The sequence below is a fragment of the Salegentibacter salarius genome (assembly GCF_900168265.1).
GTDB lineage: Bacteria > Bacteroidota > Bacteroidia > Flavobacteriales > Flavobacteriaceae > Salegentibacter > Salegentibacter salarius.
This window is the reverse complement of sequence record NZ_FVZF01000009.1, coordinates 1-57,671: the sequence shown is the minus strand read 5'-3', so window position 1 is coordinate 57,671 and position 57,671 is coordinate 1. Positions and strand designations below refer to the sequence as shown.

52 protein-coding genes and 1 tRNA gene are annotated in these 57,671 nt (G+C 36.2%); 29 read left to right on the top strand and 24 right to left on the bottom strand.

Going from position 1 to position 57,671, the window contains the following annotated elements:
- Position 1 precedes the first annotated feature (1 nt).
- Both B5440_RS06920 and B5440_RS06915 read right to left on the bottom strand, forming a co-directional pair.
- Positions 2–415: an OsmC family protein gene (locus B5440_RS06920; RefSeq protein ID WP_070055542.1), complete on the bottom strand. Its 414-nt coding sequence runs from the start codon at positions 413–415 to the stop codon at positions 2–4.
- A 244-nt stretch (positions 416–659) separates the two neighbouring features.
- Complete coding sequence (locus tag B5440_RS06915; protein WP_057483060.1) at positions 660–1,091, bottom strand: FKBP-type peptidyl-prolyl cis-trans isomerase; 432 nt, start codon at positions 1,089–1,091, stop codon at positions 660–662.
- A 288-nt stretch (positions 1,092–1,379) separates the two neighbouring features.
- Between B5440_RS06915 and B5440_RS06910 the strand changes: the two genes are divergently transcribed.
- The 3 genes from B5440_RS06910 to B5440_RS06900 are packed head-to-tail and all read left to right on the top strand — an operon-like array spanning position 1,380 to position 4,397.
- Entirely contained in the window at positions 1,380–2,846 is a 1,467-nt protein-coding gene (locus B5440_RS06910; RefSeq protein ID WP_070055495.1) for a Gfo/Idh/MocA family protein, read from the top strand.
- A gap of 25 nt (positions 2,847–2,871) precedes the next feature.
- The gene (locus B5440_RS06905) at positions 2,872–3,327 is read left to right on the top strand and encodes a 3D domain-containing protein (protein ID WP_070055496.1); all 456 of its coding nucleotides are present in this window, start codon (positions 2,872–2,874) and stop codon (positions 3,325–3,327) included.
- Between the two features lie 2 nt (positions 3,328–3,329).
- Positions 3,330–4,397: a transporter substrate-binding domain-containing protein gene (locus B5440_RS06900; protein ID WP_070055543.1), complete on the top strand. Its 1,068-nt coding sequence runs from the start codon at positions 3,330–3,332 to the stop codon at positions 4,395–4,397.
- On the opposite strand, the gene B5440_RS15810 is transcribed toward B5440_RS06900, so the two are convergent.
- On the bottom strand, positions 4,398–4,529 hold the full coding sequence (locus B5440_RS15810) for a hypothetical protein (protein ID WP_262506398.1): 132 nt from the start codon (positions 4,527–4,529) through the stop codon (positions 4,398–4,400).
- Between the two features lie 150 nt (positions 4,530–4,679).
- Between B5440_RS15810 and B5440_RS06895 the strand changes: the two genes are divergently transcribed.
- Together B5440_RS06895 and B5440_RS15615 are read left to right on the top strand one after the other, a co-directional pair.
- Positions 4,680–5,558: an NHL repeat-containing protein gene (locus tag B5440_RS06895; RefSeq protein ID WP_141728154.1), complete on the top strand. Its 879-nt coding sequence runs from the start codon at positions 4,680–4,682 to the stop codon at positions 5,556–5,558.
- A gap of 62 nt (positions 5,559–5,620) precedes the next feature.
- On the top strand, positions 5,621–5,776 hold the full coding sequence (locus tag B5440_RS15615; protein WP_176728225.1) for a hypothetical protein: 156 nt from the start codon (positions 5,621–5,623) through the stop codon (positions 5,774–5,776).
- Between the two features lie 69 nt (positions 5,777–5,845).
- Here the strand turns inward: B5440_RS15615 and B5440_RS06890 are convergent, their stop codons facing one another.
- Positions 5,846–6,490 carry a hypothetical protein gene (locus tag B5440_RS06890; RefSeq protein WP_070055498.1) on the bottom strand — a complete coding sequence of 215 codons (645 nt, stop codon included), beginning with the start codon at positions 6,488–6,490 and terminating at the stop codon, positions 5,846–5,848.
- 143 nt (positions 6,491–6,633) lie between these two features.
- On the opposite strand from B5440_RS06890, the gene B5440_RS06885 reads away from it, so the two are divergent.
- Positions 6,634–7,971, top strand: a complete 1,338-nt coding sequence (locus B5440_RS06885) for an aspartate kinase (RefSeq protein ID WP_070055499.1) — start codon at positions 6,634–6,636, stop codon at positions 7,969–7,971.
- A gap of 174 nt (positions 7,972–8,145) precedes the next feature.
- Here B5440_RS06885 and B5440_RS06880 read toward each other — a convergent pair whose 3' ends face one another.
- Together B5440_RS06880 and B5440_RS06875 are read right to left on the bottom strand one after the other, a co-directional pair.
- On the bottom strand, positions 8,146–9,399 hold the full coding sequence (locus B5440_RS06880; RefSeq protein WP_070055500.1) for a glycosyltransferase: 1,254 nt from the start codon (positions 9,397–9,399) through the stop codon (positions 8,146–8,148).
- A gap of 126 nt (positions 9,400–9,525) precedes the next feature.
- Complete coding sequence (locus B5440_RS06875; protein ID WP_070055501.1) at positions 9,526–11,337, bottom strand: SLC13 family permease; 1,812 nt, start codon at positions 11,335–11,337, stop codon at positions 9,526–9,528.
- Between the two features lie 136 nt (positions 11,338–11,473).
- Between B5440_RS06875 and B5440_RS06870 the strand changes: the two genes are divergently transcribed.
- From B5440_RS06870 to B5440_RS06860, 3 genes are read left to right on the top strand one after another with little or no spacing between them, the layout of a single operon-like run.
- Positions 11,474–11,968 (top strand): GreA/GreB family elongation factor, encoded by a 495-nt coding sequence (locus B5440_RS06870; RefSeq protein WP_070055502.1) that lies wholly within the window; start codon positions 11,474–11,476, stop codon positions 11,966–11,968.
- On the top strand, positions 11,968–13,869 hold the full coding sequence (gndA, locus tag B5440_RS06865; RefSeq protein ID WP_198550872.1) for an NADP-dependent phosphogluconate dehydrogenase: 1,902 nt from the start codon (positions 11,968–11,970) through the stop codon (positions 13,867–13,869). The genes B5440_RS06870 and gndA overlap by 1 nt, the downstream gene beginning before the upstream one ends.
- 3 nt (positions 13,870–13,872) lie before the next feature.
- A complete protein-coding gene (locus B5440_RS06860; RefSeq protein ID WP_070055503.1) occupies positions 13,873–15,219 on the top strand; it encodes a GntP family permease in 1,347 nt (448 codons plus the stop codon).
- On the opposite strand, the gene B5440_RS06855 is transcribed toward B5440_RS06860, so the two are convergent.
- The 7 genes from B5440_RS06855 to B5440_RS06825 all read right to left on the bottom strand — a co-directional run bounded on the left by B5440_RS06855 (position 15,220) and on the right by B5440_RS06825 (position 23,949).
- Positions 15,220–17,790 (bottom strand): carboxypeptidase-like regulatory domain-containing protein, encoded by a 2,571-nt coding sequence (locus tag B5440_RS06855; protein ID WP_070055504.1) that lies wholly within the window; start codon positions 17,788–17,790, stop codon positions 15,220–15,222. It abuts the gene before it with no gap.
- Positions 17,791–17,807: 17 nt separating this feature from the next.
- On the bottom strand, positions 17,808–18,314 hold the full coding sequence (locus B5440_RS06850) for a DUF4402 domain-containing protein (protein WP_079711096.1): 507 nt from the start codon (positions 18,312–18,314) through the stop codon (positions 17,808–17,810).
- A 10-nt stretch (positions 18,315–18,324) separates the two neighbouring features.
- Positions 18,325–21,312: an immunoglobulin domain-containing protein gene (locus B5440_RS06845; protein ID WP_070055506.1), complete on the bottom strand. Its 2,988-nt coding sequence runs from the start codon at positions 21,310–21,312 to the stop codon at positions 18,325–18,327.
- Position 21,313: 1 nt separating this feature from the next.
- The gene (locus tag B5440_RS06840; RefSeq protein ID WP_070055507.1) at positions 21,314–22,135 is read right to left on the bottom strand and encodes a fimbrial biogenesis chaperone; all 822 of its coding nucleotides are present in this window, start codon (positions 22,133–22,135) and stop codon (positions 21,314–21,316) included.
- A gap of 80 nt (positions 22,136–22,215) precedes the next feature.
- Positions 22,216–22,707 carry a DUF4402 domain-containing protein gene (locus B5440_RS06835; protein ID WP_070055508.1) on the bottom strand — a complete coding sequence of 164 codons (492 nt, stop codon included), beginning with the start codon at positions 22,705–22,707 and terminating at the stop codon, positions 22,216–22,218.
- A gap of 92 nt (positions 22,708–22,799) precedes the next feature.
- Positions 22,800–23,273: a DUF4402 domain-containing protein gene (locus B5440_RS06830; protein ID WP_070055509.1), complete on the bottom strand. Its 474-nt coding sequence runs from the start codon at positions 23,271–23,273 to the stop codon at positions 22,800–22,802.
- A 175-nt stretch (positions 23,274–23,448) separates the two neighbouring features.
- On the bottom strand, positions 23,449–23,949 hold the full coding sequence (locus B5440_RS06825) for a DUF4402 domain-containing protein (protein ID WP_070055510.1): 501 nt from the start codon (positions 23,947–23,949) through the stop codon (positions 23,449–23,451).
- 267 nt (positions 23,950–24,216) lie between these two features.
- Between B5440_RS06825 and B5440_RS06820 the strand changes: the two genes are divergently transcribed.
- A complete protein-coding gene (locus tag B5440_RS06820) occupies positions 24,217–24,633 on the top strand; it encodes a DoxX family protein (protein WP_070055511.1) in 417 nt (138 codons plus the stop codon).
- Between the two features lie 147 nt (positions 24,634–24,780).
- Here the strand turns inward: B5440_RS06820 and B5440_RS06815 are convergent, their stop codons facing one another.
- Positions 24,781–25,068: a hypothetical protein gene (locus B5440_RS06815; protein ID WP_070055512.1), complete on the bottom strand. Its 288-nt coding sequence runs from the start codon at positions 25,066–25,068 to the stop codon at positions 24,781–24,783.
- 135 nt (positions 25,069–25,203) lie between these two features.
- Positions 25,204–26,031 carry an OmpA/MotB family protein gene (locus B5440_RS06810; RefSeq protein WP_070055513.1) on the bottom strand — a complete coding sequence of 276 codons (828 nt, stop codon included), beginning with the start codon at positions 26,029–26,031 and terminating at the stop codon, positions 25,204–25,206.
- A gap of 708 nt (positions 26,032–26,739) precedes the next feature.
- Here B5440_RS06810 and B5440_RS15610 point away from each other — a divergent pair.
- The 7 genes from B5440_RS15610 to B5440_RS06785 all read left to right on the top strand — a co-directional run bounded on the left by B5440_RS15610 (position 26,740) and on the right by B5440_RS06785 (position 36,728).
- Positions 26,740–26,907: a hypothetical protein gene (locus B5440_RS15610; RefSeq protein ID WP_198550873.1), complete on the top strand. Its 168-nt coding sequence runs from the start codon at positions 26,740–26,742 to the stop codon at positions 26,905–26,907.
- Between the two features lie 17 nt (positions 26,908–26,924).
- On the top strand, positions 26,925–27,134 hold the full coding sequence (locus B5440_RS15605; RefSeq protein ID WP_070055514.1) for a hypothetical protein: 210 nt from the start codon (positions 26,925–26,927) through the stop codon (positions 27,132–27,134).
- 5 nt (positions 27,135–27,139) lie between these two features.
- Positions 27,140–27,265: a hypothetical protein gene (locus B5440_RS15805; protein WP_262506401.1), complete on the top strand. Its 126-nt coding sequence runs from the start codon at positions 27,140–27,142 to the stop codon at positions 27,263–27,265.
- Between the two features lie 84 nt (positions 27,266–27,349).
- A complete protein-coding gene (locus B5440_RS06800; protein ID WP_070055515.1) occupies positions 27,350–32,341 on the top strand; it encodes a translocation/assembly module TamB domain-containing protein in 4,992 nt (1,663 codons plus the stop codon).
- Between the two features lie 94 nt (positions 32,342–32,435).
- Entirely contained in the window at positions 32,436–34,706 is a 2,271-nt protein-coding gene (tamL, locus tag B5440_RS06795) for a translocation and assembly module lipoprotein TamL (protein ID WP_070055516.1), read from the top strand.
- Between the two features lie 108 nt (positions 34,707–34,814).
- Positions 34,815–35,195 carry a Crp/Fnr family transcriptional regulator gene (locus B5440_RS06790; protein ID WP_317039392.1) on the top strand — a complete coding sequence of 127 codons (381 nt, stop codon included), beginning with the start codon at positions 34,815–34,817 and terminating at the stop codon, positions 35,193–35,195.
- Positions 35,196–35,615: 420 nt separating this feature from the next.
- Entirely contained in the window at positions 35,616–36,728 is a 1,113-nt protein-coding gene (locus tag B5440_RS06785; RefSeq protein WP_070055517.1) for an alkene reductase, read from the top strand.
- Between the two features lie 164 nt (positions 36,729–36,892).
- Here the strand turns inward: B5440_RS06785 and B5440_RS06780 are convergent, their stop codons facing one another.
- Both B5440_RS06780 and upp read right to left on the bottom strand, forming a co-directional pair.
- Positions 36,893–37,906 (bottom strand): zinc-binding alcohol dehydrogenase family protein, encoded by a 1,014-nt coding sequence (locus tag B5440_RS06780; RefSeq protein WP_070055518.1) that lies wholly within the window; start codon positions 37,904–37,906, stop codon positions 36,893–36,895.
- Between the two features lie 97 nt (positions 37,907–38,003).
- Positions 38,004–38,663, bottom strand: a complete 660-nt coding sequence (gene upp / locus B5440_RS06775; RefSeq protein ID WP_070055519.1) for a uracil phosphoribosyltransferase — start codon at positions 38,661–38,663, stop codon at positions 38,004–38,006.
- A 195-nt stretch (positions 38,664–38,858) separates the two neighbouring features.
- On the opposite strand from upp, the gene B5440_RS06770 reads away from it, so the two are divergent.
- Positions 38,859–39,476 carry a hypothetical protein gene (locus tag B5440_RS06770; protein ID WP_070055520.1) on the top strand — a complete coding sequence of 206 codons (618 nt, stop codon included), beginning with the start codon at positions 38,859–38,861 and terminating at the stop codon, positions 39,474–39,476.
- A 92-nt stretch (positions 39,477–39,568) separates the two neighbouring features.
- Positions 39,569–40,030 (top strand): universal stress protein, encoded by a 462-nt coding sequence (locus B5440_RS06765; protein ID WP_070055521.1) that lies wholly within the window; start codon positions 39,569–39,571, stop codon positions 40,028–40,030.
- Positions 40,031–40,106: 76 nt separating this feature from the next.
- Here B5440_RS06765 and B5440_RS06760 read toward each other — a convergent pair whose 3' ends face one another.
- Positions 40,107–40,565 (bottom strand): thioredoxin family protein, encoded by a 459-nt coding sequence (locus B5440_RS06760; RefSeq protein ID WP_070055522.1) that lies wholly within the window; start codon positions 40,563–40,565, stop codon positions 40,107–40,109.
- 350 nt (positions 40,566–40,915) lie between these two features.
- Positions 40,916–40,989 (bottom strand) — tRNA-Arg (locus B5440_RS06755).
- 269 nt (positions 40,990–41,258) lie between these two features.
- On the opposite strand from B5440_RS06755, the gene B5440_RS06750 reads away from it, so the two are divergent.
- From B5440_RS06750 to B5440_RS06735, 4 genes are all read left to right on the top strand, one after another.
- Positions 41,259–41,975 carry a glycosyltransferase family 2 protein gene (locus B5440_RS06750; protein ID WP_070055523.1) on the top strand — a complete coding sequence of 239 codons (717 nt, stop codon included), beginning with the start codon at positions 41,259–41,261 and terminating at the stop codon, positions 41,973–41,975.
- Positions 41,968–42,597, top strand: coding sequence for a lipid-A-disaccharide synthase N-terminal domain-containing protein (locus B5440_RS06745; RefSeq protein ID WP_070055524.1), 630 nt, complete (start codon positions 41,968–41,970; stop codon positions 42,595–42,597). Before B5440_RS06750 ends, B5440_RS06745 begins: the two co-directional genes overlap by 8 nt.
- Positions 42,581–44,206 carry an ArnT family glycosyltransferase gene (locus B5440_RS06740; RefSeq protein ID WP_070055525.1) on the top strand — a complete coding sequence of 542 codons (1,626 nt, stop codon included), beginning with the start codon at positions 42,581–42,583 and terminating at the stop codon, positions 44,204–44,206. The genes B5440_RS06745 and B5440_RS06740 overlap by 17 nt, the downstream gene beginning before the upstream one ends.
- 63 nt (positions 44,207–44,269) lie before the next feature.
- Positions 44,270–45,241 (top strand): type I phosphomannose isomerase catalytic subunit, encoded by a 972-nt coding sequence (locus B5440_RS06735; protein WP_070055526.1) that lies wholly within the window; start codon positions 44,270–44,272, stop codon positions 45,239–45,241.
- A 150-nt stretch (positions 45,242–45,391) separates the two neighbouring features.
- Here B5440_RS06735 and mgrA read toward each other — a convergent pair whose 3' ends face one another.
- The 5 genes from mgrA to deoC form a co-directional block, all read right to left on the bottom strand.
- Entirely contained in the window at positions 45,392–46,390 is a 999-nt protein-coding gene (gene mgrA / locus B5440_RS06730) for an L-glyceraldehyde 3-phosphate reductase (RefSeq protein WP_070055527.1), read from the bottom strand.
- Positions 46,391–46,432: 42 nt separating this feature from the next.
- Positions 46,433–47,197, bottom strand: a complete 765-nt coding sequence (locus B5440_RS06725) for a 3-keto-disaccharide hydrolase (protein WP_070055528.1) — start codon at positions 47,195–47,197, stop codon at positions 46,433–46,435.
- Between the two features lie 22 nt (positions 47,198–47,219).
- The gene (locus tag B5440_RS06720) at positions 47,220–48,107 is read right to left on the bottom strand and encodes a serine hydrolase (RefSeq protein ID WP_070055529.1); all 888 of its coding nucleotides are present in this window, start codon (positions 48,105–48,107) and stop codon (positions 47,220–47,222) included.
- Positions 48,108–48,248: 141 nt separating this feature from the next.
- A complete protein-coding gene (gene deoD, locus B5440_RS06715; RefSeq protein ID WP_070055530.1) occupies positions 48,249–48,947 on the bottom strand; it encodes a purine-nucleoside phosphorylase in 699 nt (232 codons plus the stop codon).
- A gap of 1 nt (position 48,948) precedes the next feature.
- Positions 48,949–49,599, bottom strand: a complete 651-nt coding sequence (gene deoC, locus B5440_RS06710) for a deoxyribose-phosphate aldolase (protein WP_070055531.1) — start codon at positions 49,597–49,599, stop codon at positions 48,949–48,951.
- A 193-nt stretch (positions 49,600–49,792) separates the two neighbouring features.
- Between deoC and B5440_RS06705 the strand changes: the two genes are divergently transcribed.
- From B5440_RS06705 to B5440_RS15795, 6 genes are all read left to right on the top strand, one after another.
- Positions 49,793–50,530 carry a hypothetical protein gene (locus tag B5440_RS06705; protein WP_070055532.1) on the top strand — a complete coding sequence of 246 codons (738 nt, stop codon included), beginning with the start codon at positions 49,793–49,795 and terminating at the stop codon, positions 50,528–50,530.
- Positions 50,527–53,280, top strand: coding sequence for a TonB-dependent receptor (locus B5440_RS06700; protein WP_070055533.1), 2,754 nt, complete (start codon positions 50,527–50,529; stop codon positions 53,278–53,280). The genes B5440_RS06705 and B5440_RS06700 overlap by 4 nt, the downstream gene beginning before the upstream one ends.
- A gap of 5 nt (positions 53,281–53,285) precedes the next feature.
- Complete coding sequence (locus B5440_RS06695; RefSeq protein WP_070055534.1) at positions 53,286–54,470, top strand: DUF4249 domain-containing protein; 1,185 nt, start codon at positions 53,286–53,288, stop codon at positions 54,468–54,470.
- A 15-nt stretch (positions 54,471–54,485) separates the two neighbouring features.
- Positions 54,486–56,192 carry a hypothetical protein gene (locus tag B5440_RS06690; RefSeq protein WP_070055535.1) on the top strand — a complete coding sequence of 569 codons (1,707 nt, stop codon included), beginning with the start codon at positions 54,486–54,488 and terminating at the stop codon, positions 56,190–56,192.
- A gap of 155 nt (positions 56,193–56,347) precedes the next feature.
- Entirely contained in the window at positions 56,348–56,848 is a 501-nt protein-coding gene (locus B5440_RS15800) for a DUF4249 family protein (RefSeq protein ID WP_079711095.1), read from the top strand.
- A gap of 40 nt (positions 56,849–56,888) precedes the next feature.
- On the top strand, positions 56,889–57,503 hold the full coding sequence (locus tag B5440_RS15795) for a DUF4249 family protein (RefSeq protein WP_070055537.1): 615 nt from the start codon (positions 56,889–56,891) through the stop codon (positions 57,501–57,503).
- Positions 57,504–57,671: the final 168 nt, after the last annotated feature.

Genomic DNA, 57,671 nt, shown 5'->3' with positions numbered 1-57,671 from the left:
CTTATTGAATCAATTCAGATTCTAATGTAATTTCAGTATCCAGTAATTTAGAGATTGGACAGTTTTCCTTAGCATCATTGGCTATTTTTTCAAACTGCACTTTCTCTATATTTTTTACTTTTGCTTTTAAAATTAAGTGCGACTTTTTCACGGCGCCATCTTCAAAAGTGATTTCAGATTTAGTTTCCAATTCATCCGGTTCAAAACCTTCTTCAGTAAGATTTGCCGAAAGCTGCATCGTAAAACATCCCGAATGTGCAGCGCCTATAAGTTCTTCAGGATTGGTGCCTTTACCATCTTCAAACCTGGTTTTAAAAGAGTATTGCGTTTTATCTAGAACACCACTTTGGGTGCTAATTGTTCCTTTACCTTCTTTAAGATTACCTTTCCAAATTGCGGTTCCATTTCTTTTCATAATACTAATTTTTTGATTTGACTCTAAGATAGGAATCATAAAAGGCAAACTAAAATTATTATCAAAACCTTAACCCAAACCTTACCCTATAATCGAGCTTTTATTATTTATGGATTATTCAGAAATTCAAAAAATTGTCTTGAAAGAAACATTTTCGATTTCCTTATATTAAATTTTTCCAATTATAAAACAAAAAAGCCCGAAACCAGGAGGCTTCGGGCTTTTGTATATACGTTATAAAAACTTACTTGATCTCTACAACTTCAAGATCAAATACCAGGTCTTTTCCTGCTAGTGGGTGATTTCCATCTACCACAATAGTGTCTTCTTTTACATCTTTAACCACAAGGTTCATTTCCTGACCGTCAGGGCTTTTAGAAACAAGTCCCATTCCTACTTCCGGCTTAATTTCTTCCGGAAGCTGGCTTTTTTGTACTTCTTGTACAAGCTCTTCTCTCGGCTCTCCGTAAGCTTCTTCTTTAGGAATATTTATGGTTTTCTTTTCGTTCACTTCCATATCGATAAGGCCTTTTTCGAAACCAGGAATTAGTTGTCCCTGTCCCATTGTAAACTCTATAGGCTCACCTCTTTCTACAGAGCTGTCAAAAACCTGCCCGTCAGCTAGTTTACCTGTGTAATGTACCTTTACCGTGTCATTTGCTTTTACTTGACTCATAATGTTGTTTTTCAAAAATTATAATGGGCATTCTTAATATGCTACCCGTTAAAGATTGCAAAGGTACAGTTATTAGATTCGCTTCCAAATTGTAGCAGTTATAATCCCTAAACCTTAAAAAAACATTAACATTTCGATTAGTATATTTTTTTTCAATGCTAGGCGTTGAAAGACAAAGGCTTAATATTAAAATTGGAATTTCGGTAATAAGTAAATACATTTATTAACTTAACTTTTAGAAAATTATAGCGTAAAACCTAATCTACTACAATTAAATATTCCGAAAAGATGAAAGAAAAGCACGCCCCAAAATCAAATTCCAGAAGAAGTTTTTTGAAAACCACAGCATTGGCTACTGCCGGAATTAGTATTATTCCCAGGCACGTTATGGGTGGCCCCGGGTTTTTAGCACCTAGTGATAAATTGGTGGTTGCCGGAATTGGAGTAGGAGGAAAAGGTGAGAGTGATATCAATAGTTTTTATCAGTCTGGAAAGGCCGATATTGGTTTTTTATGTGATGTAGATAAAAGAAGAGCTGCAAATTCTATAGCTCGATTTCCAAAAGCGAAGTTTTATACCGATTACCGGGAAATGTTAGAAAAAGAAGCAAAAAATATAGATGCCGTTTCTATTTCAACTCCAGATCATGGCCATGCTGTACAGGCACTGGCCGCTATGGAACTAGGGAAACCGGTTTATGTTCAAAAGCCTTTAACACACGATATTTATGAAGCCAGGCAACTAACTGAAGCTGCAGAAAAATATCAAGTGGTTACCCAAATGGGAAACCAGGGAGCTTCTGGCGACGGAGTTAGAAAAATGCGTGAATGGTACGACGCCGATCTAATAGGAAAAGTGCATACCGTTTATGTGTGGACAGATCGCCCCGTTTGGCCACAGGGAATTCCCTGGCCAAAAGGCAAAACAACCGCCGTTCCTGAAGGTTTAGACTGGGATTTATGGTTGAATACCGCTCCTTATAAAAACTATATAGAAGGCCTGGTTCCTTTTAACTGGCGTGGCTGGTGGGATTATGGTACCGGGGCACTTGGCGATATGGGCTGCCATTTAATTGAAGCACCATATCGTGTTTTAGGCCTGGGCCATCCTAAAGATGTTCAGTGTAGTGTGGGAAGTGTTTATGTAGATGAATTTAAAAGAGGATATTTCCCTGAAAGTTGTCCGCCATCAAGTCATGCGGTAATGACTTTCCCTAAAACCGAAAAAACCAGTGAAGATGTAACTTTGCATTGGATGGACGGCGGAATTAAACCAAAGAGACCGGAAGAACTTGGCCCAAATGAAACTTTCGGCGATGGTGGCAACGGCGTTTTATTTATTGGGGATAAAGGAAAAATGATGTGTGGCACTTATGGTAGAAATCCACGTTTATTACCAACTTCAAAAACCGATGAAGTTAATGTAACCGAAAAATATGATCGCGTGCCCGGCGGAGAAGAAGGGCATTATGCACAATGGGTAGAAGGAGCGATCGCGGGCTACGGGAAAAAAGACTTGAGTTCTCCTTTTGAAATTGCAGGACCATTAACTGAAACGCTTTTGATTGCTAACCTGGCTATTAGAGGTTACGATGTAAGAAATGAACAAAAGCGTGCTAATGGAGACGTATACTATAATTATCCTGGGCGTGATATAAAAATGCTTTGGGATTCAGAAAATATGCGGGTAACTAATTTCGACGATGCTAATCAATTTGTACGCAGAGAATACCGGGATGGTTGGAAGCTGAGCTAGAATAATAATTAAAAAAATATAAGTTATGAAAGTTGGAGTAATTGTGTATCTGGTAATTTTTTACTTCAGCTTTTCAGCTTGTAATTTTAATAATAAAAATTCCGAATCACCCACAGTTTGGGATACCTTAGAAGTTTCTGCTTCAGCATATAACTCGGTGAGTTGGCAAACGGGTGCCGGCGGTGCTAATATAACTGCCTGGGGAGATACTCTAAAACCCGGACTAAAAGCTATTGCAGTTTCCCGAGATCTAATAAAAAAAGGTTTAGATCACGACACGCCGGTTAAAATAGAAGGTTTTGAAGGGGTTTTTCGAGTTAAAGATAAAATGCATTATAGATGGAAAAATAAAATTGATATCTATATGGGTGAGGACGTCAAAAAAGCCAGGAAATTTGGTCGTAAGAAATTAAAGATATATTATGAGGTTCCACGCGATTCAATTTCAAATAATAACAAAACGCAAAACAAAAATTCTTAATGATGAAAAAATATTTTTTTCTATTCAGCCTTCTAATTTCAAGTTTAAGTTTTAATGCGCAGCAATCGCCAGATAGCCTGGATCTATCCAAAAAAATGGTGATTGGAGTTACGCCCACTCCACCCTTTGTGATGGAAGAAAATGGCGAATATGCCGGTTTAAGCATTGATTCCTGGGAATTGATCAATGAAAAAATGAATTTAGATTATGAATTTAAAGAATATGGCTCGCTGGCTGAGCTTTTGAGCGGAATAGAAAACAACGAAGTAGACTTCAGTATTAATCCGGTAACCGTTACCGATAATAGAATGAAGCGAATGGATTTTTCCCAGCCATATTTTATATCGAATACCGGTGTGGCCAAAAGAAGTGAGTCGCAAATCTTTAGTTATTTAGGAAATTTATTTAGCTGGAATTTTATTTCGGCGATTTTAATTTTACTGGCGGTGATCTTTATTTTCGGATTCCTGGTATGGGTTTTTGAAAGAAAAAAGAATGCCGAAGAATTTGGAACAGGTTCTCGTGGGATTCTTCAGGGTTTTTGGTGGAGTGCTGTAACTATGACCACAGTTGGCTATGGAGATAAGTCACCCAGAACAACCGGAGGACGTGTAATAGCGCTTATTTGGATGTTTATGGCTATCATAATTATTTCCAGTTTAACCGCAGGAATCGCTTCATCCTTAACCGTGCAAACTATGAACGATGAAATAAGTTCGGTACAGGATCTTTCTAAATTTGAAGTAACTAGTGTAGAAAGTAGTAGCGCGCAAGAGCTACTAAACCTTTATAATATAGAGCATAATGAAGTGATTGATGAAAAGGAAGGTATAGCCTTGCTGAAAAACGAAGAAACCAAAATTTTTGTTTACGATGAACCTATTTTACGCTATGAAATCAAGAGAAGCGGCCTGGAAGATGAAATAGAAGTTCTTCCTAAAACTCTTAAAAAGGATTATTACGGCTATAGTTTTCCGAAGAATTCAGATTTAGTAGACGAGATTAATCCTGTCCTTATTGGCGTTTTAAAAACAATGGAGTGGAATAGTATAATGAGCAAATACGAATAATTAACCCAATCCCAGATAACCAAGAATTATCCAGAGGATTATAAATACCACGATTATTCCAAAACAACCACAACCACCGCCCAGCTTTTTGGCGCCCCAACCGGCTAAAATAGCCCTGAAAATACTTTTCATAAAGGATGTTTTTAGGTTAAGTCAATACTAATTTAGTTGAAAAGCCATTTTGAATTTTAGAATTAGCAAATATTTAGCAGCATTTACGGGTAAACCTTAAAAACTCTAAAACTTCCAATTTTGTATCTTTATGAAAACCAAAATTTAAATATGATGAAAACAAATACATTCAAATTGCTTTTACTAAGCTTAATGATATGCAGCGGACTTTATGCACAAAGCACTTCGGCTACATTGATTAAAAAAGTTGAAGGTTTCAGTCATCCGGAATCGGTGGTTTTTAATCAAGATAAAAACGAATATTATATTTCGAATATGGCCGATAGGGAAGAAGGCGATGGATTTATCTCCAGGGTTTCTGCTGAAGGTGAAATTATAGAGCTAAAATGGATAGATGGCTTAAAAGATCCAAAGGGTTTGCTGATAAAAGACGATAAAGTTTATGTGACCAATAATACTGAACTTATTGAGATCAGTATTGCAGATTCAAAAATACTTCGAAGAATCCAGGTAGAAGGCTCAAAATCATTAAACGATATCACCGTTGATGCCGTTGGGAATATTTTTATTTCAGATTCAGGGAAAAGTGCTATTTATTTAATGCCGGGCGATTCAGCAAATATGATGGTCCCTGAAGATAAAAAAGGCGAAATAATCGAATATTTGGATAGCACGAGATTAGAATATGTAAACGGACTTTTTGCGCAAAAAGATCATCTTTACGCAGCTGCCTGGGGAGAAAATAACGATGGTAATTTTCTGAAAATAGACATGGACACTCGTGAAATCGAAAAAATATCAAAAGAAGGAATTGGAAATTTGGATGGAGTACAACCGGTTGGTGAAGATGCATTTTATATTTCAGACTGGGCTACAGGAAAAATCCATCTTATAAAGAAAGATGGTGAAATAACAGAAGTCTTAACTTCAGAAAAAAGCGCAGGAGACATCTTTTTTGATGTTGAAAAAGATCAATTAGTGCTACCAATGAATCATCAAAACGCTGTTTGGTGGTACCAGTTGCAATAATTTAAGAAATTGTTATCAATTTCATATTTCTGAAATTTTATTTTTGAGGCAAAACCAATCAAATGCAACTAAAGAAAGACAAAGACGATAAAGAGTCTAAAGATTATATCCTAAAAGAAAATAAGAAAACCAATTTTGGAATTGGCTTTATCATCACCGTACTTATTATTTTGATTATTGGCGTGGCGATATCCGGGTTTTACTTCGAATTGTGGTAATTAACCCGGAATATTCCAGGCATCATCCTGAACTTGTTTCTGAGCCAAGTTTATTCTTAGTTCTAGGTACTACTTTTTTATCTCGTTAATCAGCAGAAATGCCTGGTTTACATATTCTTTTTCTAAAAAGAGCGCGAAATAATTTGAGGTAGAGATCATTTCAAATATTGGAATACCTTCATAAGCCAGCAATTTGAAAAGATAAAAATAAAGCCCTACAAACTGCGAACTGTTTTTAGGAAGGGCAATGGTTATCGAAGAGAGTTCTTCTTTTATAGAAACGCGCCTTTCGCTTCTAAAACAATCTTCAACCAGGTTAGTAAGACTGGAAGATACTAGAATATTACTTTCCTGGTAGTTACTTGAATAGTTAAGGTAAACCCCGGTTTGATTCTTTACTGCATCCAACAAGCGGGCTTTATTAGCGATAATTGTATTGGAATTTAGAAAAGTGTATTCTGTAATTCCAGATCTAACTACAATATCTCCCAGCTCCCTTAAATGTTGCATATTTATTTTCGTCCTATGCGGCGCGTAACGGCGTAAAGCCATAATAATAGAACCCTGCTTTACCGATTTTCTCATTTCTTTTTCCACCTGGGGCTGGATATCTTCTGCAAGTCCACTAAAATTTATAATATCACGTGCAATCGCATCATCTAAGAATGGTTGGTGCCTTATAATATCGTGAACGCAAGTAGTTATCGTCTTCATTGTTAAATATTGTACATTTTGTGCAAATGTATATAAATTGAGAGATATTTTTTGTCGAAGGAAGCTTAAATTCTAATTATGCACAGAGTTATTTTAGTAACCCAATAAGTTACAAACTGAAATAATTAAGAAAAGAATTAGCGATGAAAGTATTAAAGTTTGGTGGAACATCTGTAGGCTCTGTGGAGAGTATCAGGAATGTAAAAAATATTTTAGCATCCAGGGAAGGGAAGAAAGTTCTTGTTCTTTCTGCAATGGCCGGGGTAACGAATAAATTGGTGGTGATCACTGAACTTATTAAGGCTGAAGATCATTCAGCAATAGCTCATATTATTGCTGAATTAAAAGACAAGCATGAAAATACCATCGACGCACTTATAAATGAACCTGATCCAAACGCCCAGGCGAAGAACTTTGTAAATAACGTACTTAACAATTTAAAGGAGATTTGTAAAAGTAATTATTCAGAAAGAGTTTATGCTGAAGTGGTCACCACGGGCGAAACCATGCTCACATACATTTTCTCTACTTTTCTAACTAATTCAGGAATTCAGAATAATTTTCTGGATGCCAAGGAATTTATGCAGGTTTCAAACCTTGAAAATCCGGATACAAATTTAGTAGGAAAGCTTTTTCAAAAAAGCATAGAAAACCTTGAAGCGTCAGAAATTTATATTACTCAGGGTTTTGTTAGAATAGATGCACAGCACTCAATTAGCACGCTAAAAAGAGGTGGTAGCGATTATAGCGCAACTATTCTGGCTGCAGCGGTACAAGCAGAAGAAGTCCAGATCTGGACTGATATTGATGGTTTTCATAATAACGATCCAAGATATGTTGAAAATACGCACGCTATAGCAGAGTTAAGTTTTGAAGAGGCTTCAGAGCTGGCTTATTTTGGTGCTAAGATTCTGCATCCACAAACTATTTCTCCGGTTATAAAAAAGCAAATTCCGTTATTCTTAAAAAATACATTTACACCCGATCTTCCGGGAACAAGAATTTCCGCAGAGATCCATTCTCGTGGACTTAAAGCGATTTCAGCTAAAGATGGGATTACCGCAATTAAGATCAAATCTAATAGAATGTTGATGGCCCACGGTTTTCTTAAAAAGATATTTGAAGTCTTTGATAAATATGAAACCGCAATTGATATGATTACTACTTCAGAAATTGCGATTTCCCTAACCATAGACGACGATAGGAATTTAAATGAGATCCTGGAAGAATTAAACGACTACGGTGAGATTACCGTAGAGAAAGAACATAGTATTATTTGTATTGTGGGCGAAGGTCTTATTGAAGATAAAAGCACCAGTCGCTTATTTGAGTTACTAAATGATATTTCTGTGAGAATGATCTCTTATGGAGGTAGCAATAACAATATTTCTCTGTTGGTAGATACTAAAAATAAGGTGCAGACCTTGCAGGGTCTAAACCGAAAATTATTTGAGGAAAGAATAATGCCTCAATTTGTTTGATTTTCTGTTTGTGAACAGGAGACTGTTCCTTTTGTGTAGTGAAAACCGCCGGTAGGCTAATTTTAACCGGCGGTTTTTTTACTCGATAATAGAGATTAAATGCTCCATCCCGAAGAGTCGGGATGCCTCGAAATCAAATTATATTTTTCAATTATAATGCTTAGTGAGCTTGCTTTAAAGTAGTTTACTTTTCTCCTTTTCTTCTATGAATTTAGCCATAAAATAAGTGCTTTTATGCTGATGATGTTGTAGCATTTTACCCACAAAATTCTCTCTTCTATAAACACTTATATTCTGAATAAGCTCAGTTAACTTTTTAGAAAATTCCTGTTGATGTTCGGTCTTGTTAAATCTTGAATTAATAATTTTAAATCCATTTTCTACTGCATCTTTCCAAAGATTTTCTTCGGTATATAAACTCACGGCCTTTTTTGCAAATTCTTTCGGATCGTTGGTGATAAATCTGTTCCAGGCTAACTCTCCTGGAATTCCTTCAGCTCCCACTGAGGTAGTTACTGCAGGTGTGCCGCATTGCATTGCTTGAATGAGTTTTCCTTTTAAACCGGCGCCAAATCTTATTGGTGCGAGACAAACTTTTGCATTTCGCATTACAGCTTCAGCATTTTCAGCCCGGCCTTTTACGATAAAACCTTCTTTTTCGTTATGAAGGTTCCAGACCTTCTGGGAGGGATAAGCACCGTAAATATAAAGTTTCGCCCCGGGTAATTCCTGTCTTATTAAAGGCCAAATTTCTTCTTTTAGGTATAGAACGGCATTCCAGTTGGGTTCGTGAAGAAAATTACCAATACTTATAAAATTATTACGCTGTTCGAATCCTGGAAGGTTTATTTTTTCTTCTTCGGAAATGGGTTCCAGCTGGAAAGGAAGATAATGCAGAAGTTTAGAACTTATTTTAAATTCCTCTTGCAGTAATTTTATTTCAACTTCTGAAATGATGAGACTAAGATCACAACGGTAAATACTCGCGATCTCTCTTTTAGTGATTTCGGCATCAAAATAAAGATCTTCTGCAGGTATATTCTTTTTAAAAGCTCCTATTCTGGTTTTTCGTAAAAAGTGAAGGTCTTCTGTGTCTAGAATTTTGATGGCTTGTGGACAGGTTTCATCTACTCTCCAGCCAAATTGCTCTTCAGTCATAAAGCGATCAAAAAGCACCAAATCTGGTTGAATATTTTTTAATAATTCATCAAAAGAAGGATGATTCATTTTAATCACTTCAGAAGCAATATTCATCTTTTCCAGATCTATAGCGAATTCGCTTCTGGCCGCAGTAGTTACAAAAGTGATCTTATAATTTTCAGCAAGAAAAAATTCCAGTAATTGCAGCATACGGCTACCGGCGGCGGAAGAATTAGGTTCGGGCCATACACAACCAATAACAAGTAGACGACTTTTGGGTAAGCTCATGAGAAATTCAGAGACTAGTTAAAATTCTAATTTGGCTTCAGAACTGCGAACATTTAAATCTCGATTATCGAGTAGACGCGGCATAATTTTTTTTCAAAAATACCTTAAATTGTCCCAGATTCCTAATTAAAAACTAGCAGAAAGGAGGAGGGAAGCTGTTACCCAAAGTACCAGAGATACAAGGCCACCAATAATAAAGAAATGCCTAAAGCGATAGATTCCCATCCCGTAAATTATGGTATTGGTTTGGTAACCAACCGGTGTAAAAAAGCTAAAATTAGAAGCGAATAAAACCGATAGAATAAAAGGCTTAGGATCCATTTGCAAACTAGCCGCAATACTTATGGCGATAGGCGTGATTATAATTGCTGTAGCGTTGTTGGAAATAAATCCGCTTAAGATCATCGTTACAAGGAATAATATTCCGATAATAATCGTATCGGTTTGATTTTCAAAAACCAGCATTAATTGATCTGAAATCCATTGGTCTGCACCTGTATTATTCATTGCCACACCCAAGGGAATCATCCCTGCCAGCAGGAAAATAATTTGCCAGTTTACCTGTTCATAGATCTTACCAAGATCTATACATTTTGTGAAAATCATAAGAAAGCAACCAATAATTGCGCTTTTTAAGATTGGGAAAATTGAAAATGCAGATAGTGCTATAACCACTAATAAAATGCCTAAAGAAAGATATCTTTTTGTGATTGTGGTAACCTCAATATTTTTATGCTGTTGCAGGATAGTGACATTTTCAATTTTTTGAAGCTCGTCCAAAGCGCTTTCGCTAACTTCTACCAGTAAACGGTCTCCAACTCTTAATTCAATTTCATCCTTTCCCCGGTTAAAAATTCTTCTTCTGGGATTTCTAAAGTTTCTACGTTTTCTTATTGCCAGGGGAACTGCCCCGTGAAGATCGTACCAACCCACTGTTTTAATGCTTTTACCAATTAAAGGAGAATTAGGCAACATTAGAATTTCTACAACCTGTACGTTTTCTTCCAACTCTTCAGAATCGATAATGGGATCTGCAAGTTTCTTATTGTCTTCTTCCTTAATTACGGTAAAACCTTCGGCGTCTTTTAATTTTAATAAGTTTTCAAGGTTACAGCGCAATAAGAGTTGATCACCTTCTTTAAGCGTGGTAAATTTCCCGGGCCAGTCGTTAATAATTCCATTTCTTTTAAGTCTTAAAACCTCAATGTCATCTTCATCAGAGAGAAAGCTTTCCCCAATACTTTTTCCAATCGCACTGGAGTTGCTTTTAATAATTACTTTGGTTATATATTCATCCAGATTATAATCTTCACTAATTTCGGTTTTTTTGCTTCTGGGCAGGAATTTGGTCATAGCGCTTACTATAACTATGGTAATTACCATAAAAATCACACCATACCAGGTAAATTCAAAAAAGCTAAAGCGTTCTATGCCGCGATCTACAGCCACAGCATTCACAATAAGGTTGGTAGAAGTACCCATAAGCGTGCAACTTCCCCCTATAATTCCGGCAAAGGAAATAGGTAAAAGTAATTTTGAATTTGGGATATCGTACCGGGCAGATAACTCTGTGATTATTTTAATAAAAACAATCACTACGGCCGTAGTATTAATAAAGGCTGAAATGCTTCCTGCAATAAACATAAAAACCGGAACCATTAGAAAAACAGGGAGCACACGTAAATTCTTGAGGCCGCTGGCCAGCCAGTCTATAACCCCGTTGGTTTCCAACCCTATGGCGATAATCATTAAGGCGAGAACCGTTATTGTTGCAGGACTTGAAAATCCTGAAATAGCTTCTTCGGGACTTACCAGGTTTGTGAGTAAAAGTGCTGCGAGAATAAAAAAAGCAATTTTATCTACAGGAAATACTTCCAGGGCAAATAAAATGATCACCACAATTATAATCAAAAACAATATGGCTATCTCGAGGCTCATTATTTAAATTTATGAAATAAAAATAAGTGAATAGCCAATGTTTAAAAGCTTCTTCTGAAATATTTATGATTTATTAAATGCAGATAATTTTTCATCGAGTCTTTATAATTGCTATTTTGAAGTTTAAAACAAAAAGATGAGTAGAGGATTTGTTAAAGAAGACGACCAGGAAGAAGCTCCAATAATTCCGCCCAGAGCGGCTTTACCGGCAGGGGAAACAAATTATGTTACGCCAAACGGTTTAAAGGAATTAAAAAATGAAGAAGAAGCGCTCATTGAGGAAAGAGCCAATCTTGATAAACAAAATGATACCGAAAGAAGAAGGGCACAGGCAGTTATAGACGGTAAATTAAAACTTTTGCGCGAAAGAATTAGTACCGCAAGATTATTGAAACCAGAAGACCAACCTGCAGACGAGGTCCGTTTTGGTGCATTAGTAGAATTGATGCAGAATGGAAATAAACAGGAGTTTCAAATTGTAGGTGTAGATGAAGCGAATGTGAAAAAGCAAAAGATCGCGTTTGTAGCACCTATTGCTAAAGCCGTTACGGGCAAGAAGGTTGGAGATAAAATAGACTTTAAACTGGGGGAAGAAACTCGAAAGCTAGAAATGCTTAAAATAACCTACTAATGGCAATATATATTATGATGGGCGTTTCTGGATCTGGTAAAACTACCATCGGAAAACTACTTGCAGAAAAACTAGACCTGCCCTTTTATGATGCCGATGATTTTCATCCGCCGGAAAATTTGGAAAAGATGAAAAACGGGATTCCACTGGAGGATAAGGATAGAAAAGGCTGGTTAAAAGTTTTGGCCCAAAATATTATAGAGTGGAACCAAATCGGCGGAGCGGTATTGGCTTGTTCGGCGTTAAAGGAGAAGTACCGAAAACAATTAACTTCAATTCCCGAAAGTGATTTGAACTGGATTTTTCTCCAGGCAGAATTTGAGGTGATCTTAAACAGGTTAAAATCCCGGAAAGGGCATTATTTTAAATCAGAAATGCTCAACTCTCAATTTGAAACCCTGGAAGAGCCAATTTATGGATTAAGAATTAATGTAAATACTTCTGAAGAAAATATTTTAAAAGAAATTATGGCGAAATTAAATTTTCCTGAAGCAGAAATCGGGCTTATTGGTCTTGGAGTAATGGGTAAGAGTCTGGCTCTAAACCTGCTTTCAAAGAATATTAAAGTATCGGTTTTTAATCGGTACGTTCCCGGTAAAGAAGAAGGAATTGCTAAAGATTTTGTGCAGGAAAATGCTGAAAAATATACTTTTAAAGGTTTTGACGATTTACAGGATTTTGTGAAATCACTTAAACGCCCCAGGAAGATCTTATTAATGGTAAATGCCGGAGCTGCCGTTGATGCAGTAATAGAAAGTCTGCTTCCTATTTTAGATAAGGGAGATATTATTACCGATGGCGGGAACTCTCATTATAAAGATACATTTCGCAGGGAACAGGCTTTAAAGGAGCAAGGAATTCACTTTATGGGCTGTGGAATATCCGGTGGCGAAGAAGGAGCTTTAAAAGGTCCGTCTGTGATGCCCGGTGGTTCTTTGGAAGCTTATAAACAACTGGGACCATTTCTGGAAAAAATAGCTGCCAAAGATAAAAACGGAAATCCTTGTTGTGCCCATATAGGACCAGATGGGGCCGGGCATTTTGTGAAAATGTTGCACAATGGAATTGAGTATGGTGAAATGCAGCTTATTGCTGAAATCTATCATCTTTTTCGCTTTTATACCAAAACCAATCCTGAAGAGATAGCCGATCTTTTTGAGGCCTGGAACAAAGAAATAAAAAGCTATTTATTAGAAATCACTGTAGATATTCTTCGGAAAAAAGAAAATGAAAGTTTTCTTATACATAAAATCCTGGATGCAGCGAAGCAGAAGGGCACAGGTGGCTGGTCTACTAATGCTGCTTTAGAGCTTGGGGTGCCTTTAGATACCATTACTGCAGCAGTTTTGGCCAGGAATATTTCAGGAATGAAGGAAATTCGAATAGAAGCTTCAAAATTATATAAGCCTTCAAATAATCAAGAAGAGAAATTAGATGAGATTAAAGAGGAATTATTTAGAGCCTACAAATCAGCGAGTATTATTAATCATGCAATAGGTTATGATTTACTTCGGGTAGCATCTTCAGAATACAACTGGAGTCTCAACTTATCTGAAATTTCCCGGGTTTGGACCAATGGCTGCATCATAAGATCGGGCTTAATGGAAGATCTGGTAGAGGTCTTTAAAGATTCAGATAGGCATTTATTACTGGATAAAAATATTATTTCAGCAATAAAACAAGATCAGGCTTCATTAACCAAAATAGTTGGAATCTCATTGCAGGCAGGTTATAGCGTTCCAGTTTTATCGGCTGCCGCCAATTACCTATTAAATTTTACTTCGGCACAAAATGCAGCCAATATGATACAGGCGCAACGAGATTATTTTGGAGCTCATACTTATGAGCGAAACGATAAACCGCGAGGTGAATTTTTTCATACCCAATGGAAAAAAAAATAATTAATGGAACTACAATTACTCTTTGCCGTTTTCGCTGGAATCGCACTTTTGCTATTCCTAATTTTAAGATTAAAAATACAGGCATTTTTATCTCTTCTAATTGTTTGTATAGCTGTTGGAATTCTTGCAGGAATGCCCGCTACCGAAATCCTGGAGACTATGAAGCACGGGATGGGAAGCACTCTTGGTTTTGTAGCAACGGTAGTTGGCTTGGGGGCTTTATTTGGTGGAGTTTTAGAACAATCTGGTGGCGCACAACGTTTGGCTTCCTTCCTATTAAAGAAAACAGGCGATAAAAGAGCACCCTGGGCAATGATGGTTACCGGTTTTGCGGTGGCTATTCCCGTTTTCTTTGATGTTGCTTTTATTATTCTGGTGCCGGTAACTTATGCGCTGAGCAAAAGAACAGGAAAATCACTTTTGCTTTATGCGCTGCCTCTATTGGCCGGTTTGGCAATTACCCACGCTTTTATTCCGCCAACTCCGGGACCAATTGCGGTTGCCGACATTCTGGGAGCAGATTTGGGCTGGGTAATCGTTTTTGGTTTCCTGGCAGGAATTCCCGCGGCAATTATCAGCGGACCTATTTTTGCTCGTTTTATTTCAAAAAGAATAAAAATTGAACCGAAGACATTTTCTGAAGAAATTGAATACGATGAAGAAAAAGCACCATCCCCGGGACTTATTATTTCTATAATTCTAATTCCTATTTTCTTAATTGTGGCAAATACCTTGGTGCAAAGTCCTTTGTTTGATGGAGTTTCAATTTCGGGAAGTATTTTATATTCCATAGAATTAGTCGGACATCCTTTTTCCGCATTAATTATTGCGAATCTTATTGCCTGGTATTTTCTGGGTGTTCGGCGCGGGATGCAAAAGGAATTTTTACAGAAAGTGGCTACAAAATCTTTTCAGGCAGCAGGAATAATAATCTTACTTACCGGTGCCGGCGGTGCTTTTAAACAAATCCTTATAAATACCGGTGCGGGTGAAATGATTGCAGATGCATTGAACAATGCCTGGTTTAATCCTTTGATATTTGGTTTTATTGTAGCAGCGCTGGTACGGGTTCTACAGGGATCTTCTACCGTAGCAATGATCACCGCCGCGGGCATTACCGCACCGGTTTTAACCGGTGGGGACTATTCTATGGCCCAAACTTCACTTATTGTAATTGCGATTGCCTCAGGAGCTTCAATTTTATCACACGTGAATGATAGCGGATTTTGGTTGGTGGGACAGTATCTGGGACTCACCGAAAAACAAACTTTTAAAACCTGGACGGTAATGACCACCTTGATTGCGGTAGTAGGTCTTTTTGTATCCCTAATTTTATGGTTTTTGATCTAATTATTCTTCTTGAATTGTAAATTCAAGAGTATCTACAATATCACCGTATTCATCTACCTGGATTTCAAAATCTATGGCATCGCTGGCTGTGTAACCGAGTTTCTGTATTTGAACAGGATCAATTTCGGCGGTGTAATTCCCTGGTTTTAATCCCAGATAAGTAAAGTAACCGTCTCCTTCCGTTAAAATTTCTTTTACTAGGTTTCCGTTTTCATCTATAATATTTACCGTAATTCTACCCTGGCCGCGCAGGCTGTTTCCTTCTTTAAAGTAAACCATTCCGGCTACTTCTCCAAGAACTTCTACGGGCACTTCAATTTCCTGGAATTGATTAGGAATGGTGTGCACTTTTATTTTTTCATTTTTCACCTTCCAGGCAATATTGTCAAGGCTATTTGGGTTAACTTCCAGGATTAAGTCTATATAAGGTTGAAGTTCGGTAATTCTAAGCACCGTTTCATCTTCATTATAGGAAAGCCTGCCAGACATATTTTTAATTTCCATTCCGCTTACCGCCGGCTCCATAGGATCTCTCTTTCCGTTGGTATTATAATCTAAGAACGGAATAATACTTAATGCGGCTTTAGACATAGCAGTACGGTTATTGCCCATAATATATCCCGTATTATCGTCTAATAATAAACTTCCGCGGGCAGATTGTACAAAAGAATTGTTTCTATTTCCAAGTCTTGAAGTTACCGAGGTTTGTGCAAAATTGAAAGCATACCTTAAACCGACTTCAAAAATATGAGCGTCCCGTAAAAGATTATTTTCATAAGCAAAATTGACAAAACCCTGCTCAAAAACCGGACGTTCTATTTCAAGAATTATATTATTGAATTGATTTCGACTAAAATCATATTGTATTTGTGGTGAAAAAAGGAATTTATTCGGAAGCCTGTAATTCTGAGAAAGCGAGGTATAAATTGTGGGCTCTTTTACACGGTCGTTATAAATCCCGTAAGTAGTAAGGTTGGTGCTAATACCCATTATTGCACCAGAAAGTAATAATTGTGCCGTGGTAAACTCGGTAGTGGGCATAATGATCTGGTTCACACTAAACCGACTAAACATCGAGAAATTTTTAGTTCGAATAGGTGCCGAAAAGCTTATTTTTCTTTCTTCCAGGTAATTAAAATTAATCGCGGTTTGATCTTCATCATATTTTATATAATTAAGGTCTACCTGAAGATTTCCCGGGGTTCTATAACTCAAAATCCCTTCTCCTTTAACTCCGTGCATATATTCCCCTGTAAAGAGAAAGTTTGAAGCAAAACGAATGGAAGAATTTACAAAAGGCATTACTTCCCCGCTAGTAACGCCGGTAAGATATTCTGCCCCACCACCTATAGTTACAGCATTGCTTAATCCATAATTAAAATTTACCCGGGAAAAGCGATTTAGCTCATCATTTTCAACAATTCCTGCGCTAAGCGTATATTCTAATTCATTTTTAGGAACAAAATTATAAGGAATATTAATTACTCTTTCCTGGATCCGTTCTTCCCCGTATGGGCCATAAAATCTGAGGCTTACGGCGGTATTTCCATACATTAACGGAACATCAAAAGTATAGAAACCCGAGGCATCTGCCTGGGTAAATTCAACTAAAACATTATTCACATACAATTCTACCGTCCAACGGGGTTCGGTATAATCGTTAAGCACATAGGTTCCAAAAGACCTGCGGTTTTGAAATGGGCTATTGCTAATTTGTACACCACTAACCGGCGCAAATAGAGAAGAGGTAGCACGAGTAAAAATTCTACCTGCTGTTACCTGTTTAAAAATTTTACTTTCATTATTTATATAACGCCATTGGTAAAATTGGTTTCTGGAATCAAAAGGAACCCTGGTAGAATAGTTAAGCATGAGGTTGGTTTCCCCTCCTAAAAACATCGTACCCAAACCTAGAGATAGGCGATTATCATCTTCAAATTCACTTTGCTGTGTAGTGACCACACCCCAATCTAAAGCACCACCTTTAAAAAATGGATAACGCCTGGCCATGGTAGTATCGGGCTCTATAATACCCTTTACGCGATTAAGATTCTCCCTTACTTTTTTAAGGCGCATTTCTTTTATAACAGGCAGATCTTTTTCAGTCTTCATGGTTACCGAGAGACTTCTAAATGAAAAGTTTGTGTTTAAGCCGAAAATTTGCCCAAAAAGATTTGATTTCAAATAGAGGTTTAGCGGTGTTTTTATGTATTGCTCATCACTAAGCGCAAATTCCTGGTCTTTATAAAGAATTCTATTCTCTGAAGGGTTTATAACGTAAGAAGAATCGGGATGAATAATAAAGCCTTCTACACCATTTTCAGTTTCCTCATTCTTGATCTTTAAATAATCAAAAAGTTCTTTAACAGGAATGTAGGCATCCTGACCTTTAATAGCGATAGGAATTTCTATAACACCAAGATCGGGTACATTCATTTCTACGCTTAACTCATCGTATTCAGGAAAATCTTCCTGGGCAAATGTTGAAAATGAGAAACAAAAGAAACATAAAAAGCCTAAGAAAAGTTTTATAGAAAACTCTGTTAAGAAAAATCGGAATAGTGAATGCATTAACCGGGGAGTGCTTACTATTGGTGAATAAAAGTTAAACGCAAATTACCATTGTATGGGCCTGGAGGTCCAGCTACCTGGCTATTTATATACAAAGTGCCTCCCACAAAAACCTCCTGCGGCGATTTTGTAACAACAAAAGTAGAACCCGTGCTTATGTCCTGCTGTAAATTAACTCGAAGTTTTACATCACTTCCTGAAGGACCGGAAAGAGTAGTCTCCAAATGAGGTTGAATTTGAATAATTGTGCCTGGGTTAGCATAAACATCAAATATTGCGTAAGAAGGACTTGCTCCCATATTCAGCAGGTATATATCACCGTTGCCCGTTCTACTACCGTCAGGGCCTACCCTTACAGTACCGCCATTGGTGCCTACGGTAAAAGATCCAAAATTTAGAAACTGTGTAGTTCTTACTTCAACTTCAATGGGAATTGGCGGATTCTCCTGGGCGCTAACTTCCATTACTGAAAGCATAAATAGCAATATCCAAAAAGATGTTTTATAAAAACTAAAGTTATACATATCGTTTTCTCTATTTTTTTATGACTACTTTTTTGGCGTGCCTTGCTTTACCTACCTGAAGGTTAATAATATATACTCCGTCACTGGTAATACCGTCAAAAGTCACCTGGTCTTTTCCACGCCCTTCTTTAATTTGGAGTATTTGTCCGGTAATAGTACTCGCTCTTAAAATCCCTTGCTGGCTTTCTTCTAAATTTAGCTCTATTACTACATTACCATCTTCAACTTTAACATCAAAAGGTTCGTTAAATGCAATTGCCGGACTTGAAACTTCTTCTTCAGAAAACATTAATTCGAACCTGGAATTATGTGTTCCTGCTTTTATATTAAAGGTGTATTCAGGATTTTTACTAAGGTTCTGACCTATACTTTTTACGTGATCTATTAAGTAAATATTGAAATTTGGACTTAAATTTTCTATTGCGGATAAGTTGATGTGCATCTGACCATTTTGATCAGCTTTTATTCCCAGCGGAATTTTTTTGTAGCTCCTGCTTTCCGGAAATGGAATCGCATTAATAGCCAGTTCTTTTTGGTCTTCAGTTATATTATAAAAACTCGGTACGGCAGGATCGGTATTCATTAATTTATGCGCGTCCATTTCCTTTTCAAAATTAGGCGTGGCATACGAGGAAAAGTAGATCACCATAGGATCTTTTCGATTAGCTCCTTTAAAACCTGACTCTAAACGAACGAGTGATTTTTGCTCAGTAATTTGCGATCTATAGAATTCCTGTTCGAAATTTGTGACACGAACATTGTTATTCATTCCAAAGCTACCGGTTACCAAATCCTGAGTATCAGAATCGCTTACTTTTATAAAAAAGCCCTGCATAGAAGGAATAATGCTGGGTGAGCTTCCATCTGATATCGGTTCACCAGTAGAAACATCGTTTACATAGGCGGTGTAAGTACCTGTGTACTGGTTATCATCGCTAGCGGTAAAGAAGTAAATTCCGTCATCAATATTATCCCGGGTCCAACCTTGTGATGCATTCCAATCTATAGGCGAAGGATAGGGATTTCCTACTAAATGAAAACCTTTGGTATGTTCCCGATGATTATTTTCTAACTGGCGTGCTGGAATAGTACCATGGTTAACTTCACCACTTAACTCTATAGTTTGTGAAGCGGTTGATGTTCCAAAATTAAGTGCATAACCTTCAGTAACATTTAAGCTATTTCCGGGGGTAATATAAGCTTCCCAACCGGTAGCATCAAGATCAAGGCTATCTATTCTTCGGTTTTCTTCATAGCGGTAAAAGTGAGTAAATCCTGTGACAGGGTCTTCAAAATCCATATAAGGAGCAAAATCGTATACTATAGAATTTTGAAATGGAGCACTAAAATATTTATAACCAAATGCTTTATCAAGATAACGTTGCATACTCACCAAACCAATTACTTCGCCATTTCCAGTGCCGTCTATAAGTGCGGTTTGATTTTCGTCAGAAATTAAGGTCAGTTCATTACCGGTATCAAAATTTCCGTTTTCAACTTTTAAAGTTCCTGTAACTTCAATAATCGCCTCTGAAGTTACTCCCGAACTATTATCAATATTTAAATTTCGAATTCGGTTATTTTCAAAAGCTGAATTTGGAATGATCTGCGCTGAAGTTCCTTCAAAAGAAATACTACCTGTAAACGTGTTTAGGACTCCATTATTAGTCAAATTCCCGGCAATACGCAACCAGTTATCATTGACTAATACACTTGCGGTATTTTCGATAACTAAATCTTTAGCAAAAGCATTAGTTCCAGGATTTATTTCAGGATAATTTCCTGAAGCTAAATTTTCGGGAATTAATACATCGATCTCTAAAGTAGGCAGGCTGTTGCAACTCCAGTTATTGGTATTGTTCCAGTTGGTGTTTTCGGCGCCCGTCCATTTCCATTCATCCTTAACCACAATCGTTACATATTTAATAATACTGCTACAATCATTGGCATTAGTAACAACAAGCGAATAGTTTCCTGCATTTACCTGGTTAGCATTTGGAATAACAGGATTTTGCTCATTGGAAGTAAAACCATTAGGTCCCGACCATTGATATGTAACTCCTGAAATAGTGGAGGAAATAAGCTGAATATCACTTCCCTGGCAAACAGGAGAATTGCTCGATACTATAGGAACAGGTAAATTATCTACCGTAAGAAGCACATTTCTTGATATTGATATTTTGCAATTAGAATTAGCTGGATCGGTTGGTTTTACGATAAGCCGGTAAAGATTCCCACTATTTTCAACTGAAGTATTTGGTATTGAATAAGAGTTGGAAGTGGAGTCTATAATTACCGTCTGCCAATCGTCATCTCCGCTTTTCTCCTGCCATTCATAAGTTACATCAGCAAGCTCAGGTACAGTAAAAGTCGCAGTACCACCCTCACATACCACCTGATCAGATATAGCAGTTAGATCATAGCAATTGAGTTGTTCCACTAAATCATCAGGAAATTCATCCTGATTGTTTTCGAAATCTTCTTCATTACCAAAGTCACAATCATCACCTTGGGTGGTAGTAGTGCCGTCATATTGACCACCACAACCGGTAAAATTACCACCCCAATTATCTCCATTACCCAAAATATAGATTTTAGCATTATCTATAATTACCAAATCCTGACCAGATGAACCTCCCTTTGTGAAATCACCATATACAATAAGATAGCTGTCCTTTTTTAGAGTGATATTGACCTTATTATGAGCAATGAAATTACCATATACAATTAACCTCCCACCTTCACCTAACTCTAAAGATGCACCATTTATATCCATATTAAACTCTCCATTTACAATTAAAGTACCGGTAATTGTAAGCTTAGAGTTTTTACTATAAATCACATTGTCTACTTCCCTTGGAGGATCAACAGCAGATATAGTAATATCATCATTACCTATAAGTAAATCTTGAGCCAATAAATCTGAAGTAAAAAACATCCCCATCACCAAAAAGGCAATTTTTAAAAGAAAGAAAAATCGGGGGGACTTTTGTATCATTCTATTTTAATGATTTTTCTGTCTTAGCTAATACTTCTCCCTTGTCTTCAGCATATGAAACTTTTAATTTTCCATTGTTTAAATCTACTTCTGCAGCATTTCTAAGTTCAAAACTGAAAAACCTCTTGCTGTTTGGCGTATAAACCGAAACTCCTTTTACCATTCCTACTTCAGTTTGTGTCCCATTTGGGGCAATATGAGTAGCGGTAAGATTCCCGTAAACTGACATGTTTCCGGAGCGATTAATAACTAAAGATAGTTTTGGATTCTCTCCTTCGGTATTTAGTGAAAGCTCAGTTAGATCAATTTTGGTAGTGGATTCTCCTTCGCGAACAATAATTGGAATACTAATTCCAAAAACGGTTTTGATATTGATGGAAATTCCTTCGCTTTCTTCTGCTTCTTCGGCGCCAAGCGCGGTTTGCTCTTCTACAGCGCGAAAATACATATGCGAGCGATATTCGCCCTGTTCTAAATTTCCGGTTCTGGTTAATTGAACTCGTATGGTTTGCGCTTCATTGGGCGCTAAACTAACACGACGTGGGAAATACCTAAGAAAATCTTCGGAAAAACGCTGACCATCTGCCGGTTCTTCTACCTGTTCAAAATTTCCTTTTTCGGTCATTATGTAGTTTACAAAGGAAATAGCATATACAGCGGTGTCGCTACCGGTATTGGCAAGATTAATTTCCTGCGAACGTTCAGAACCATCGAATACTAAACGTTTGGGCATGATCATAAGATCGCCCTGGGCGTAAGTTGCAAGTCCTGAAAAAATAAAAATGAATAATAGAAGTAAGGGGCTAAGTAGTTTTTTTATCATATCCGTGGGGCTGGATTTTGAGTTATTATGTTGGTTTCAAAGATAATAAATAGGAATAAACCTGTTAAGGGAATCTAAATTTAATTATAAGAAACCGTCACATTAAAACCAGAGGAATTAGTATAAAAACCGGAAGTCTGGTTAGCTTCCAGGTTCAAAGTACCACCAATTTTTATAATATCGGTTACACTACCTTGTTGAGGAGCAACTGTAAACTGGTCTATAGTAAGAATTTGGTTAGGATTTTCCTGGTTGTATAAAGTAAATTGCTCAGGTAGCGTAATTGAGTAATTATTATTTCCGTGGGTAACTACAGCTTCCGCAGGATTTACCGTTCCCGGGATAGAATTGGAAATCTGCACTCCGTAAGCAACACGGGAACCATCTGGCGATAAAACAACCCGGCCGGGATTGTAGGCGCTAATAATATTTCCGAAATCCAGGTCTACCGTTTTATCAATTTTAATAGGATCAATAACCGTTGCCCTGCTATTTACAATAGCTGAAGCCGAATTTTGAGCCGAAAGACTAAAACCGATTAAACTTAATAATATGAAAATATAATTTTTCATTGGTATTTTCAAAAGCAGTTAGCAAAGATGATTTGAACTAAAAAACGCCGCCAAAAGGGCGGCGTTTTATATATTATTTTTAAATCTATAATTTACTCATAAGCGACGGATACATCAAAAGTACCAGTATAGTTACCTGTAGGTTGACTAGCTTCAACATTTAAAGTTGCTCCAACTCCAATAGTTTGTGAAGATCCTGTACCTTCTGGGGCTGCTCCCGCGTTATCAACAAAATTATCTACAGTAATCTCGTCTGAATTAGTGTTAGTAAGAACAACACTTGTAGTAGGTAAGGTAACGCTATACGCAAAACCATCCGCAGCAGTTACATCAAATGTTGCCGGTGTTGGTGTAGTCGCCCCAATTTGAGATAATCCAGAAACTGCACCATCTGCGTCAATAACAACTGAGCCTGCAATATTGTTTGAGACTTTACCAAAGTTTAGAGCTTGTGTAGGAGCAATTTGTAAGGGACTAACGATATCTGCAGCAGCATTAGCAGTTGCAGTTTGTGCGAAAGCAGTTCCAGAAATAAGGGCTAGTAGGATAAAAGTAATTTTTTTCATTTCGTTTATTTTAATTTTTGATTTGGGTTCAAAAGTTTAACACCGCAAATATGGGGGTAAACCCCTATACGAATGAAAATTATTCGACAACCAAGATAAAATACTCGTTGAAATGCACTTTTGGATAAAATTATGATAAAACTACAACGATATAGTGTAGTTTATTGAAGATTTTTCAATTGTAGTTGACGGTAACTTGTAAATCGGCATTGGTTTTGTAGTCGCCGGGTTGCTGGTTAGGATTTACAATTAAACTTGCTCCAACTTTAATAGTTTTGCCGTCACCAGCTATAGAAGAGCCATCATAATTTGTGGTAAAATCCTGGAGTAGCATACTTTCACTACCGCTACTTAATCTATGACTTCCCTGAGGTAAACTAATACCAAAAGCAAAACCTGTTTGCCCGGTAACTTCAAAGGTAGCTGCAGAAACAGTTCCCCCTTCTGCAAGTTCAATATCTCCGTTGGTTATTCTGGTATTTTCGGGGGTAAGGATAACAGCTCCACCTTCTTTAGCGTCAATATTGGCGAATTGCATATTTGAAGTAGTGGTAATACCTATAGGTTGGATAATAGTGGCAGAAGCAGTGAAGTTTGCCGTCGCAGAAGCCTGGGAGAACAAGTTATTTGCCGTTATAATAGAGAAAAATAAGATTAGTGTGTATATTCGAGACATCTTCAAACTGCTTAAATTGATTTTCGTATTTTAAAGATATAAAAACTTTTTAGTTATCATCGATGAAATACATTAAAAAATCGATTAAATACACGTTTTTTGTTGATGGCTAAGTTTTGCTAGCTGAAAATGACTACTTTTTTATTTGTGTTTAGCTCATTTAATAATGGAATAGAGTCTATATGGCTTAAGTTTTAAAATATTTAGGTTGTGAAAGGAATATGAGTAAATTAGGGGTCTTAACTAATCAACTTAATTTGCTTATCTATGAAAAACTCTTACTCTACCAGTTTAAACCTTCAAAATACAGATTTTGGACTTTTACTATTTAGACTAATAATTGGAGGTTTAATGCTTACTCACGGATTTCCAAAACTGCTTACATTTTTTGGGAGCGAGGAGATTGTTTTTGCAGATCCTATTGGATTAGGGGAGACCGTCACCTTTACTTTTGCAGTTTTTGCAGAATTTGTTTGTGCTATACTTATTATTCTAGGCTGGGTTACTCGCTTTGCTGCTATTCCTTTAATAATTACTATGGCTGTAGCCGCAATTATTGTTCACTGGACAGATGGTTTTGGTCGCCAGGAATTACCCTTATTATATATGGGAGGCTTTCTTTTACTTTTCTTTACAGGTGCAGGAAAATTTTCACTGGATTACTATCTTTTAAAGAAGGACTAAAACCTGAAGCTAAAGAAGTGTTGAGAAAAAACCGTTTTTAGTTTATAAGTAACTTTCTATTATAAGATATAGAACAAAAAAACCTCCTGTTATTAAATAGAATGACAGGAGGTTTTTAAAGTTATTGTTAACATTATATCAGGTATCTCATTTTGTATCAGGATCTGGTAAATCGTCTAGATCTTTCTTTTTATCAGAAGTTCCTTTTTTATTAAAACGATAGTTTTCTTCATCTACCAGTTCCTCTTTGTCCTTTTTATTGTTCTGATTACTTCCCGGGATATCCATATTATCGGCTGTAAAATCTACCGGCTTTTCCCGGTCCAGGTCTTTATCCTGACCTTTGTTCATACTGCGACCTTTTTCATTTAAGGCTTGTTTGTCTTCCGCAGTGATATCAGAATCATACTTTTTCTTATTTTCTTCTTTACTCATAATTTTGCTTTTCTTGAAATTAATAAATAGGAGGAAACTTAAAGAAAATACCAGGTTAAAATCTGGTTAAATAAAAATGGCCTAAAAAGATTATTCTCTCTTTAGGCCATCTATATAAATAATTGGAAAATAATTTTATTCAGACTCCAACATTGCGAAGAATTTATCCAGGTTAGGTATAATCACAATTCTGGTTCTTCTGTTTTTTGCTCTGTTCTCGTTATTAGTATTGTCTACTAAAGGTTGGTAGCTACTTCTTCCTGCTGCAATAAGTTTCTCTGGTGCAACATCATATTTATCCTGCAGTAAACGTACAATTGAAGTTGCTCTTCTCACACTAAGATCCCAGTTATCCTGGATGTAAGAACCTTCAACCATTGTACGGTCGTCTGTATGACCTTCAATCATAACTTCCATAGCAGGCTCAGAATTGATCACCTCAGCAAGTTTTTTCAATAAAGGTTGGGCATTATTAGAAACTCTGTAGCTCCCGCTTCCAAATAATAATTTATCTGAAACATTTATCATCACTACAGTCTCATCAACAGTGATATCAATATCCTCATCGTCGGCTCCTTCAGAAATGTTATTCTTTAAGTTATGAGAAACCGCAAGGTTAATAGAATCTTCTAAAGTTTCAGCCTGTGCAACTTTTTCAGGATCCATTTTTGCGATGGTAGCTCGCATTTTATCCTTATTGTTGTTAGACATCACGGTAAGATCGTTCATTTCCATCTTACTATCGTTCTCTTCGCGTAAAGAATTGATCTTTGAGTTGTAATCTGCAACACGTTCTTCAATACGTGCATATTTCTCTTCAATTTCTTCTTTTTCTACTTGTGTTTTTTGCAGTGTGCTTCTGGTATCATTAAGTTCACTTTCCAGTGCAATATATTTTTTTTTTGATACACATGAGCTTAGCATTGTTGCTGCTAAAACTGTAACTGTGATTGCTCTCTTCATATTTCGGATTTTTTTAAGTTAGGCCTTAGTTTTAGATTTGGTTATTTAAAGGCTAATACTTTTTAGGCGAGAACCATACCAGTTGGCAATGCCAATCAATATTTTACTAGAAGCCTATATTTATTAATTTATGAACTTCTCATTTTATGTGTTTTACAGTGCTGCCGGGTACCGAAATTAATTTAAAGGAATAATTTATTTCTGATTTAGTATAAAACCGAAATTGTGGATTTCCACTAAAAACTGTGGTGAAATTGCACACTTTTTAGTTTGAAGAAGCTAAATGATCGAGCAAACACCATGATTGTTAAATATCTATTTATCAGTATTTTAAGTTTTTTTTTTATTCGTAATTTTCTGAGCTAATAATTAAATGGGGACTTATGAAAAATTCAAAAGCTTTTTGCCAAATGCTGTTCTCTTTATTGCTGGTGTTTAGTTTATCGGCCTGCCTGCAGCAATGATGACGATGTAGATGACGTATCTGATGATATTACAGATGATATTAATGGAACTGACGATGATAATGGAATCGGAAATGGTGACGGGAATGGCGACCCTGATCCTGATGCCGCAGCGGTTTTCATTCTAATAGATGAAGAAAGCATCGATAATGGAAACGAACCTAACGACTTTTCTGAAAATGATGTAAATGATAATATTTCTGAAATTGGCCGACGTTAAATTCTCGCTTACTTTAGTGAAAATGTGGGGGAAGAAATTACACTATACACCGGCCAAACCGGGGATGAAGGTTGGTTTGCTTTAAAAGAAATTCCTAATTCCTGGAACGATGCAGGGCCTACTGCAAGTGGGGCCAGGAATTTTCTCGAACCAGGCCCGGGGCTGGGACAGGATGAAAGTGAGATCTATTAGATGAAATTCCTAATGTTATGCCTCTTAGGGCAACCGGACTTGCAATGTTGACAGGCCAAACTATTATTGCTGTGGTTTTTGACAGTGATATTAGTATTAATTACGATCCCGTAGAAGGAAATCTGCAGGGTGAAAAACTTGGTGTAGTTGCTTTTGAAGTGATAAGTGTAGCTGAAAGGACTAGTGGTTCAGACTCTGATCTTCCTTCAGTGAATATTAGAATTTAAACTTTATGGAAGTTGAAGCTTTAGAGCTGAATCTTTTTAGCAATGCTCCCATCCTCGAATCTTCTTCAGAACCAGAGGATACTGTTCCGCCTGCCACGATTCCCGATATTGAACTGAGCCCGGCGGAATAAAGCTTAATTAACTTAATCTTAGGTTTAAAAACTTTATATTACTCTTAGAATACAATAAATTTGAAATTCTAGCGATCATAGGATTTGGAAAAGGAAAAAAAGAAGAAGAAAAAAAGATATAGAATATTAAAGATCCTCGCAAAATTCTTTGCGGGGCTCTTTATTTTTATAATACTACTGTTACTTTTTATTAGAAGTCCCTGGGGACAGGATATAATAAAAAATCAGGTGGTAAAGAATATTTCCAGTAAAACCAATACTGAGATCGCGCTGGATAAACTTTTTATTACCTTCTCCGGAAATATTCAATTAGATGGTCTCTACCTGGAGGATAAAAAGGGCGATACACTGGTTTACTCACGTTCACTAGAAGCCGATATTCCCATTTGGCCAATTATCCAGGGGAATGCCATAAGCATAGATAATTTAGACTGGGAAGGCTTAAAAGCCAATATTGTTAGAAAAGATTCTATTGATGGTTTCAATTATGAGTTTCTAATGGAAGCTTTCGCAGCAGATTCTACTCAAACCACCCAGCAATCAATTCAACAAGATACTACAGCTACACAGGAAATTAATATAGGTAATATTAATTTTAAAGATTTCAATGTTACATTTAAAGATGATGTGATGGGTATAGATACCCAATTATCCCTTGGTGAGCTTATCCTGGAATTCGAGAAAACCGACCTGGAAAAAATGGATTTTCGTGCAGAAAATGCCAGACTTAGTAATACTGAATTAACCTATTTACAGAATAAGCCGTTTCCAGCACCCGAGAATGAGGAGCCTGCGCCAATGCCTTATTTGGTGGTAGATAATCTTAATTTAGAAAATGTACAGGTAAACTATAATTCTATTCCCGATGGAATTGATGCCAATATTAATATAAATGAATTTTTAGCTGAAGTTCCCTTAATGGATCTTAAAAGTCAGGAGATTGAAGTCAATGAAATTGCACTTCAAAATTCTGATATTAAGCTAGAAATGCAAACCATAGATAAGCCGCAAGATAGTACGGTGGCTAAAACTTCTCCTTTTACCTGGCCAGATTGGAAAGTTTCCGTAGATAAAATAGATTTTTCTGAAAATCAATTAAGTTATTTGGTAGATGGTGCTGAGCCTAAACAGGGAGAATTCAACGCTGAAGCTTTAGTTCTTGATTCTCTAAATTTTAGAGCGAATAATTTATTTTTTAAAGATAAAAGAGCAGGAGCAGAAGTTGCTGCTTTAAATTTCAAGGAAGCTTCGGGGCTTAATTTAAATGAACTTCATTTCAATCTAAATTTTGAAGATACGCAATCAAGCCTTTCAGAGCTGGTAGTGGCTTTAAATGGAAATCAATTTAAAGGGGAAGCGAGTTTGAATTATAATTCTGTTCAGGATTTGATAGACAATTACGAAACGGCAGAACTTTCAGTCAATTTACCAACAATTCTGGTAGATGTGAAGGAAGCTTTTAGGTTTCAGCCAGATTTAAAGTCTAACCCTTATATGAAGGAGTTGGCCAGCAATAAAATTTCAGGGAACCTTAAAGCTTCGGGTAAATTATCTTCAATAGGGATTGCAAGAGCTAATTTTAATTGGAAAAACACTTCATTTTCCGCTAACGGAAATATTTATAATGCCACCAATCCCGATAACATAAGCTTTGATATTCCTCGTTTTAGCGCAAAATCTAGAAAAACCGATATTAGCGGTTTTGTAAGCGAAAAAGAACTTGGAATAAGTATTCCGAAAAATATTCAGCTAAGTGGAAACTTCAAAGGAAGTCCGGAAGACCTTTCTGCTAAAGCGTTTTTACAAACTTCTGAAGGAGATATCCGTATAGACGGGAATTTCACCAATAAAGAAGAGATTGCTTTTAAAGGAAAAATGTCTTCTGAAGAACTTCAGCTCGGAAATCTTTTGCAAAATAAAAGTCTTGGTGCTTTAAATCTTGAAGTTGAAACTTCCGGAAAAGGAAGCACAGTAAACACCCTTGATGCGACTTTAGATGCAACCATAACTTCATTTTCTTATAATGATTATGAAATTGAAGGCCTTAATATTTCAGGCGAAATTGATAATGGAACCGGTCATATTACTTCAAGTTATAAAGACGATAACTTAGAATTAGCGCTTAATTCTCAGGTAGAACTGGATTCGGTAAAACCAAACGCGAACCTTAATTTAGATTTAAAAGGAGCAAGGTTACAGGAATTGGGACTGGCTTCCCGTGATATTCGACTGGCTTTTAAACTGGCAGCGCAATTTGAAGGAAATGCTGAAGAATATGAAACTTACGCCGATTTTACTGAAGCGGTGGTGGTTTATGATAATAGTACTTATCTCCCGGGAGATCTAAATGCACACGCTTTTGTGCGACCAGATTCTACATCGCTACAGATCAGCAATAAAATTCTAGAACTGGACCTCAAATCGAATGCTGATCCTGCAGATTTCACAGCGGCATTAAATAGACATTATGAATCCTATTTTACTGAGGTAGATCCTTTAGATACCGTGCAACCGGTAAATTTAAAACTGAGGGGTACAATTAAGGATGCGCCTGTTTTAAATGAAGTTTTTCTATCTAATTTAGAACAATTGGATACCATAAATATTGAAGCAGATTTCAATGAAAAAGAGCGAAAGCTGGATGCTTTGGTGAGTTTGCCTTATATAAATTATTACAGCAGTAAAATTGACAGCCTGGAATTCAGGTTAAATTCAGATCCTGATAATTTTGATTTTAATCTTGGATTTAAAGCAATTAACTCTGGGCCAATTGCTATTCAAAAAACTGATTTTAACGGAAGTCTTACAGAAGATAAACTTTTCCTTGATTTCACTTCAATTCAGGGGGAAGAACGCCTATTTCACGTAGCTTCAGAAATCACAAAACCCGGAAACAATCTTAGGTTTCATATAAATCCTGAAGATTTGATCTTGAACAAGAAGGAGTGGAACATTGCTGCGGAAAATGAAATGCTGGTTTACGATCAGGAAATTAGTGCTAACAATTTTAGGTTAACGCGTAATGACCAGGAAATGATTTTAAGCGACGAACTTTCGTATTCAGATAAAAATCATATCGGGTTACAGTTTAATAATTTCAATTTGGGAGTATTACTTAATTACATTAATCCTGAAGAAAAACTTGCAACAGGCCAGTTAAATGGGCACCTGGTTTTTGAAGATCCTTTGCAGAAAATCGGAATTTTAGCAGGCCTGGAAATAAACCAGTTAAGCGTAATGGAGGTTCCTTTAGGTCAACTAAGCTTAAATTCTACCCCAAAAGCCGATTTCCAGTATAATGTTGGTTTAGCTATAAAAGGAGATAATGTAGACCTTGATATGGACGGTGATATCCAGGCACTGGATTCTACCACGGTGGTAGATATGAAGATGGATATTAATAAAATAAGTATGAAAACCCTGGAAGGATTTTCTATGGGTGCAATTACCAATGGAGAAGGTAGTCTTTCGGGTAGTTTAACTCTTGGAGGCACCACCACAGAACCGGAATATAATGGTGAGCTTAAATTTGACCAGGCTAAATTTAGAGTTGCTTTATTAAATGCTCCATTCACATTTCCGTCAGAAAGATTAGAATTTGATAACCAGGGAGTTTATTTCAATGAATTTAGAGTGGAGGATAAGGATTCCAATTCATTTGTAGTAAATGGAGAAATGCTTATAAATAACCTGCTTAATCCTGAATTCGATCTTGATCTAAGGGCAAGAAACTTTCAGGTACTAAATTCTACTAAAGAAGACAACGAGCTCTTCTACGGCACCGCCACTTTTGATGCTGATGCCACGCTTACCGGAGATCTTAATGTCCCAGACTTAGATATGGATATCACCATAGGTTCTAATACCGATTTTACTTATGTAATGCCGGAAGAGGAACTGGCAATGCAGGAAAGGGATGGTATCGTGATCTTTACAAACAGGGAAGATCCAGATGATATTTTAACTGGAAATGAAGAAGAAGAATCGGCTACGCTTACGGGTTATAAGATTAATGCACTAATTAATATCAATGAAGAAGCTGCGTTTAATATTATAATAGATGAGCAAACCGGTGACAATTTTAGAGTGAAAGGGGAAGGGGAACTAGATTTTAATATTTCCCCTAACGGAAGAATGACGCTTGCAGGCCGTTATACAATGAGCGGTGGTCATTACGAGATGAGCCTTTATAATTTAGTAAAAAGAAGATTTGAAATTGCTGAAGGTAGCCGTATTACCTGGGCTGGAGATCCTTTTGATGCCACTTTAGATGTAAGCGCTATATACAGGGTAGAAGCTTCACCGGCCTCCCTTATGGCCGCTGGAGATGGGAATCGATTTAGAAGGGAATTACCATTTTTGGTTTATCTAAATGTTGGCGGGGAATTAATGCAGCCAAAGTTATCTTTTGGATTACAAATGCCTGAAGAGGAAAGAGGTGCTGTTGGTGGCGAGATATATGGCCGTTTGCAGCAATTAAATAGCCAGGAAGCCGAGCTGAACAAGCAAGTGTTTTCATTATTAGTGCTAAACCGTTTTTATCCATCTTCCAATAATGCGGGAGACAGCGGTGGAAATTTATCCATTGCCCGAGACAATCTAAACCAGGCTTTAGCAGATCAATTAAATATGTTTTCTAATAAATTATTGGGAGACACTGGGGTGCAACTTAATTTTGGCGTAGACAGCTACACCGATTACCAGGGGAATACCGCAACCCAACGCACCCAGGTAGATATAGAAGCTCAAAAGTCTTTACTTGACGATCGTTTAATTGTTAGTGTGGGTAGCGAAGTAGGAGTTCAGGGTGAAAGCAGGCCGGGAGAAGAAGCCAGTCCGCTAATAGGAAATGTAAGTATTGAATATTTGCTTACCGAAAATGGCCGTTTTAGACTAAAAGGTTTTAGAAGAAATGAATTTGAGAATGTTATAGATGGGCAACTTATTGTTAGCGGAATTGCCTTTATTTTTACCCGAGAATTCAATGAATTTCAGGAATTATGGGATAATTTCTTTTTGAAAGAAGAGGAAGAAAAAAACTCAACCGAAAATAACGAAAAAGAAAATAATCAATAAAACCAGCAGGATTCAGGCTAAAAGAATATTTAATAATTGGGGAAAACTATAAACCCGGGAGAAATTCAAAGATTAAGATTGAAGTTATAAATAGATGAAAATATACTTAAAATATATCACGCTTGCTTGTTTAGTTTTTTTGCTATTTCAGGCCTGTAATGTAAAGAAATTTGTACCAGACGGTAAATTGCTATACACCGGCGCCAAAATTTCTCTAAAAAGTGATACTACCATTAAAAAACGTTCTCAATTAAAAACCGAGTTAGAATCTGTTTTAAGTCCGGAGCCTAATAGTTCATTCTGGGGAATGCAGCCGGGATTATATTTTCATTATAAAGCGCAGCGAGAGAAACCAGGTTTTATCAATAAGTTTTTGAATAAAAAGATAGGCGAGGAGCCGGTTTACACCAGTGATGTGGAGCCTGTGAGAACAGAAGATTTAATTAAGAACAGGCTACAAAATCGAGGCTTCTTTTACAGTAATGTTGTTTCTACTGTTAACAGGAATGAAGAAAAGAAGAGAATGAATGTGGCCTATGCGGTAGATGTGCCCACACCTTATTTGCTCGAGAAGTATAAATTAGACTCTGATAGCCTTCAAATTTATAAAGAGATAAGTAATAGTATAGAAAATTCGCCTTTGGAAGAAGGAATGCGATTTGATCTTTCCACAATGAAACTAGAAAGGGAAAGAATTGATAGGGATTTAAAGGCTAAAGGATATTATAATTTTAATTCTGGTTTTCTAATTTTCGAAGCTGATACCAATCAATACGCACAAAAAAAGTTTGATCTCTTTTTAAGGCTTAAAAAAGATGTTCCTACTCCGAGTATAATTCCGTATAAAATTAAAAGCGTTAATGTATACCCGAATTACGAGGTAGGAACCGATAGTTCTACAGCTAAAACTCGTTATGCGGAAAAGAACTTTTTTCAAAAAGAGCTTTTCTTTAAACCTAAACATTTAGATCCTTACCTGCTTATTGAAGAAGGTCAGCTTTACGATCCCGAAACTTCCCGAAATACCGCCAGAAGATTGGGCAATATTGGTGCTTACAAATTTGTAAATATAAATTACCAGGAAATAGATAGCCTTTCTACCGACAGTCTCGGGGTTTTAGAAACTAATATTTATCTATCTCCATTAAAAAAGCGTTCGTTACGAGCAGAAATCCAGGCGGTAACCAAGTCTAATGGTTTTACGGGCCCAAGTTTGGCATTAGGTTATACTAACAGAAACCTTTTTAAAGGTGGTGAAATTTTAAATATTACCGGTGATTTCGGTTACGAGTTCCAAGTTGGTGGCGGTACCCAGGCCGGTTTAAACAGTATTCAATTAGGGCTGGAAGGTGATTTAATTTTTCCCAGGATGTTATTTCCTATCGATATCAACGAAAACTGGTTTTCGTATTCTATTCCTAAAACCAAGGCTAGTTTAGGTTTGGATTATCTTAGCCGAAGTCAATTATTTAGCCTCAGTTCGGTATCGGCCAGGTTTGGTTATATCTGGACTGCCAATAGATATGTTACCCACGAGTTTAATCCTGTTTCGGTAAACTATGTAAACCTTGGACAAACCAGTGATGAATTTGAGCAAATCCTTAGAGATAATCCATTTTTACAAAATAGTTTTAACCAGGATTTTATTGCTGGTTTAACCTATTCTTTTTCTTACAACGGACTTATTGATGAAAATAAAACCCATCAGTTTTTTCTAAATTCAACCTTAGATGTAGCCGGAAATTTGGTGGACGCTATTAGCGGTCATAGCGAAGAAGATCCGCAAACATTTCTAGGCTTGAGATATTCCCAATATGCAAAAGCCGATGTAGATTTCAGGTATCATTTAAAAACAGGAAGGGATTCAAAAATAGCTTCAAGACTATTCGCCGGTTATGGTTTACCTTATGGGAATTCTGATGTATTACCATTTACCAAACAGTATTTTGCCGGAGGACCATACAGCGTTAGAGCTTTTAATATTCGCTCTTTAGGTCCCGGAACTTACGAACCGGAAGGTGAAGATGGTGCTTTTTTTGACCAGGCCGGGAATATTAGGTTAGAAGCAAATCTTGAATATCGTTTTCCGCTTTTCCCATATTTATACGGTGCTGTTTTTGCCGATGCGGGGAATGTTTGGTATACAGGAGAAAATAGTACGTTAGATGGCGGCGAATTCAGTAAAGATTTTATGAATGAATTGGGTATAGGTACCGGTTTTGGCTTAAGGGTAGATATTCAAAGTTTTGTGATTCGGGTAGATCTTGCAGCACCGCTGCACGATCCTGCTTTACCTGAAGGCGAGCGTTGGGAATTTGATTATGCAAATCCTGTGTTGAATTTTGCCATTGGTTATCCCTTTTAATCCCTCCAGAGGGTTTAGTAATCCAAGGTTTCCTCGAAACTTTGAAAAGTTTTTGCCTAATCATACCTCTTGGCCTTGCCCCCGAAATTCTTAATTTATTGTTGAAAGATGCATCAGGAAATACTAAAACACGTTACTTCAAAAATTGAACTTTCTAAAGATGAACAACGTGAATTTGTTGGAATTCTCACTGAAAAGAGTATTTCTAAAAAGGACATTTTAATTGCACCCGGGCAGGCCGTAGATTGCGAATATTACGTGGTAAAGGGGTGTTTAAAGGCTTACTATCTAGACAAAAATGGTAATAAGCATATTATTCAATTTGCTCTAGAAGATTGGTGGATTAGCGATTTTGAAGCTTTCTTCGGAAATTATCCTGCCCAATTATATGTGGAAGCCATAGAAGATTCGGTGCTTCTGGGAATTCATCGCGATACGCTTGAAACCTTATATAAAAGGATTCCAAAATTTGAACGTTTTTTAGAATAAAAACTACTAATGCCTTTGTAGCTCTAAGAAGTAGAATTTTATCCTCTCTTCAGAAAAACAATAAAGAGCGTTACCTTGAATTTTGCCAAAAATACCCCGAGATCGAGAATCGCGTACCTAATTATCATATAGCTAATTACCTGGGTATAAAACCTGAAAGTTTAAGCCGACTTAGAAAAGAGCTTTTTTAGTTTGATAATCTCAATTCGACATAAGAAAAGCGCGTCAGTTCGAGTGAAATTCGGGAAGAATTTTATATCGAGAACAGGTCTTTGAACTATAAAGGTTAGCTGTAACTCATATTAACATTTATTAACAGCTACTGCTAACATACATCAACAAGTTTCTCCCTCCTTTAAATTAATTTAGCGCTGAAAAAATTGCTAAGAAAAAGATTAATAAAAATAATTTTATAAGACTATGAGTAAAGAACAGCATTTATTAAAATCATATAATTTAAACGGCTTAGAACTTCCAAATAGAGTGGTAATGGCTCCAATGACAAGAAGTAGAGCTGATAATCCTGAAAATGCACCTATTGAAGGACTGCACGATGTTTATTATACCCAAAGAGCTTCTGCAGGCCTAATAATTACCGAAGGTTCACAGGTATCTAAAGAAGCGGTGGGTTATGTAAACACGCCGGGGATTTACAGTAAAGAACAGGTGCAAGGCTGGAAAATGGTTAATAAAAAGGTACACGAAGCTAATGGCCGAATGTTTATCCAGCTTTGGCACGTAGGCAGAATGTCTCATCCAGATTTTCATAATGGAGATTTGCCATTATCAGCTTCTTCTATAAATCCTGAGTCACAATCTTATACCTATGAAGGCTTTAAAGATACGGTTACGCCAAAGGAAATGAGCATTGAAGATATTAAAAGAACAGTTCAGGATTTTAAAAATGCTTCCAAAAATGCCATGGAAGCAGATTTTGACGGAATAGAAATTCATTCTTCAAATGGGTATTTATTCCACCAGTTTTTCAATGGAACCTCTAATAAAAGAAATGATGAATACGGTGGAAGTATAGAAAACCGAGCTAAAATACTTTTTGAAACTATAGATGCGATCAAAGAAGTAATGCCCGAGACAAAAATTGGTTTAAGACTGAATCCTTCTCTCCACGGAATTTTTGGAATGACGATGGATGAAGAAACCATTCCAACTTTCGATTATATTATCAAGAAGCTTAATGATTATGATCTTGCCTATTTACATTTATCGGAACCTTTTAATGATGTTTCTGAGGTGCCATACGCTGTAACAGAGATCGCTAAAAGGTACCGCCCAATGTATAACGGAACTTTAATGATTAATGCCGGCTTTGATCAGGAATCTGGAAATAAGGTTATTGAAGAAGGCAACGCTGATCTCGTTGCATATGGTAAACCCTATATTTCAAACCCAGATCTAGTAGAGCGTTTTGCTGAAAATATGCCACTTTCAGAATGGGATACAGATACTTTCTATGTTCCTGGTAAGAAAGGTTATATAGATTATGAAGCCAAAGCCAGAAAGCAAGAGGCTTAAACTTCAGTTCAATTGTAACTGACTATTAAAGAGGTTGTTTGGAAATTTTGCAAACCGTCACTCTGAACTGGTTTCAGGGTCTAACATATTTCAATTATAAACATATTAGATTCTGAAATAAATTCAGAATGACAAATTAATTTAATTCCAAACAACATCTTTTTTTAAAATGAAATCACATTCTTCCCGATAGATTTCCCTGATTCCTGCAGGCTGTGAACTTCTTTAAAAGTTTCGGGACTCAAACCTTTAAAAGTTTTATTAAGTGTGGTTTCAATAGTTTCTTCTTCTAAAAGCTTTGAAATTCTTTCCAGGATTTCGTGCTGCTTATGCATATCGGGGGTTTGAAATTTTGCACGGGTAAACATCAATTCCCAATGAAAAGCCACACTTTTATTTTTCAGTATGTTTAGATCTACAGGGTTTTTAGTTTCCACAATAGAGCAAATATTTCCCTGAGGTTTTATAAGATTTGCCATGGCATCCCAGTGCATATCAGTATCAGAAAAGTTCAGGATATAATCTACCTGTTCATATCCTTTTGCCTTCATTTCTTCCTCCAAATTTTTATGATTTACAATCACATCAGCGCACATATTTCTACACCAGGCTTCAGTTTCATTTCGGGAAGCAGTAGCGATCACATTAAATTTGGTAAGTTTCTTTAAGAGTTGAATAGCAATAGAACCAACGCCGCCGGCGCCACCAAGAACAAGAATATCCTGGTTTTCTCCTGAATTTTCTTCAATTTTTAAGCGTTCAAAAATGCATTCCCAGGCTGTGAGCGAGGTTAGGGGCATAGCAGCGGCTTCTTCAAAAGAAATATTTTTAGGTTTATGTCCTGCAATATTTTCATTTACCAGCTGAAACTCTGCATTACATCCGGGTCTGTCTATTTCACCTGCATAATAAACTTCGTCTCCCTGCTTGAATTTGGTTACTTTATTACCAACGCGTTCTACAATCCCGGCAGCATCCCATCCAAGGATCTTTGGCTCTTCCAGTTCTTTATCTTTAGCGGCATTCTGCCTCACTTTAAAATCTACTGGATTAACCGAAACGGCTTTAATTCTTACCAAAAGATCTGAGTCGCCCGGTTTGGGTTCTTCAGTATTGAATTCAATAAAACTATCGGTATGATCTATGGGGTGTGATTTTTTTATTCCTACGGCTTTCATATGCTAATTTTTAATTTCTACTTTAATTCAATTTCAATGTAAGAAATATAAAAACCAGCGCCCAGCACTTAAGAAAACTATAAGAGATAGTAGGTAATTAATGTTGAAGTTTACCGCCGTAGCAAAGGTCTCCGGCATCGCCCAGTCCGGGTATAATATAACCGCGATCATTCAATTCTTTATCAATTGTAGCGATCCAGAGTTTCGAATCTTCAGGAAATTCCTTTTCTAATAGATTTATACCTTCTTCGGCACCAATTACGGCAACTAAATGAATTTCCTTAGGTGTTCCCATTTGTTTTAGAGCCTTCATAACATTTACGAAAGATCCGCCGGTGGCCAGCATAGGATCAGCGAGAATAAGGGTTTTTCCTTCCAGAGAAGGGGAGGCGAGGTATTCTACTACAATTTCAAAATGCTCATCATTATTTGGGTGATGACGATAGGCTGAAATAAAAGAATTTTCAGCATCATCAAAATAATTCAATAAACCGTTATGTAGAGGAAGACCTGCACGTAAAATTGAACAAACCACAATTTCATTTTCCGGTAATTGAACTTCAGCATTTCCTAGAGGAGTTTTGATATTTTTAGCCGAAAATTTTAATTGTTTACTTAATTCGTAACCTAGAATTTCACCCAAACGCTCAATATTTCTGCGAAAGCGCATTCTGTCTTTTTGAATATCTACATCTCTAAGTTGTGCCACAAATTTACCGGCTATTGAATTTTCTTCCAGAAGATGATTTACCTGCATAGTAGTTTTTAATTTTTGCTTGAATACTGCGAACCCGGGTCGAATATTTTAAAATCGCTTAGTAGCGTAAAGGTAAGTAAATGTTTTGCGAATGCGTAACCAGATAAAGTGACATTCGGCGATTAGTTTTAAAAGATTTTTCTTTAAAGTAATTTGGCCGTATTTTTGATATTACAAGCTTAAAGAATTCATCTTATGAAGTTTATATATACTTTTTTATTTATTTTCTTTTCCGCGCTAAGCTATGGGCAAATAGATCTTCCGGCTACAAGCAATACAGGAGGCATTTTAAAGGCAGAACCAGAAAAAAAATCCTCTGGTTTCCCTATTCTTCGTTCTGAAGAATCTAATGAAGAAAGTAAATATCTTAGGGAGAAACCAAAGGAGATAGATTTTAGAGAAAAACCGAATAATTTGAAGACCGCTGGAGATGCCGTTAAAGAAAAATGGACAGAAGATAAAGAAGCACTTGAAAAATATAGAGAAGATCAATATTTAGGCGATTTTAAAACTTCCGGGAAGTTTGTAGAGCTTTATTGCCGTGATCATCAATTTGTAGATGGAGACCAGGTGAATATTTACGTAAACGGAAAATTTGTACAACGCGTAGTTCTTGGTGGGGGCTTTACTCCAGTACTAGTGACCCTGGAAAGCGGATTTAACAATATAGAATTTCAAGCCTTAAACCAGGGATCATCAGGGCCTAATACGGCGCAACTTAAAGTGCTGGAAGAAAACGGGAACCTTGTAGCTTCTAAAGAATGGAACTTGCTAGCCGGCGCTAAGGCCAGTTTAATTGTGGTTAAAGAGTAGTCTCTTTTAAACTGTAGCATTCAAAGAATTATTCATCATTAAACTTCTACATTTTAAATTTCATTTAATAACTTTATAAGAAATCCAATCTTATGAAGCGTATATTAATTGCTATAGATTATCACCCGGTTTCCGAAAAAGTAGCTGAAGCCGGTTACAACCTAGCTAAACAGCTGGATGCTAAGGTTTGTTTACTTCATGTAATGGCCAATGTTAGTTACTACGGAATTGATTATCCTACTTTTATGGGCTATTCTGGTTATGATGAAATGGCCGTAAACATGGATATCGCTCAAGAAATGCGAGGTGTAGTGGAAGATTTTCTGGAAACAGCAGCAAAACATCTGGAGGATGAAAAAGTAGAAACACATTTAGCCGAAGGAGACGCAGCAGCGGCGATTCTTGAATATTCAAAAACCTGGAATGCAGATCTACTAGTAATGGGAACTCATAGTCATTCAGTTTTTGAAAAACTTTTAATGGGAACCGTAGCTTCAAATGTCTTGGAAAAGACTGAAGTTCCGGTTTTTATGGTGCCGATAAAAAAAGATTAAAATAAATTAATAAAACAAAAAAGTCTTCCAATACCGGGAGACTTTTTTTGTTTTAAAAAGGAGAAATAAAATTTCTCTAGATAAATTCTGAATTCTTTTCGCAAAGCACCAGGTCTTGCATTTCAACTATTATAGCTTCCCCTTTATTTTTGTTATACCATAGTTGCAGGTCTGTTTTAAGTTGCTCATCAATTTTATCATGTTTCTGCACATAGTCGTCCACTACTTTTGTAGCTGCCTTAGAACGTGGTCCCCAATGATTAACCACCTCCAGGTATTTGTCTAGTATAATAAGCTTTGGGATAGAACGGGAACCATAGGTTAAGAAAGAATCCATTAGCTCTGGATTCTCATCGCGCAGCACAATTTTTAACTCAATATTCTCTGAACTTGAAGCTAGTTTATTAAAAAACGGAAGACTTTGGGCAGCATCCCCACACCAGGGCTCGGTAATTACCAGCCAGGTTTGTTTTACGTTTATATCTTGAAAGTATTTATTTTGCTCTTCTGAAAGCTTTATGGTTTTAAAAGACATTTTTAAAATATCCCGGCCATATAATGGAGCTGCAAAACCTAAGAACTGGGAATATTTTTATTATTAAAATTAAGTTGGTAAAGGTGTTCAACTTTAAGCCCTTAATATATGAGCCCGATCATACATTGGTTAATTTCTGGGATCTAATTTAGAGTTTGGGTATCATTTTAAAATTCATTATGTTGAATGGATAAAGAGTATAGGCAAGGCAATTTCGATGATTTAAGTAAGCCTGATAAAAGCAAATTTTAAGAATAAATCAGGCTAAAAAATGAGCATTTAGGATTGGTTTACATTCATTGAAAATGTATATAAAACAAAAAAGTCTTCCAAAATTGGAAGACTTTTTGTGATCGCGCCAGGATTCGAACCTGGGACCGCCTGCTTAGAAGGCAGGTGCTCTATCCAGCTGAGCTACGCGACCGTTTTTGCGGTTGCAAATATAAGCCTCTTTCGAAATAAAACAACCTTTTTTTAATTAAAAATGTATTTTTTTTATTCGGTCCTGTTTTAACCCGGTTTTAATCTCTTTTTAACTTAATTTTTATTTTGAAAGTTTTTCTAAATTATATCCTTAATTTTGCTGCGGTAATTTTTTTAATGTCCCTTTGCTAAATTAAACCTGCCTCACGCTACCAGGTTTTAAAATTGCGGCTTTTATTACCAAATCTTAATTACAGTCTATAATTGTGTATGGAGTTTCAGTTTACGATTATTGTTCCGGTTTACAATGAAATAGAAAGTCTCCCCAGGCTTTTTGAATATTTACAGAATTATCTAAAGTCGGCATCGCTTAGATCTTGCGTATTACTTGTGGATGATGGCTCTAGTGATGGTAGTGCTTCTGCAATAGAAAAATTTTGCCTGGATCACGATGATTTTAACTGCCTGTTATTTGATAAGAATTATGGAAAAGGAGCCGCTCTAAAAGCCGCTTTCGATTATACCAAAACCCCTTTACTTGGCTACCTGGACGCGGATTTACAAACACATCCTGAGGATTTTGAATTACTCTTTCCTTATATTGAAAATTACGGTTTAGTTACCGGCTGGCGTAAAAACAGAAAAGATACTTTGGTAAAGCGTATTTCCTCTAAAACCGGAAATGCAGTAAGGATATTTTTTACCAAAGACAATATACACGATACCGGATGTCCGCTTAAAATTATGCATACAGCATACGCTAAAAAAATCCCGATGTTTAAGGGTTTACAGCGGTTCTTACCTGCAATGATATTGCTTCAGCAAAAGGAGATTAAAGAGGTAGTAATAAATCATTACCCCAGAATTGAAGGCCATTCAAAATACAATTTTAAAAATAGGTTTCTTGGCCCGTTAATAGACTGTTTTGCCTACGTCTGGATGAAAAAATCTTATATAGATTACAGTATGAAAGCGAAACATGGATAGTTCGCTCATAATTTATGTGATAGGATTTACTGCTCAAATTCTGTTTTCTTCAAGGATGATTATGCAATGGATTCTTTCTGAAAAACAGAAGAAGGTTCTTACACCAATTCTTTTTTGGGAACTGAGCTTACTTGCTTCCTTTTTATTATTTATTTATGGTTATGCCAGGGACGATTTTGCTATTATGCTGGGGCAGAGTCTTACTTATTTCATCTACATTAGGAATTTGCAATTCCAGGGACAATGGAATAAACTTCCTTTTATTATTAGATTTTTGATCTTTGTTTTCCCGGTAATAGTGGTGGTTTACAGTTTTTTTAATAATGAATACGACCTTCAAAAGCTATTTCAGAACGAAGCTATCCCTTTATGGCTGCTGATATTAGGGATTGTTGCCCAAATAATTTTCACCCTTCGCTTTTTGTACCAATGGATATATTCTGAAAAACAGAAAAAATCTTCTTTGCCACTGGGATTTTGGTGGTTAAGCCTTGCCGGTTCCTCTTTGATCCTAATTTATGCTATTTTGAGAAAAGACCCGGTTTTACTTATTGGGCATTTATTTGGCGCTTTAATGTACATTAGAAATATTATAATTCATCATAATGAAATTAGAGAATAAATATCTGGTCCTGCTAATACTTGTGGGAATTGCTGTGTTTTTTGTAAATCTAGATGCTATCTATATCAACATTATGGAGGCGCGTAACTTTATTACCGCCAGGGAAATGTTGAACGATAATAACTGGATCTTCACTACAATGAATGCCGAGCCGCGTTATGAAAAACCTCCATTACCAACCTGGCTAACCGCAATTTCTATGTCTGTTTTTGGGATGGAAGGTCTTTTTGGTTTGAGACTTCCTTCTGCAATTATGGGATTGCTCCTGGTGGTGTTTATTTATAAATTTCTGCTTAAGATCACCAGAAATATTGAACTGTCATTTTTAGCCGGTATAATTGCTACAACTTCATTTTATATCGTTTTTTCCAGTAGAGACGGGCAATGGGATATTTATACCCATAGTTTTATGATGCTCGCTATATTTTTTCTCTACAAATTATATAATACGACAAAAAACTGGTATCTCTTTGCCACAATCAGCGGGCTCTTTATCGGCTGCTCTATTCTAAGTAAAGGCCCGGTTTCTCTCTATGCATTATTTCTTCCATTTTTAATTGCGTATGGTTTTATCTATAAATTTAAAGGGACTAAGAAACGTTGGAAAGCGATAGTGCTTTTGGTTGTAATTGCTTTAATTTCAGGGGGGTGGTGGAATCTTTATGTTTATTTATTTGACACCCGAGCCGTTGCTGAAATCACAACCCAGGAAACCGGAAGATGGTTAAATTATAATGTTAGACCCTTTTATTATTACTGGAGCTTTTTTATACAAAGTGGATTATGGACTATTCCTTCTTTTGTAGCGCTGCTTTATCCTTATTTAAAAGACAGGGTTAGCAACAAGAAAGCCTACAAATTTGCCCTTTTCTGGACCTTAGCTTCGGTTTTTCTGTTATCTGTAATTCCAGAGAAAAAATCCCGCTATCTCTTACCGGTGCTTATTCCGATGACAATGAACACCTCTTTCTATATAGAATACCTTTTAAATCATTTCAGAAGTATAAAAATAAAAGAGGCTGCAGTAGTGTATTTACATTTTGGAATATTTGCTTTAGTAGGCTGTATCTTCCCAATTGCTGCATATTTTTATTTTGAACCTATGTTGGAAGACATACTGCTGTGGTACATTTTAAGCTCATTTTTCTTATTTATCATCGGCATTTTAATGTTTAGATTTTTAATGCTGAAGAAAATAAAACCTGTATTTTATTTAAGTATTTTTTTCTTAATAAGTGTTGTATGGTTCGGTTTGCCGATGGCTGATAAGATTAATGTAAATAAAGATTATAATAGCATAGTAAATATAGATAAGCATCTAAAAAAGTACGATACAAAGGTATATGAGTTTAAAACTTTTACTCCTGAAATTATCTGGGAGTATGGGAAGCCTATTCCTGTTTTAACCCAGGAAAATAAAATGAAAGCTACAAAGTCTAATAAGTTTTTAATTTTAACCGGAGCTTACCTTAGTGATAGCTTGAAACAGGTGTTTAGTAATTATAAAACAACAAAAATAGATAGTGTAGATATGAATCCTGTAAGTACTAAACATAAACGAAGGTTATATCGCGAGCTCTATTTATTGGAAAAAACAGAAAACCAGTAAATCACCCATTTTTTAACACGCCAATATTTGATTATATTGAGACGATTTTAAACTAACCAACAAATGCTTGACTATCCGATTAAATTCAACCCCATTTTAAAGGAAAAGATCTGGGGTGGTGAAAAACTCAAAAATATTTTAAATAAGCAAACCAACCGTGACGACCTTGGCGAAAGCTGGGAAATTTCTGGTGTATCTGGAGATATTTCTGTAGTTGCCAATGGCGAATTTAAAGGTTTCTCTTTAAAAGATCTTTTGGAGGAATACAAAGATAGAATCTTAGGTAAAAAAATATATAAGGAGTTTGACGCCGATTTCCCTTTGCTTATTAAATTTATAGATGCCAATACAGAGCTTTCTGTGCAATTGCATCCTAATGATGAACTTGCACAGCAACGCCATAATTCCTTCGGAAAAACCGAAATGTGGTATATTATGCAGGCCGATAAGGGAGCGAAAATCAATATTGGCTTTAAGGAAAGCGTTTCAAAAGAAGATTATATTGCCAGATTAGAAGAAGGAAAAATTGTAGAGCTTCTTAATTTTGAAGAAGTAAAGAAGGGAGATAGTTTCTTTATAAATACCGGGAAAGTACACGCAATAGGAGCAGGGGTGCTTTTAGCTGAAATTCAGCAAACCTCAGATGTTACTTATAGAATTTACGACTGGGATCGTACCGATGATGACGGAAATTCCAGGGAACTCCACACCGCCTTAGCCATTGATGCTATAGATTTCGAAAAGAAAGATGATTTTAAACTGAACTACAAAAAGGAAGTAAATACCTCTTCTGAAGTTGCTAGTTGTAAATATTTCACCACCAATTATTTACCAGTAAAGGGTGAGATTGAGAAAGATTATAGCAGTTTAGATTCTTTTGTGATCTATATGTGTGTTGGTGGGGAAGGCCAGATTTCAGTAAATGGTAATTCAGAAAAGATTAAGCAGGGAGAAACGTTACTTATTCCTGCTGAAAATAAAAAAGTTCAACTTTCAGCTGAAAATTGTGAATTCCTGGAAGTTTATATTAAATAAAAAAAGGCTGTTTCAAAAACATTTAATATTCGTCAAGCTGAACTTGTTTCAGCTTCTAATATTATTAAAGATCTTAAAACCTAGATCCTGAAACAAATTCAGGATGACGATTCAATAAATTTTTCAAACAGCCTTTTTAAAGAAATCCTGCTATTTATTTTGCAGGATTTTTTCTATTTCATTCAATTCAGTTTTACTGAATTCAAGGTTTTCTAAAGTATGTATATTCTCTTCTAATTGGGAAACCTTACTCGCTCCAACCAATACCGAAGTCACTCGGTCATCTTTCAGCAACCAGGCCACAGCCATTTGTGCTAAGCTTTGGTTTCTGGATTGAGCGATCTCATTTAGTTTTTGCACTTTGGTCACTACATCAGGAGTGATTTGCGATTCATTTAAATAACTTCCCTGGGTTGCCGCACGACTATTTTTTGGAATTCCATTTAAATATTTATCGGTTAGAATTCCCTGTTCTAAAGGAGAGAACACTATGCTACCAATTCCTTCGCGTTCTAGGGTATTTAATAAACCACCTTCTACCCAACGATCCATCATATTATACCTGGGTTGGTGTATTAGAAAAGGAGTGTTTTGAGCTTTAAGGATTTTAGCCGCTTTAGCCGTATCTTCTGCAGAGTATTGAGAAATTCCCACATAAAGCGCTTTTCCCTGTCTTACAATTTGATCTAAAGCCCCCATTGTCTCTTCCAAAGGCGTTTCCGGGTCTGGGCGATGGTGATAAAATATATCTACATAATCTAATCCCATTCTTTGCAGCGATTGGTCTAAACTGGCAATAAGGTATTTCCTGGAGCCAAAATTGCCATAAGGCCCGGGCCACATATCCCAACCGGCTTTTGTAGAAATTATTAATTCATCGCGATATTGTTTAAAATCTTCAGCAAAGATCTTCCCGAAATTCTTTTCAGCAGAACCATAAGGTGGGCCATAATTATTGGCAAGATCAAAATGTGTGATGCCATTATTGAAAGCAGTTCTTAAAAGATTTCTGGCATTTTCAAAATCATCCTTATCGCCGAAATTATGCCATAATCCCAGGGATAGTAAAGGAAGTTTAATCCCGCTTTTTCCACAGCGGCGGTATTGCATTTTTTCGTAACGATCTCCTGAAGCTTTATAGTTACTCATAAAGTCTAATTCTATTTAGTATAATTGATTAGTGATTTAAAATTATTCAAGTTCCCTCACCCAAATATTTCTGAAACTCACAGGATTCCCGTGATCCTGGAAATGAATAGGAAGCTTCTCTTCATGTTTCGTGTAATTAGGAATACCTATATATTCCGTTGGGCCGCGTAGCTCATAATTATTTTGAACCACCACGCCGTTATGAAGTACGGTTAATTTAGCCGGACTTAACAACATTCCATCTTTATTGAACCTTGGAGCGGTGAAGATAATATCGTAAGTATTCCATTCGCCTGGAGCTTTTGTCGCATTTACTAAAGGCGGAGATTGTTTATAAATACTGGCAGCCTGCCCGTTGGTATAAGTATCGTTCTGGTAAGAATCCAGAATTTGCACTTCATATTTCCCCATAATTATCACCCCGCTGTTTCCGCGTCCCTGGCCGTCGCCCTTAATTTCTGATGGTGAGCGCCATTCTAAATGTAACTGTATATCCCCAAAATTCTCTTTGGTTAAAATACCGCCGGTTCCCGGATTTACCGTTAACACATCTCCTTCTATATTCCAGGTGGGTTCAGACCCATCTTTTTCATTTACAAAAGCCGAGAGATCTGAGCCGTCAAATAAGATTTTAGCATCAGACGGTGGTGTAGTGGTAGATTCACCTGCTTCAATTTTTTGAGGAACCGGTTCATAGAATTCGGTAGCTTCCGGTGGTAAATCGATATCTTTTTCCTGAGCAAACGCACTGATTGAAGCAAATACAAGTGTACTTGCCAATAAACCTGATTTTAATGATATTTTCATTTTAAAAATTTTAGTTGAAAAATTAGTTATAGTTTACGTGATCGTAGATTAGCTTAGAAACTTCCGCTAACATTTTGGTGCCGGCCTCCATATCTTTCATATTTTTTGAAAGCAGAACCAAAACGTATTTTTTGCCATCGGGTAATTCAATTAAAGCTGAATCGTGATGAACACCGGTTATCCAGCCGGTTTTATTAGCAATTTTTAAATTTTCGGGAAGTAAAGCAGGAATAAGATCGGTGTGTTTTTGTTGCTGTAAGATTTGGAGCATTTGCTTATCTGCTTCGGCATTTACTGCTTTTCCTTTGGCAAGAGCTTCAAAAATTAACATCAGATCATAAGCAGTAGTGGAGTTGCTCAAACCGGCTTCATAAGCTTTCATATCTTCAATACCACGAAGTACATTGATATCCATTGCGCCTATTTCGCGCATGGTTTGATTTACATTTTTAGCGTCAACCAGCTCAATAATAATATTGGTAGCCAGGTTGCTGCTGTAAATAATCATATCGGTTACCAGGTCTTCAATACTTCTTTTTTGACCTATTTGTTCGTAGAGATGTTCCCCGCTATCCCGACCAAGTTCCATTGAATAAGAACTTCCGTCTAAAATACTTTTAAATTCATTCTTGATTACCAGGGAATCCTGAAGCGAAAATTTTCCTTCGGAAGCTTGTTTAAAAACCTCGATCATTACCGGGGTTTTCATCGTACTTGCAGCGTGGAAATTTTTGTGAGCATTTATTAAAATACTATCTTTTTCTTCGGAAATATTTTTAAAAGCAATAGCGAAGTCTCCATGATTTTCTTCAAAAATAGAAGCTATTTTCTTCTGAAGTTCTTGTGTAGGAGTTTGTGCATTGGAAAGAAAACCAATAAGCATAAAAAAGACAGCAGGGAGAAACTTCATTTTATTCAGGATTTACTCGATAATCGAGATTTATTGCTCTTAGGCTTGCCGCGAAATCCAAAAAAAATTTCCATTTAATGGTTCCTTGGCTTGCCGCGAGGTGATTTAATCCCGAATTTAATGAAATTTCCCCAAACCAGCTTAAATACTGCCTAATGCTATTTCAACCATTCGGCTAAAACTTTGTTCCCTTTCTTTTGCAGGCAAATGCTCACCTGTAACCAGAGAATCTGAAACCGTAAGTACAGAAAGTGCCTGGACGTTATATTTGGCAGCAACCGTGTAGAGGCCTGCAGTTTCCATTTCTACACACAACACCCCATAATCGGCCCATTTTTTATAACTGAGATCGTTTTCTTCATAAAATATATCTGACGAAAGCACATTACCGGCTTCAAACGGAATATTGTTCTTTTGGGCAAATTTTACCGCATTCATAAACAATTCGAAATCTACGGTAGGAGCGAAGTCGGCGTGTTGAAATTTAGCTTTGTTAAAGCCTGAATTGGAAGAAGCAGCCATAGCCAGAACCACATCATTTACTTTTAAATCTTTTTGATAGGAACCCGCAGAGCCAACTCGAATAAGTTTTTTAGCTCCGTATTCTGTAATTAATTCTGTTGCATAAATCAATGCAGAAGGAATACCCATCCCGGTTGCCTGCACAGAAATCTTATTGCCTTTATATGTGCCGGTATAACCCAGCATTCCGCGAACTTCATTATAACAAACAGCATTTTCCAGGAAGTTCTCGGCAATCCATTTTGCTCTTAAGGGATCTCCCGGAAGTAAAACATTTTCTGCGATTTCACCTTTTTGTGCTTGTATATGTACACTCATACTAGTTTTCTTCTGATGTTACTAATTTTATACCCGAGGATGTTCCCAGTCTGGAAACTCCTAATTCTATATATTTGATAGCGGTTTCCCGATCTTTAATTCCGCCTGAAGCCTTAATTTGCATTTTATCTCCTGCAATTTTCTTCATTAGTTTTACATCTTCAAATGTAGCGCCACCAGTTCCAAAACCAGTAGAAGTTTTTACGAAATCGGCATTTGCATTTAATGCAGCTTTACAGGCTGCTTCTTTTTCAGCATCGGTTAAATAGCAGGTTTCAATAATTACCTTGAGAATTTTAGAACCTATAGCCTTTTTAATTTCAGCGATTTCATTTTCTATGTAATTGGCATCACCCCCTTTTAGCATTCCAATATTAATTACCATATCAATTTCATCAGCACCATTTACAATAGCGTCTTTGGCTTCAAAAACCTTAGCCTCTGTGGTCATGGCTCCTAATGGAAAACCTGTTACCGTTGCTAATTTTACATTAGAATCTTTTAAAACCGATTTAGCGTGCTTCAAATAAGAAGGAGGGATACAAACGGCAATAAATTGATGTGCTATTGCCTCCTTGCATAAGTTTTCAATATCTTCAGGGGTTGCCGTGGGTTTTAATAAGGTGTGATCTATAAATTGGTTGAGTTGCATCGTCTCTTTTTAGGATTTACAAATTTATAACTTTCTAACAGATGTAATTTATGATTGTTCTCAGTTTTCTAGATTAAAAATCTTAATGTTTTTAATTTATTTTTTAATTATAAAGGGTAAAAGGTTGAAAAATAACTATTTTATTTTGTAGTTTTCCAGAAATATTGCGAATTATTTACCTATTAGCTACTGAATGTATAAAAATTACTTTCTCTTTTTTTCGTTTTTTATAATTACACTTTCCACTTTCTCCCAGAATTATTCGGAAGAAAAAATCTTTTCCTGGTACGATCAAAATATTGGGATTGAGAATACTACGCTGTTTCAGGGAATTGAATACGTGGAAACCGATAGGATGATTAATGAAAAACATAAATTTTTTGAAACACAGGAGTTTCAGAAAGGAAGTGTTACCTATAACGGTCAAACTTTTTACGAAGTACCTTTAAAATATAACATCTACGACGATCTATTATTGGTTAATCTCGAGCAAGATCAAAGAAATTTTATTTTTCAGCTTATAGATAATCAGGTGAATCAATTCCAGATTGATGAAAATAAGTTTAGATATTTAAAGTCTAATAATAACTCAGATATCTTGGGTTTCTATGAAGTAATTAATGAAGAAGGAGCCTTTAAAATTTTTAAGAAACATCTTAGAAATAGAATGGAAATTAGGGATAGGAGTGTGGCGTATAGTGAATTTAGTCCTGCCGATCCCGATTATATTTTTCAGTTTAAAGATGAATTTTTCGAGCTGGATAACCGAAGAGATGTATATTCTAAATTTCCAGACCTAAAAAGTGAAATAAGAGGTTTTTATAGCAAATACAGGAAACAATCTCGGAATAATCCAGATCTTTTTATGAAAAACCTGGCCAATGAAATAAATAGCCTTATTCCTTCTGCTACAAATCAAATTCAAGAATGAGAAAATATTTACTCCTTTTTTTACTTATATACTTCCCTTTCACTTACGCACAAACAGTCGATCCAGAAATATCGATAAGTTTTGAGAATAAAGAAATGCCAGATATTTTAGCTGAAATTGAAGCGAAAACCGATTATCAATTCTTTTTTGATGAAGACTGGTTTGGCCTTGCTAAATTTTCTGGAGAATATTCGCAAACCAAAGTAACAGAACTATTAGAAGACTTATTGGAAGAAACCAATATTAATTACTTTGTAAAAGGACAGCGTATTATTCTAACTCGCGGTAGTATAATTTATGACCGGTTACCGGAAGGCTTTTTAGGAACCCGAGAAGAAACTGCAGTTGCAAAAGAAGAAAATCAAAGTGCTGATCCTGTTTTTTATAATGATAATGAGGAGCAGGCTGAAGTAGTGGAAACCGTTTTAATAGGAAAGGAAAATAGACAGTCTAACAGAAGTACTTATAAGCTTAGCGGCCGAGTGGTTTCAGAGAAAGGAGAACCTATCTCTGGATTAAATATTTTGATCCCTAATCAGGATAAAGGGACGGTTACAGATATTAATGGAAATTACGAAATTAGGCTTCCTAAAGGAATAAACATTTTTGAAACTCAGGCACTTGGAATCGATAAAGTTAAGAAGCGTCTCGTAGTTTACAACGACGGGGTTTTAAATCTACAACTGAAAGAAAGTTTTGAAGAATTGGGCGAAGTTTTGGTTGAAGCTAACGCAAGGGATAATGTTAGAACTGCCCTTACCGGGGTAGAAAGGATAAATGTAGCCGAAATTAAGAATATTCCACTCGTTTTGGGTGAGCGCGATATTTTAAAAGTAGCCACTACCTTACCGGGAATTTCTACGGCTGGAGAGGGCGCAAGCGGTTATAATGTAAGAGGTGGGAAAACCGACCAGAATTTAATTCTGCTCGATGAAGGAGTAATTTATAATCCTGCCCATTTCTTCGGAATATTTTCTGGGCTAAATCCTTTCACCACTGGAGATGTGAGTATTTATAAAGGAAGTATTCCAGCGGAATATGGAGGGAGATTATCTTCGGTTTTTGACCTTAATACCAAAACGGGAAATAAAGAAGAGTTTACCGGCGAAGTTTCTATAGGACCGGTTACCGGGAACCTTAGTCTGGAAATCCCAATTGTAGAAGGTAAATCGAGTTTAATTGTAGGTGGCCGCGGAACATATTCAGATTGGATTTTAAATCTTTTAGAAGATGAATCTTTAGAAGGTAGCCAGGCTTCGTTTTATGATGTTGTGGCCAAATACAACCATAAATTTGATAATAGTGACGAGTTAAATGTTAGCGGATATTATAGCAGTGATGTTTTTAGTATCACTTCAGACTCGTTATTTAGTTACACCAACAGGATGTTTTCGCTTTCTTACAATAAATATTTTAATGAAAAGCACCAGGGAGAGCTGGTACTAACCAATAGTAATTATGATTTCAATTTAGATTATGCTAGTGATTTCAATAATGATTTTGAATCGGGATACACCATCAATGAATCTGAAGTGAAATTAAAAATGAAATACTTTCATAGCAAGGCACATACTTTTAACTATGGAATAAGCGGAAAATATTATATGGTTTCTCCCGGCGAAATTAATCCCGGAAGTGCCGAATCTCTCATTGAACAAGTTAGTATACCCGAGGAAAGAGCTTTAGAAACCGCCATTTATATTGAAGATAGTTTTGAAGTAACCGAAAAACTATTAATTAATGCAGGTTTACGATATTCTTTTTACACCGCCTTTGGACCCGCTCAATTAAACACCTATGAAGAAGGTTTACCAAGAAACGACAATACCGCTACAGGTGTAGAAAACTATGATAGTGGGGAAGTGATAGAAACTTATGGCGGCCCCGAAGTTAGGGTTTCCGGTAGGTATTTTATAACACCAACATTTTCAACAAAAGTGAGTTATAACAATACTTACCAATACATTCATACCTTATCTAATAATACTACAGCCGCCCCAACCGATACTTATAAACTTTCAGATTCTTATATAAAACCGCAACGAGCCAATCAATTTGGTTTAGGATTCTTCAAGAATTTTGATGAAAATATTTACGAACTTAGTTTAGAAGGCTATTATAAAACCTCAGATAATCTCTTAGATTATAAGATTGGCGCCGATTTATTCTTAAATGAAAATATAGAAACCGAAGTTCTGCAGGGTGAAGGTGAAGCCTATGGGGTAGAATTCCTGGTTAGAAAAAATAAAGGAAGGTTAAATGGATATTTGGGCTATACCTATTCCAGGTCTTTTATAAAATTAGCAGGAGATTTCCAGGAAGAAACAGTAAATAACGGCGAATTTTTCCCTACAAATTTTGATAAACCACATGACTTTAGCGCGGTGCTAAATTATAAGCTTACGCAGCGTTTCAGCTTTTCAGCCAATTTTGTTTACCAAACGGGGAGACCGGTGACCTATCCAATTGGGAAATATAATTTTAATAATTCTGAGTATGTATTGTATAGTGACAGGAACCAATTTAGGATTCCAGACTATTACCGATTGGATTTGAGTTTTAATGTGGAAGGAAACCATAAGATTGAAAAATTTGCGCACAGCTTCTGGAATATTTCGGTCTATAATGTGCTGGGTAGAAACAATCCCTATTCAGTATTTTTTGTAACCGATAGTGGAGAAGTGAAGGCCTATCAAAGTTCAATTTTCTCTATTCCAATTCCTACAATCACCTATAATTTTAGATTTTAATAGTAATGAAATTGATTACGTTTATTCATAAATATAATAAGACCTTTTTTCTGTTAGCTATAGCAATGCTAATAGTTTCTTGTGTTGAAGAAATACCTATAGAATCTGAAGGCTTTGAGGAAGCAATTGTAATAGAGGGTACTATTACTAATGAACTCAGACAACATGAAATTAAATTATCGCGAGTGTATGCTATAGACTCTACTGGACCAAGTGCTTTATCTGGTGCTGATGTTAGAGTGATAGGAAACAGTGAGTTTGAATTCCAGGAAAGCGAACCTGGAATATATGTTTCTAAAGATAGCTTTGCGGCCTCTCCCGGAGTGGATTACGAGTTGAATATTTTAGTGAATGGTCAGGAATATAGATCACAAACAGCACAATTACCCGGAACAAGTAACATTGGTCAATTAGATGCTAATAGAGTTGATTACCAGGGAGAAGATGGCGTGGCTATAACCTTGAGCAATCAAACTTCTACAGGTGATGCTAATTACTACCGTTATGAGTTTACGGAGACTTTTAAATTTACATCTAATATGTTTAAAAGCACTGATATTATAATAGAAGATGGTCTGGCTAAATTAGTTCCAAAGCAAAAAGAAGAGTATACGTGCTATCAAACAAATAATTCTCAGGATATCATACTGGCGAATACCAATTCACTTTCGGAAGATAGCGTAAATGATTTGCTGATTAATTTTATAGATGCCGATCATCCTAAAATTTCAAATAGGTATAGTCTTTTAGTTAAGCAATATGTAATAAACAGGGAAGCTTATTCTTATTACCAGATTCTAGAGGAGCTTTCGGGTTCCGAAAACATTTTTTCTCAAAGTCAGCCTGGTTATTTTGAAGGAAATATCGAAAATATCAATAATCCTGAAGAAAAAGTGATTGGTTTTTTTAATGTTTCCTCTGTTAGTACCAAAAGAATCTATTTTAATTACCAAGATTTTTATAACCCCGACGGCATAAGACCAAAATTTGTATCTGATGCTTCTTGTGAAGTCACCTTTCCCACCATAGAAGTATTAAAAGAACAATTGGAAAATAATGGTGTTAGATGGTATGAAACCCCAATTCCTTTACCTTTAAATCAGGAGCGCCCGGTTTATGTTGTACCTAGACGTTGTGTAGATTGTACGGTCTTTGGCACCAATGAGAAACCAGAATTTTGGGAAGATTAATTAGAAAACAAGACAATGAATAAAAAGATTTTCATAGTATTTTTAGCTTGCCTGGGGCTTAACCTGGCTTATTCGCAAGGCAGCTCAAACATAGAATTACTTCAAAAAGAAATTCCTAAAGAACAGGTTTATCTTCATTTGAATAGTAGTTTATTATTTAGCGGGGAAAAATTACTTTACAAGTTTTATAGTATAAATGCCGAAACCCAAAAGCTTAGCAAACTAAGTAAAGTTGGCTGGGTAGTTTTAGTAAATTCAGATAAAGAAATTGTTTTTCAGCATAAATTAAATTTGGAGGAAGGTCAGTCATATTCCGATTTCTTTATTCCTTCCGACTTAAGGTCGGGAGCATATAAAATCCTGGGCTATACTTCCTGGATGCTAAATGAAGAAAATTATTTTGAACAGGATATTCAAATTTTAAACCCCTATCAAAAGAATAATGAAGGCCTTATACTCCAGGAAAACCCTGAATCTACTTCAGAAAAAAACACGAAAGAAGCAGCAGCTGATCTGGAATTAAAATTGAATAAGACATCCTTTTCAACCCGGGAAGAAGTAGTCTTAGATTTGGAGCACACAACAGAAATATTGGGTGATTTTTCGATATCTGTAAGGCGAATAGATAGTTTTAGTAAACCTACGCTGCTTAAAAGCACTAATTTTAATAAGCTTTACCGGAATAAAAACTGGAATTTATCAGACAACTTTACCCTGCCAGAAATAAGAGGTTCTCTTATTAAAGGAAGAATAAGCGCAAATGATAATTCGGGATTAAAATCTAAGAATTTAATAGTTTCCTTTCCTGGTGAAGAAAGTCAGGTAAAAATTGTTTCTATAGACGATAAAGGGGAGTTTAGTTTTATAATAAATAATGAGCTGACGGTTGATGAGTTGTTGTTGCAACTAACAGACTATAATCAAAATGATTATAAGGTTGAATTATTTACAACTGCTCAACCAGATTTTTCTTCGTTAAACTTTGAAAAACCAATAGTTCAAATAGGTTTTAAAGATTATATTCTGGAGAAAAGTATAAATAATCAAATTGAAAATGCATACTCTGCCACCAAAGCAGACCGAACAGTCTTCCCGAAGGATGAGGGGTATTTCTTTGGCCAGGAGCTTCTTAAATTCAATTTAGATGATTATACAAGGTTTCCCGAGGTTACCCAGACTTTTGTGGAGATCATAGAATTTGGAAGAGTTAGAAGAAATCAAGATGGAACTCATAGTATTATGGTTAGAAACCAAAATATTAATGGTGAATTTACGCTACCTGCCTTGTTGATTGTAGATGGGGTAGTGGTGCAAAATCATGATAAACTGGTTTCTTTTGATGCGGAAAAGATTGAAAGTATTGGTATTCTTCGAAGCAAGTACTTCTTTGGTCCTGCAATTTATCAGGGCGTGGTAATGGTAGAAACTAAAGATGGAGATTTCCCGGAAGTATTTAGAGAAAATTATATTAAATCTAAACTTGTGGCTAAAGCACAAATACCCAAGAAGTATTATAGCCCAAATTATAAGAATGAAGAGTTGAATAGAATCCCTGATTATAGAACGCAGCTCTGGTGGAACCCTAATATAGATTCTGGAGATTCGGCTAACGGGATTAGTTTTTATACCTCAGATCTTAAAGGAAAGTTTGAAATTAACCTTCAGGGGTTTACTGAACAAGGTCAACCGGTATCGATAATAAAAACTTTTAAAGTAGAATAGGTCTAAATACCAATGCAATGTTTTTCGTATCTTATTGTATGAAATCTCTCAACGATTTTAGGAAGTTTATTTGTAGTTAAAAAATCTAGAACAGGAAGTTATAGGCAATCATAAAGAGTCATATCCAACCAACCAAACTTAAATTATCAATTTTAATGATTTTAATTCGGAAATATAAGAAGCTTTTCATTCTAATCGGTTTCGTGATGATTATGGCGTCTTGCGTAGAGGAAATTGCTTTAAATTCAGAAGACTTTGAAGAAGCCATTGTGATTGAAGGTTTGGTAACTAATGAGTTGAAAAAACACGAGATTAAAATATCACAAACCTTTGCCATAGATTCTACCGGTCCTAAGCCGGTGTCAGGGGCAGATATTAGGGTAACAGGAGAGGAAGAGCATATTTTTCAGGAATTAGAACCTGGCCGCTATATTTCTCTAGATAGTTTCGCTGCCCGCCCGGGAATTAATTACCAGCTTAGCATTTTGGTGAATGGTAACGAATATATTTCTGAACCAACACAATTATCGGGAAGCAGTAGCATTGGTGAATTGGAAGCCAATAGAATAAATTACCGCGGTGAAGATGGAGTTGCTATTACCTTAAATAATCAAACTTCTGCAGGCGGGGCTAATTATTATAATACGAATATGTAGAAACTTTAAATTCAATTCAAATTATGATAAAATAAAAGATTTGATTCTCGTTGATGGCATCCCGGTAGAAGTACCGAAACAGAAGGAAGAATATACTTGTTATCAAACCAATGTTTCGCAGAAAATTATACTAGCCAATACTAATTCACTCTCAGATGATAGTGTAAACGACTTGTTGATTAACTTTATAGACTCTAAAGATCCCAGTCTTTCTAATAGGTACAGCCTTTTAATAAAGCAATATGTAATAGGCAGGGATGCCTATAATTATTATAAAATTTTAGAAGAGCTTTCAGGATCTGAAAACATTTTTTCTCAAACTCAACCAGGATTTTTAGAAGGAAATATTACAAATATTAATAATCCAAATGAAAAAACAATTGGTTTTTTTAATGTTTCCTCAGTTACTACAAAGAGAATTTATTTTAATTATGGAGATTTCTATAATCCTGAGGGCATTAGACCTCGATTTGTACCCTTCGCCCTTTGCGAAGAAACGTTACCCAGTATCGATAATTTAATAAAACTATTAGAAAGAAATGCGGTAAGATGGTCTTCAACGAGCCATGGTGGTCTTTTACTGGTGAGGCCAGCGCGCTGTGTAGATTGTACATTTTTTGGAACTAATGAAAAGCCTGATTTTTGGGAAGATTAATTTCAAACTAAAAAACTATAAAAATTAATTTTCCTCTTTATTATGCGGATAATCTTCATACCAATCATCAAAGGTGATCATCCCCCAAAAATTAGGACAGTAAGTTAAGTTCAAAAATAACCTTAATTTTACTGTATTATGACACGAAGAAAATTCACATCCAAGTTT

Bases quoted from the DNA above. Each gene is read 5' to 3' on its own strand.
- B5440_RS06760 (WP_070055522.1), bottom strand. From the start codon at position 40,565: ATGTCTTTTAAAACCATAAAGCTTTCAGAAGAGCAAAATAAATACTTT.
- B5440_RS06720 (WP_070055529.1), bottom strand. From the start codon at position 48,107: ATGAAGTTTCTCCCTGCTGTCTTTTTTATGCTTATTGGTTTTCTTTCC.
- B5440_RS06860 (WP_070055503.1), top strand. From the start codon at position 13,873: ATGGAACTACAATTACTCTTTGCCGTTTTCGCTGGAATCGCACTTTTG.
- B5440_RS15605 (WP_070055514.1), top strand. From the start codon at position 26,925: ATGCCTCTTAGGGCAACCGGACTTGCAATGTTGACAGGCCAAACTATT.
- B5440_RS06705 (WP_070055532.1), top strand. From the start codon at position 49,793: ATGTATAAAAATTACTTTCTCTTTTTTTCGTTTTTTATAATTACACTT.
- B5440_RS06885 (WP_070055499.1), top strand. From the start codon at position 6,634: ATGAAAGTATTAAAGTTTGGTGGAACATCTGTAGGCTCTGTGGAGAGT.
- B5440_RS06895 (WP_141728154.1), top strand. From the start codon at position 4,680: ATGATGAAAACAAATACATTCAAATTGCTTTTACTAAGCTTAATGATA.
- B5440_RS15810 (WP_262506398.1), bottom strand. From the start codon at position 4,529: ATGAAAAGTATTTTCAGGGCTATTTTAGCCGGTTGGGGCGCCAAAAAG.
- B5440_RS06790 (WP_317039392.1), top strand. From the start codon at position 34,815: ATGCATCAGGAAATACTAAAACACGTTACTTCAAAAATTGAACTTTCT.
- B5440_RS06850 (WP_079711096.1), bottom strand. From the start codon at position 18,314: ATGTATAACTTTAGTTTTTATAAAACATCTTTTTGGATATTGCTATTT.
- deoC (WP_070055531.1), bottom strand. From the start codon at position 49,599: ATGCAACTCAACCAATTTATAGATCACACCTTATTAAAACCCACGGCA.
- B5440_RS06880 (WP_070055500.1), bottom strand. From the start codon at position 9,399: ATGAGCTTACCCAAAAGTCGTCTACTTGTTATTGGTTGTGTATGGCCC.
- B5440_RS06785 (WP_070055517.1), top strand. From the start codon at position 35,616: ATGAGTAAAGAACAGCATTTATTAAAATCATATAATTTAAACGGCTTA.
- B5440_RS06735 (WP_070055526.1), top strand. From the start codon at position 44,270: ATGCTTGACTATCCGATTAAATTCAACCCCATTTTAAAGGAAAAGATC.
- mgrA (WP_070055527.1), bottom strand. From the start codon at position 46,390: ATGAGTAACTATAAAGCTTCAGGAGATCGTTACGAAAAAATGCAATAC.
- B5440_RS06870 (WP_070055502.1), top strand. From the start codon at position 11,474: ATGAGTAGAGGATTTGTTAAAGAAGACGACCAGGAAGAAGCTCCAATA.
- B5440_RS06840 (WP_070055507.1), bottom strand. From the start codon at position 22,135: ATGATAAAAAAACTACTTAGCCCCTTACTTCTATTATTCATTTTTATT.
- B5440_RS06830 (WP_070055509.1), bottom strand. From the start codon at position 23,273: ATGAAAAAAATTACTTTTATCCTACTAGCCCTTATTTCTGGAACTGCT.
- B5440_RS06690 (WP_070055535.1), top strand. From the start codon at position 54,486: ATGAATAAAAAGATTTTCATAGTATTTTTAGCTTGCCTGGGGCTTAAC.
- B5440_RS06770 (WP_070055520.1), top strand. From the start codon at position 38,859: ATGAAGTTTATATATACTTTTTTATTTATTTTCTTTTCCGCGCTAAGC.
- B5440_RS06750 (WP_070055523.1), top strand. From the start codon at position 41,259: ATGGAGTTTCAGTTTACGATTATTGTTCCGGTTTACAATGAAATAGAA.
- B5440_RS15805 (WP_262506401.1), top strand. From the start codon at position 27,140: ATGGAAGTTGAAGCTTTAGAGCTGAATCTTTTTAGCAATGCTCCCATC.
- B5440_RS06695 (WP_070055534.1), top strand. From the start codon at position 53,286: ATGAAATTGATTACGTTTATTCATAAATATAATAAGACCTTTTTTCTG.
- B5440_RS06745 (WP_070055524.1), top strand. From the start codon at position 41,968: ATGGATAGTTCGCTCATAATTTATGTGATAGGATTTACTGCTCAAATT.
- B5440_RS06780 (WP_070055518.1), bottom strand. From the start codon at position 37,906: ATGAAAGCCGTAGGAATAAAAAAATCACACCCCATAGATCATACCGAT.
- B5440_RS06890 (WP_070055498.1), bottom strand. From the start codon at position 6,490: ATGAAGACGATAACTACTTGCGTTCACGATATTATAAGGCACCAACCA.
- B5440_RS06875 (WP_070055501.1), bottom strand. From the start codon at position 11,337: ATGAGCCTCGAGATAGCCATATTGTTTTTGATTATAATTGTGGTGATC.
- tamL (WP_070055516.1), top strand. From the start codon at position 32,436: ATGAAAATATACTTAAAATATATCACGCTTGCTTGTTTAGTTTTTTTG.
- B5440_RS15800 (WP_079711095.1), top strand. From the start codon at position 56,348: ATGATTTTAATTCGGAAATATAAGAAGCTTTTCATTCTAATCGGTTTC.
- B5440_RS06820 (WP_070055511.1), top strand. From the start codon at position 24,217: ATGAAAAACTCTTACTCTACCAGTTTAAACCTTCAAAATACAGATTTT.
- B5440_RS06810 (WP_070055513.1), bottom strand. From the start codon at position 26,031: ATGAAGAGAGCAATCACAGTTACAGTTTTAGCAGCAACAATGCTAAGC.
- deoD (WP_070055530.1), bottom strand. From the start codon at position 48,947: ATGAGTGTACATATACAAGCACAAAAAGGTGAAATCGCAGAAAATGTT.
- B5440_RS06725 (WP_070055528.1), bottom strand. From the start codon at position 47,197: ATGAAAATATCATTAAAATCAGGTTTATTGGCAAGTACACTTGTATTT.
- B5440_RS06845 (WP_070055506.1), bottom strand. From the start codon at position 21,312: ATGATACAAAAGTCCCCCCGATTTTTCTTTCTTTTAAAAATTGCCTTT.
- B5440_RS06835 (WP_070055508.1), bottom strand. From the start codon at position 22,707: ATGAAAAATTATATTTTCATATTATTAAGTTTAATCGGTTTTAGTCTT.
- gndA (WP_198550872.1), top strand. From the start codon at position 11,968: ATGGCAATATATATTATGATGGGCGTTTCTGGATCTGGTAAAACTACC.
- upp (WP_070055519.1), bottom strand. From the start codon at position 38,663: ATGCAGGTAAATCATCTTCTGGAAGAAAATTCAATAGCCGGTAAATTT.
- B5440_RS06910 (WP_070055495.1), top strand. From the start codon at position 1,380: ATGAAAGAAAAGCACGCCCCAAAATCAAATTCCAGAAGAAGTTTTTTG.
- B5440_RS06825 (WP_070055510.1), bottom strand. From the start codon at position 23,949: ATGTCTCGAATATACACACTAATCTTATTTTTCTCTATTATAACGGCA.
- B5440_RS06700 (WP_070055533.1), top strand. From the start codon at position 50,527: ATGAGAAAATATTTACTCCTTTTTTTACTTATATACTTCCCTTTCACT.
- B5440_RS06855 (WP_070055504.1), bottom strand. From the start codon at position 17,790: ATGCATTCACTATTCCGATTTTTCTTAACAGAGTTTTCTATAAAACTT.
- B5440_RS06900 (WP_070055543.1), top strand. From the start codon at position 3,330: ATGAAAAAATATTTTTTTCTATTCAGCCTTCTAATTTCAAGTTTAAGT.
- B5440_RS15615 (WP_176728225.1), top strand. From the start codon at position 5,621: ATGCAACTAAAGAAAGACAAAGACGATAAAGAGTCTAAAGATTATATC.
- B5440_RS06740 (WP_070055525.1), top strand. From the start codon at position 42,581: ATGAAATTAGAGAATAAATATCTGGTCCTGCTAATACTTGTGGGAATT.
- B5440_RS06920 (WP_070055542.1), bottom strand. From the start codon at position 415: ATGAAAAGAAATGGAACCGCAATTTGGAAAGGTAATCTTAAAGAAGGT.
- B5440_RS06905 (WP_070055496.1), top strand. From the start codon at position 2,872: ATGAAAGTTGGAGTAATTGTGTATCTGGTAATTTTTTACTTCAGCTTT.
- B5440_RS06815 (WP_070055512.1), bottom strand. From the start codon at position 25,068: ATGAGTAAAGAAGAAAATAAGAAAAAGTATGATTCTGATATCACTGCG.
- B5440_RS06915 (WP_057483060.1), bottom strand. From the start codon at position 1,091: ATGAGTCAAGTAAAAGCAAATGACACGGTAAAGGTACATTACACAGGT.
- B5440_RS06765 (WP_070055521.1), top strand. From the start codon at position 39,569: ATGAAGCGTATATTAATTGCTATAGATTATCACCCGGTTTCCGAAAAA.